General features: G+C 45.3%; 55 protein-coding genes and 1 tRNA gene (1 of these 56 running past the window's edge). 23 read left to right on the top strand and 33 right to left on the bottom strand.

Going from position 1 to position 57,671, the window contains the following annotated elements:
• The 13 genes from fliR to fliF form a co-directional block, all read right to left on the bottom strand.
• On the bottom strand, nt 1-163 hold the 5' end (the start) of the coding sequence (gene fliR / locus H8K52_RS17180) for a flagellar biosynthetic protein FliR (protein WP_186924138.1). Its footprint begins 641 nt before the window's first position; the window shows 163 of its 804 coding nt (coding positions 1-163); its start codon is at nt 161-163; the stop codon falls past the left edge of the window.
• 9 nt (nt 164-172) lie between these two features.
• Nucleotides 173-442, bottom strand: coding sequence for a flagellar biosynthesis protein FliQ (gene fliQ / locus H8K52_RS17175; protein WP_186924137.1), 270 nt, complete (start codon nt 440-442; stop codon nt 173-175).
• A gap of 9 nt (nt 443-451) precedes the next feature.
• Nucleotides 452-1,219 (bottom strand): flagellar type III secretion system pore protein FliP, encoded by a 768-nt coding sequence (fliP, locus tag H8K52_RS17170; protein WP_186924136.1) that lies wholly within the window; start codon nt 1,217-1,219, stop codon nt 452-454.
• Between the two features lie 7 nt (nt 1,220-1,226).
• Nucleotides 1,227-1,649 (bottom strand): flagellar biosynthetic protein FliO, encoded by a 423-nt coding sequence (gene fliO / locus H8K52_RS17165; protein WP_186924135.1) that lies wholly within the window; start codon nt 1,647-1,649, stop codon nt 1,227-1,229.
• Nucleotides 1,649-2,080, bottom strand: coding sequence for a flagellar motor switch protein FliN (gene fliN / locus H8K52_RS17160; RefSeq protein WP_425507557.1), 432 nt, complete (start codon nt 2,078-2,080; stop codon nt 1,649-1,651). The genes fliO and fliN overlap by 1 nt, the downstream gene beginning before the upstream one ends.
• Nucleotides 2,070-3,071, bottom strand: coding sequence for a flagellar motor switch protein FliM (gene fliM / locus H8K52_RS17155; protein ID WP_186924133.1), 1,002 nt, complete (start codon nt 3,069-3,071; stop codon nt 2,070-2,072). Before fliM ends, fliN begins: the two co-directional genes overlap by 11 nt.
• 5 nt (nt 3,072-3,076) lie before the next feature.
• Nucleotides 3,077-3,571 (bottom strand): flagellar basal body-associated protein FliL, encoded by a 495-nt coding sequence (gene fliL / locus H8K52_RS17150; protein WP_186924132.1) that lies wholly within the window; start codon nt 3,569-3,571, stop codon nt 3,077-3,079.
• Nucleotides 3,572-3,933: 362 nt separating this feature from the next.
• Nucleotides 3,934-5,922, bottom strand: a complete 1,989-nt coding sequence (locus H8K52_RS17145) for a flagellar hook-length control protein FliK (RefSeq protein WP_186924131.1) — start codon at nt 5,920-5,922, stop codon at nt 3,934-3,936.
• Between the two features lie 30 nt (nt 5,923-5,952).
• Nucleotides 5,953-6,390, bottom strand: a complete 438-nt coding sequence (fliJ, locus tag H8K52_RS17140) for a flagellar export protein FliJ (RefSeq protein WP_186924130.1) — start codon at nt 6,388-6,390, stop codon at nt 5,953-5,955.
• Between the two features lie 145 nt (nt 6,391-6,535).
• Nucleotides 6,536-7,927, bottom strand: coding sequence for a flagellar protein export ATPase FliI (gene fliI / locus H8K52_RS17135; protein ID WP_186924129.1), 1,392 nt, complete (start codon nt 7,925-7,927; stop codon nt 6,536-6,538).
• The gene (locus tag H8K52_RS17130; protein ID WP_186924128.1) at nt 7,924-8,601 is read right to left on the bottom strand and encodes a flagellar assembly protein FliH; all 678 of its coding nucleotides are present in this window, start codon (nt 8,599-8,601) and stop codon (nt 7,924-7,926) included. Before H8K52_RS17130 ends, fliI begins: the two co-directional genes overlap by 4 nt.
• Nucleotides 8,594-9,589: a flagellar motor switch protein FliG gene (gene fliG / locus H8K52_RS17125; protein WP_186924127.1), complete on the bottom strand. Its 996-nt coding sequence runs from the start codon at nt 9,587-9,589 to the stop codon at nt 8,594-8,596. Before fliG ends, H8K52_RS17130 begins: the two co-directional genes overlap by 8 nt.
• The gene (gene fliF / locus H8K52_RS17120) at nt 9,582-11,297 is read right to left on the bottom strand and encodes a flagellar basal-body MS-ring/collar protein FliF (RefSeq protein ID WP_186924126.1); all 1,716 of its coding nucleotides are present in this window, start codon (nt 11,295-11,297) and stop codon (nt 9,582-9,584) included. The genes fliG and fliF overlap by 8 nt, the downstream gene beginning before the upstream one ends.
• Before the next feature lie 199 nt (nt 11,298-11,496).
• Between fliF and fliE the strand changes: the two genes are divergently transcribed.
• Nucleotides 11,497-11,844, top strand: coding sequence for a flagellar hook-basal body complex protein FliE (gene fliE, locus H8K52_RS17115; RefSeq protein ID WP_186924125.1), 348 nt, complete (start codon nt 11,497-11,499; stop codon nt 11,842-11,844).
• Nucleotides 11,845-11,896: 52 nt separating this feature from the next.
• Here the strand turns inward: fliE and H8K52_RS17110 are convergent, their stop codons facing one another.
• The 8 genes from H8K52_RS17110 to H8K52_RS17075 all read right to left on the bottom strand — a co-directional run bounded on the left by H8K52_RS17110 (nt 11,897) and on the right by H8K52_RS17075 (nt 19,921).
• On the bottom strand, nt 11,897-12,658 hold the full coding sequence (locus H8K52_RS17110; RefSeq protein WP_186924124.1) for a flagellar brake protein: 762 nt from the start codon (nt 12,656-12,658) through the stop codon (nt 11,897-11,899).
• Nucleotides 12,659-12,692: 34 nt separating this feature from the next.
• Complete coding sequence (locus H8K52_RS17105) at nt 12,693-12,992, bottom strand: EscU/YscU/HrcU family type III secretion system export apparatus switch protein (protein WP_186924123.1); 300 nt, start codon at nt 12,990-12,992, stop codon at nt 12,693-12,695.
• Complete coding sequence (fliK, locus tag H8K52_RS17100; RefSeq protein ID WP_186924122.1) at nt 12,979-14,685, bottom strand: flagellar hook-length control protein FliK; 1,707 nt, start codon at nt 14,683-14,685, stop codon at nt 12,979-12,981. The genes H8K52_RS17105 and fliK overlap by 14 nt, the downstream gene beginning before the upstream one ends.
• A gap of 3 nt (nt 14,686-14,688) precedes the next feature.
• Nucleotides 14,689-15,024, bottom strand: coding sequence for a flagellar protein FliT (locus H8K52_RS17095; RefSeq protein ID WP_186924121.1), 336 nt, complete (start codon nt 15,022-15,024; stop codon nt 14,689-14,691).
• Nucleotides 15,025-15,027: 3 nt separating this feature from the next.
• Entirely contained in the window at nt 15,028-15,501 is a 474-nt protein-coding gene (gene fliS / locus H8K52_RS17090) for a flagellar export chaperone FliS (protein ID WP_186924120.1), read from the bottom strand.
• Between the two features lie 36 nt (nt 15,502-15,537).
• Entirely contained in the window at nt 15,538-17,547 is a 2,010-nt protein-coding gene (gene fliD / locus H8K52_RS21825; RefSeq protein WP_186924119.1) for a flagellar filament capping protein FliD, read from the bottom strand.
• Between the two features lie 115 nt (nt 17,548-17,662).
• Nucleotides 17,663-18,034 (bottom strand): flagellar protein FlaG, encoded by a 372-nt coding sequence (locus H8K52_RS17080; RefSeq protein WP_186924118.1) that lies wholly within the window; start codon nt 18,032-18,034, stop codon nt 17,663-17,665.
• 90 nt (nt 18,035-18,124) lie between these two features.
• Nucleotides 18,125-19,921, bottom strand: coding sequence for a flagellin N-terminal helical domain-containing protein (locus H8K52_RS17075; RefSeq protein WP_186924117.1), 1,797 nt, complete (start codon nt 19,919-19,921; stop codon nt 18,125-18,127).
• 380 nt (nt 19,922-20,301) lie between these two features.
• Here H8K52_RS17075 and H8K52_RS17070 point away from each other — a divergent pair, with 380 nt between their 5' ends.
• From H8K52_RS17070 to H8K52_RS17035, 8 genes are read left to right on the top strand one after another with little or no spacing between them, the layout of a single operon-like run.
• Nucleotides 20,302-22,500, top strand: coding sequence for an O-linked N-acetylglucosamine transferase family protein (locus H8K52_RS17070; protein ID WP_186924116.1), 2,199 nt, complete (start codon nt 20,302-20,304; stop codon nt 22,498-22,500).
• On the top strand, nt 22,497-23,267 hold the full coding sequence (rfbF, locus tag H8K52_RS17065; protein WP_186924115.1) for a glucose-1-phosphate cytidylyltransferase: 771 nt from the start codon (nt 22,497-22,499) through the stop codon (nt 23,265-23,267). The genes H8K52_RS17070 and rfbF overlap by 4 nt, the downstream gene beginning before the upstream one ends.
• Nucleotides 23,252-24,322, top strand: coding sequence for a CDP-glucose 4,6-dehydratase (rfbG, locus tag H8K52_RS17060; protein ID WP_186924114.1), 1,071 nt, complete (start codon nt 23,252-23,254; stop codon nt 24,320-24,322). Before rfbF ends, rfbG begins: the two co-directional genes overlap by 16 nt.
• A gap of 11 nt (nt 24,323-24,333) precedes the next feature.
• Nucleotides 24,334-24,897: a dTDP-4-dehydrorhamnose 3,5-epimerase family protein gene (locus H8K52_RS17055; RefSeq protein ID WP_186924113.1), complete on the top strand. Its 564-nt coding sequence runs from the start codon at nt 24,334-24,336 to the stop codon at nt 24,895-24,897.
• The gene (locus H8K52_RS17050; protein WP_186924112.1) at nt 24,894-26,120 is read left to right on the top strand and encodes a class I SAM-dependent methyltransferase; all 1,227 of its coding nucleotides are present in this window, start codon (nt 24,894-24,896) and stop codon (nt 26,118-26,120) included. The genes H8K52_RS17055 and H8K52_RS17050 overlap by 4 nt, the downstream gene beginning before the upstream one ends.
• Nucleotides 26,121-26,130: 10 nt before the next feature.
• On the top strand, nt 26,131-26,628 hold the full coding sequence (locus H8K52_RS17045) for an acyltransferase (protein ID WP_186924111.1): 498 nt from the start codon (nt 26,131-26,133) through the stop codon (nt 26,626-26,628).
• A gap of 35 nt (nt 26,629-26,663) precedes the next feature.
• The gene (locus H8K52_RS17040) at nt 26,664-27,503 is read left to right on the top strand and encodes an NAD-dependent epimerase/dehydratase family protein (protein ID WP_186924110.1); all 840 of its coding nucleotides are present in this window, start codon (nt 26,664-26,666) and stop codon (nt 27,501-27,503) included.
• Nucleotides 27,500-28,156 (top strand): LbetaH domain-containing protein, encoded by a 657-nt coding sequence (locus H8K52_RS17035; protein ID WP_222613819.1) that lies wholly within the window; start codon nt 27,500-27,502, stop codon nt 28,154-28,156. Before H8K52_RS17040 ends, H8K52_RS17035 begins: the two co-directional genes overlap by 4 nt.
• Here H8K52_RS17035 and H8K52_RS17030 read toward each other — a convergent pair.
• Both H8K52_RS17030 and H8K52_RS17025 read right to left on the bottom strand, forming a co-directional pair.
• A complete protein-coding gene (locus tag H8K52_RS17030) occupies nt 28,153-29,820 on the bottom strand; it encodes a GGDEF domain-containing protein (RefSeq protein ID WP_186924109.1) in 1,668 nt (555 codons plus the stop codon). The genes H8K52_RS17035 and H8K52_RS17030 overlap by 4 nt on opposite strands.
• A 96-nt stretch (nt 29,821-29,916) precedes the next feature.
• Complete coding sequence (locus H8K52_RS17025; protein ID WP_186924108.1) at nt 29,917-30,564, bottom strand: response regulator; 648 nt, start codon at nt 30,562-30,564, stop codon at nt 29,917-29,919.
• Nucleotides 30,565-30,860: 296 nt separating this feature from the next.
• On the opposite strand from H8K52_RS17025, the gene greB reads away from it, so the two are divergent.
• Nucleotides 30,861-31,415, top strand: a complete 555-nt coding sequence (gene greB / locus H8K52_RS17020) for a transcription elongation factor GreB (protein WP_186924107.1) — start codon at nt 30,861-30,863, stop codon at nt 31,413-31,415.
• A gap of 6 nt (nt 31,416-31,421) precedes the next feature.
• Here the strand turns inward: greB and H8K52_RS17015 are convergent, their stop codons facing one another.
• From H8K52_RS17015 to H8K52_RS17000, 4 genes are all read right to left on the bottom strand, one after another.
• Nucleotides 31,422-33,722: a RelA/SpoT family protein gene (locus tag H8K52_RS17015; protein ID WP_186924106.1), complete on the bottom strand. Its 2,301-nt coding sequence runs from the start codon at nt 33,720-33,722 to the stop codon at nt 31,422-31,424.
• A gap of 43 nt (nt 33,723-33,765) precedes the next feature.
• Nucleotides 33,766-33,969, bottom strand: a complete 204-nt coding sequence (gene rpoZ / locus H8K52_RS17010; RefSeq protein WP_186924105.1) for a DNA-directed RNA polymerase subunit omega — start codon at nt 33,967-33,969, stop codon at nt 33,766-33,768.
• Nucleotides 33,970-33,978: 9 nt separating this feature from the next.
• Nucleotides 33,979-34,626: a guanylate kinase gene (gene gmk, locus H8K52_RS17005; RefSeq protein ID WP_186924104.1), complete on the bottom strand. Its 648-nt coding sequence runs from the start codon at nt 34,624-34,626 to the stop codon at nt 33,979-33,981.
• A 65-nt stretch (nt 34,627-34,691) separates the two neighbouring features.
• The gene (locus tag H8K52_RS17000) at nt 34,692-35,594 is read right to left on the bottom strand and encodes a YicC/YloC family endoribonuclease (protein ID WP_186924144.1); all 903 of its coding nucleotides are present in this window, start codon (nt 35,592-35,594) and stop codon (nt 34,692-34,694) included.
• Between the two features lie 164 nt (nt 35,595-35,758).
• Between H8K52_RS17000 and H8K52_RS16995 the strand changes: the two genes are divergently transcribed.
• From H8K52_RS16995 to H8K52_RS16955, 9 genes are all read left to right on the top strand, one after another.
• Nucleotides 35,759-36,772, top strand: coding sequence for a serine/threonine protein kinase (locus H8K52_RS16995; protein ID WP_186924103.1), 1,014 nt, complete (start codon nt 35,759-35,761; stop codon nt 36,770-36,772).
• A gap of 74 nt (nt 36,773-36,846) precedes the next feature.
• A complete protein-coding gene (locus H8K52_RS16990) occupies nt 36,847-37,782 on the top strand; it encodes a PP2C family protein-serine/threonine phosphatase (RefSeq protein WP_186924102.1) in 936 nt (311 codons plus the stop codon).
• A 4-nt stretch (nt 37,783-37,786) separates the two neighbouring features.
• A complete protein-coding gene (gene rph / locus H8K52_RS16985; RefSeq protein WP_186924101.1) occupies nt 37,787-38,524 on the top strand; it encodes a ribonuclease PH in 738 nt (245 codons plus the stop codon).
• Between the two features lie 23 nt (nt 38,525-38,547).
• Nucleotides 38,548-39,132: an RdgB/HAM1 family non-canonical purine NTP pyrophosphatase gene (gene rdgB / locus H8K52_RS16980; protein ID WP_186924100.1), complete on the top strand. Its 585-nt coding sequence runs from the start codon at nt 38,548-38,550 to the stop codon at nt 39,130-39,132.
• Nucleotides 39,129-40,394, top strand: coding sequence for a radical SAM family heme chaperone HemW (gene hemW / locus H8K52_RS16975; RefSeq protein ID WP_186924099.1), 1,266 nt, complete (start codon nt 39,129-39,131; stop codon nt 40,392-40,394). The genes rdgB and hemW overlap by 4 nt, the downstream gene beginning before the upstream one ends.
• A 195-nt stretch (nt 40,395-40,589) precedes the next feature.
• Nucleotides 40,590-41,771, top strand: coding sequence for an EAL and HDOD domain-containing protein (locus tag H8K52_RS16970; RefSeq protein WP_186924098.1), 1,182 nt, complete (start codon nt 40,590-40,592; stop codon nt 41,769-41,771).
• Nucleotides 41,771-43,792 (top strand): putative bifunctional diguanylate cyclase/phosphodiesterase, encoded by a 2,022-nt coding sequence (locus H8K52_RS16965; RefSeq protein ID WP_186924097.1) that lies wholly within the window; start codon nt 41,771-41,773, stop codon nt 43,790-43,792. Before H8K52_RS16970 ends, H8K52_RS16965 begins: the two co-directional genes overlap by 1 nt.
• Before the next feature lie 106 nt (nt 43,793-43,898).
• Nucleotides 43,899-43,988 (top strand) — tRNA-Ser (locus H8K52_RS16960).
• Nucleotides 43,989-44,170: 182 nt separating this feature from the next.
• Nucleotides 44,171-45,025 carry a patatin-like phospholipase family protein gene (locus tag H8K52_RS16955; protein ID WP_425507556.1) on the top strand — a complete coding sequence of 285 codons (855 nt, stop codon included), beginning with the start codon at nt 44,171-44,173 and terminating at the stop codon, nt 45,023-45,025.
• A gap of 3 nt (nt 45,026-45,028) precedes the next feature.
• Here the strand turns inward: H8K52_RS16955 and H8K52_RS16950 are convergent, their stop codons facing one another.
• The 3 genes from H8K52_RS16950 to H8K52_RS16940 all read right to left on the bottom strand — a co-directional run bounded on the left by H8K52_RS16950 (nt 45,029) and on the right by H8K52_RS16940 (nt 48,210).
• Complete coding sequence (locus tag H8K52_RS16950) at nt 45,029-45,544, bottom strand: C40 family peptidase (RefSeq protein ID WP_186924096.1); 516 nt, start codon at nt 45,542-45,544, stop codon at nt 45,029-45,031.
• 186 nt (nt 45,545-45,730) lie between these two features.
• Complete coding sequence (locus H8K52_RS16945; RefSeq protein WP_186924095.1) at nt 45,731-46,972, bottom strand: polyhydroxyalkanoate depolymerase; 1,242 nt, start codon at nt 46,970-46,972, stop codon at nt 45,731-45,733.
• A gap of 173 nt (nt 46,973-47,145) precedes the next feature.
• Nucleotides 47,146-48,210 carry an Hpt domain-containing response regulator gene (locus tag H8K52_RS16940; RefSeq protein ID WP_186924094.1) on the bottom strand — a complete coding sequence of 355 codons (1,065 nt, stop codon included), beginning with the start codon at nt 48,208-48,210 and terminating at the stop codon, nt 47,146-47,148.
• Nucleotides 48,211-48,535: 325 nt separating this feature from the next.
• Here H8K52_RS16940 and H8K52_RS16935 point away from each other — a divergent pair, with 325 nt between their 5' ends.
• A complete protein-coding gene (locus H8K52_RS16935; RefSeq protein WP_186924093.1) occupies nt 48,536-52,837 on the top strand; it encodes a response regulator in 4,302 nt (1,433 codons plus the stop codon).
• 52 nt (nt 52,838-52,889) lie between these two features.
• Nucleotides 52,890-54,017 carry a response regulator gene (locus tag H8K52_RS16930; protein ID WP_186924092.1) on the top strand — a complete coding sequence of 376 codons (1,128 nt, stop codon included), beginning with the start codon at nt 52,890-52,892 and terminating at the stop codon, nt 54,015-54,017.
• A gap of 71 nt (nt 54,018-54,088) precedes the next feature.
• Here H8K52_RS16930 and H8K52_RS16925 read toward each other — a convergent pair whose 3' ends face one another.
• Both H8K52_RS16925 and fdxA read right to left on the bottom strand, forming a co-directional pair.
• Nucleotides 54,089-55,165: an NAD(P)/FAD-dependent oxidoreductase gene (locus tag H8K52_RS16925; RefSeq protein ID WP_186924091.1), complete on the bottom strand. Its 1,077-nt coding sequence runs from the start codon at nt 55,163-55,165 to the stop codon at nt 54,089-54,091.
• 91 nt (nt 55,166-55,256) lie between these two features.
• Entirely contained in the window at nt 55,257-55,580 is a 324-nt protein-coding gene (fdxA, locus tag H8K52_RS16920) for a ferredoxin FdxA (RefSeq protein ID WP_186924090.1), read from the bottom strand.
• A gap of 260 nt (nt 55,581-55,840) precedes the next feature.
• Between fdxA and H8K52_RS16915 the strand changes: the two genes are divergently transcribed.
• A complete protein-coding gene (locus H8K52_RS16915) occupies nt 55,841-56,830 on the top strand; it encodes a 2-hydroxyacid dehydrogenase (RefSeq protein WP_186924089.1) in 990 nt (329 codons plus the stop codon).
• A gap of 83 nt (nt 56,831-56,913) precedes the next feature.
• Here H8K52_RS16915 and H8K52_RS16910 read toward each other — a convergent pair whose 3' ends face one another.
• Nucleotides 56,914-57,168: an acyl-CoA-binding protein gene (locus tag H8K52_RS16910; RefSeq protein ID WP_186924088.1), complete on the bottom strand. Its 255-nt coding sequence runs from the start codon at nt 57,166-57,168 to the stop codon at nt 56,914-56,916.
• Between the two features lie 265 nt (nt 57,169-57,433).
• Between H8K52_RS16910 and H8K52_RS16905 the strand changes: the two genes are divergently transcribed.
• A partial coding sequence (locus tag H8K52_RS16905; RefSeq protein WP_186924087.1) for a transposase occupies nt 57,434-57,671 on the top strand: 238 nt, incomplete at its 3' end.

Here is a 57,671-nt window from a genome sequence, read left to right as displayed (position 1 = left end):
CCACGATCAAAGAAAGAAACACACCTAGTACAATTTTAATATTGACTGGTACACCATTATTTCCAAACGGTGGGGCGATGGCGATAAAGCCGAGTATACGCGTCAAAGGCCATAAGAACGAGGCGATTAAGGCGATAAGCTCATTGCTGTTAAACGCAATCATGGGATTAGATTAGCCTGCCATAAAGGCGATGCTGGTAAATACTTCGCGCATATAGTCACCAAGCACACTGAGCATCCACGGACCTGCCACGATTAAGGTGACAAAGATACCGACCAATTTGGGAATAAATGATAAGGTCGTTTCATTGATCTGTGTGGCAGCTTGAAAAATACTGACGATCAAACCGACCCCGAGTGCAACTAATAACAAAGGGGCAGAAATCATTAAGGTGATTTCCATGGCATGGCGACCCATGGTCATAACACTGTCTGGAGTCATCGTTTTTTCCTAGTAGAAGCTACGCGCAAGCGAACCGATTAATAACTGCCAACCATCAACCAAGACAAATAACATCAATTTAAATGGCAGCGATACGATCGAAGGGGAGACCATCATCATACCCATCGCCATCAGAACACTAGCGACCACCATATCAATGATCAGGAATGGAATGAAAATCGCAAAACTGATTTGAAAGGCGGTTTTGAGTTCGCTAGTGATAAATGCAGGAATTAACACCCGCAATGGAATATCCTCAGGACCTTGCAGAGCTGGCGTATTGGATAGTTTGACGTAGAGTGCGAGATCGGATTCCCGGGTTTGTTTCAACATGAAACCCTTTAATGGTTCTACGCCTTTTTCCATTGCCTGTTGCATGGTGATTTTATTTTCGGAGAATGGCAGGTAAGCATCCGCATAAATTTTATCGAATGTCGGTCCCATGACGAATAAGGTCAAAAACAAGGATAGACCCACTAAAACTTGATTCGGTGGCGCGGATTGCGTACCGAGTGCTTGGCGTAATAGCGACAACACAATGATGATACGTGTGAAGCTCGTCATCATCAGCAATACTGCCGGGATAAACGCTAAAGAACTCAGGAACAGCAGGGTTTGTATGCTCAGCGAATAATTTTGACCGCCGCCTGACGCTGGTGCGCTAGTAATCGCTGGTAGTCCGCCAGCTTGTGCAAATACGTGACCAGAGAAGCCGCACAACAATATGAATATACTGAACGGCAAAAATCGTAAAAGGGTGATGCGCAAGATTTTCATAAGCTACTTAGTTCTGTGGTGTATTGCGCTTTTCCAGGGTTTTCTTCAGCCAGTCTGCGAATGGAGCGGTGGCGGTGATAGCGTTGTGGTCCGTATCGGGTAGTTCCTGTTTTGGCATACTGGCTAGCGTATTAATCTGTTGAGCAGTCACGCCCAAAACCAGCCATTGATCCGCAACTTCGATGACCATAACCCGCTCACGATTGCCGATACTGATGCCACCGATTACCTTGACTGGTAGCTTGTGACCGCTGGCAATTGGACCGACTCGTTTTACCAACCATGCCAGTAACAGCATGATGCCGATGACGACAACCAAAGCTAAAAAAATCTGTAGTAAACCTGTGCTAGGGCTGACAGCGTTAGCTTGGGCATACGCCGATGTTGGTAGCATCAGCGCCAAGCAAAAGTATCGAATTAAATTGGTCATTATTTATTGAGTTTGCGGATGCGTTCGGCAGGAGTCACGATATCGGTCAAACGAATACCGAATTTGTCATTGACGACCACCACCTCACCTTGGGCGATCAGGCATCCGTTTACCAACACATCCATAGGTTCCCCAGCGAGGCCATCAAGCTCCACGACGGAACCTTGTGCCAATTGCAGCAAATTTTTGATCGCAATCTTGGTTCGACCCAATTCGACAGTTAACTGAACAGGGATGTCGAGTATGAAATCAATGTCATTGTGTGTTTGTGTTTGTGGGCTTTTGCCAAACTCTGGAAAGATTCCTGCGCTTGATTGCGTCGCAGGTCCAGCTGCGGCACGTGCTGCGGCTTCTGCATCGGCCTTCTCCTGTTCGGCAATCGCAGCACCCCAATCATCTTCGCTAATAGGGCTGTCATTTTCATCCATTATTTTCTCCATGTGCTATTTCATTGACGCTCGAACCTAGCATCTTGTCTACGCGTAAGGCGTATTGTCCATTGAATACGCCGTATTTACATTCCATGACTGGCGTGCCGTCGACCTTTGCCGAGACGATTTCAGGCACCGAGATTGGTATCACGTCGCCGACTTTCATATTCAAAATATCGCCCAGCGTTACTTTGGCAGAACCTAAGTCAGCGACGATTTCGACCTCGGCAATTTGGATTTGCTGCGTCATTAATCGGACCCAGCGCTTGTCAATTTCCAGTGTTTCCCCTTGCAGACTACTGGTCAATAAATCACGAATCGGTTCTATCATCGAGTAGGGCATGCACATATGCATTTCACCACTGACGGGACCAAGTTCTATCGTGAAGGTGGTTGACACCACGACTTCATTTGGCGTAGCGATATTCGCAAACTGGGTATTCATTTCAGAGCGAATATATTCGAATTGCACTGGGTAGACAGGCTCCCAGGATTTTGCATACGTCTCGTAAATGATTTCTAAAATTCTCTGAATAATTCTCTGTTCTGTTTGGGTGAAATCACGGCCCTCGACCCGCGTATGAAATCGGCCATCGCCACCAAACAAATTATCCACCAGCAAAAACACTAAACCCGGATCTAGCACAATGAGAGACGTGCCTCGGAGTGGTTTCATGTGAGTTAGATTCAAATTGGTCGGAACTACCAGATTACGAATGAACTCACTATATTTCGAAACTTTGACCGTGCCGACTGAAACCTCTGCGCTACGGCGTAAAAAGTTAAATAAACCAATACGTAACAAGCGTGCGAAACGTTCGTTGATAATTTCCAACGTTGGCATACGGCCACGAACAATTCGTTCTTGGGTAGCCAAATTGTAGGGACGGACACCCGAGGTATCTTCAAGCGACTCCAAGTCGTCTTGATCGCCAGTCACGCCCTTTAATAGGGCATCGACTTCTTCCTGTGATAGAAAATTATCAGACACAATTATTATTGAACAACAAATGAAGTGAAGAAAACGCCACTGACTTTTTGTGACGGACCCTTGGGGGTGAACGGTAAGTTGATCTGTTCAGTGATTTCATTGACCAATACCTCTTTGCCTTCTGGCGTTAACAAACCTTCGGCATCTTTACTTGACAGTAACATAATCAAACGGCTTTTGACTTGAGGTAAATTGGCTTTGATTAAATTAACTTGTTCGTCATCGGGAAGTTGTAAAGTCATGTTCACCTGTAAATATTTTTCACCTATTTCTGATTGCAAATTCACCACGAAAGGTTCTAACGGTAAAAAGACGGGCGCTTTGGCCACTTCTTCCTTATGTTCTTTTGGCGCTTTCTTGCCAGACATAAAGAACATTGCTCCACCACCAGCCGCGCCTAAAAGGACGACCGCAGCAACGATGATCAAAATCAGCTTCTTTTTGGATTTACCAGCCGGCCCAGTCGCTTCTTCTTTTGGTTTTGAAGGTGCTTTTGACATATTCAGTTCTCACCGATTTTAAGTTTTGCTTCGATTGAAGAAATTATCCCGCATTTTGGTTGAATTTGATCTTCAAATAAGAATGGGATTTGTCGCTTAACTCTACTTATGCAGATGTCACGTTGGACGACATAAGTAGGTGAAATATTATTGCTAAACTTTACGACGTTTGATTGGCGAATCTTACATCGATTACGTCATTAAAGTTTCACAAAGGAATTTTTCACGCGTTCAATTATAGTATCGTTTTTGCTTGTGTAGACCGCAAAGCAACAAGCGTGATGAAAAACGACTGATTTCATCACGCTTCGACAACAATATTGCCGTTATCTGAGTGCTTGCTGTGAAGGCGACGGCCTTGTTCAAGCGAATGTGTCGACTAAGCCTTGCGCTTGTGATGGACGTGATGTCGGCATGTTTTGAGTTGTGTTCTCTACCGTCGCGTCAACTTTATTCGCATTTCTTAGCTGAGAGCTGGCACTTTGTTGAGATTTGTCTGGGCTGAACGCATTTCCTGATTGTGCAGAGTCTGCACTCACTGAGAAGCCTGATAAAGAAATTCCTGCGTTATCCATCATTTCGCGTAACTTCGGCGCTGCAGCTTCAATTGCTTCTCGCACGTCAAGATGCGATGACACAAAACTGGCATCTACAAAACTATCGCTGATGCTGAGCACGACCTGAACCGGCCCCAAATCAGGCGGATTGAGTGTGAGCTGGGCAGTCTGCTCTCCACCTGCAACCATCCAAACAATTTTTTGGCCGATTGCTTGATCCCAGGCTTTTGTGCCGAATCGCGCACTGATATGCTCGGTCGCCAAACTACTAGCCGCGGCCATCACTGTTTGGATTGCTGGTGGCGCTGCTATTACTTCGGGTTTCGCTGCACTGATCGCAAACTCGTCAATGGCTTCCGACTTTTGCAACACGTTCTGCTCTTGCTGTACTTGTGAAAATTGGGCACTCAGTTTGTCTGAAAATAGGGCATTCGTTCCGACTCCAGATAAGCTGAGATCCGCATGATCTGGACGCAGATTTGTTGTGGTATTTTTCTCACTCACTTGTGGTGTTGCCGGATTCACTGCTGGTGTTACCGTCGCATGATTAACGTCAAGTGTTTTCGCAGAGCTGACAGTTGTATCTGTCCTCGCCGATGCGGCTAAAGTCATCTCAGGTTTTGTGCTTGGGGCGGCTGAGACTCCAGGCATTTTCGCTACCGGGATGGTTTGGCTTAAATTGAAACTATTCTGTACTTCTTGACTTCGGCTATCGGTGACTTGCATTACAGATTTTTCTACGGCGTTTAGATTCGCTGTGGCGGCTGCGCTGATTGTCTCTAGGTTTGAACTGACATCCACAATATCAATCGTTGCTGTTGGGCCACCTTGGTTAGACATTGCAGGATCATTTGCCACATTTGTTGTGGCATTGCTTGCCGCTTCTGCTGCTGGCAGCCTGTCACCACTGAGTTCACTGACGATTGTGGACGTTTTATTGTTGGTCGACAATGTTGTTACAGGCATTTTTATTTCGGTAACACGGTTTGTGTCATTGAGATTGGCGCTGCCGGTTTGAGGTGTGTCTGTAAGTCTTTTGCTATCAGCATTCACCTGTGCCTTGGATGCGATGGCGACATCGGCTTCGATCAAAGTTTGATCATTTGGTGTCGATGGATTCGTTGGTGGCGCTTGGTTGACTGCCATTGGAATTACAGTTGCGGACGTCGATGGCGTTGCTGCAATTGGCGCATTAGTGTTTTCGCTTTGAGCGCCCAGAGCCATTTCTATCATATGGTTTAGCTCGGTGTTCGTTGACACTTCTTGTGGTGCGCCGTTCAGTAATTCTTGGCTTGCTGCATACGGTTTTGTACTTGCCGCTAAGTTAGTCGCATCGGCGTTGAAATTCATATCTAATATCGGTGTAGCGGTGAACGCTGCTGTTCCTTTGCCAGCATCGAGTGCAGCGCTATCTTGTTCCGTACCAGCGTTGTTTGGTTGCGTGAATGTATTGATGTTATTAACGAAATTAAGCAATGCAGCGGTATCATTTAAGGTACCCAGTGCTGTATCGTTTCGATTGGACTCGTCGTCATCTATTCTTTCCTCATTACGACCTTGAGACTCCGTGTTGTTAACTTTTATTGAGTTTGTCGCGGTCGATGTGTGGGATTTATTTGGATTCGAAATAGTCGTTTTCGGTGGTTCCACAAAACTTTTTTTAGTTTTGCTTGCAATCTCATTTTTAAATACTTGATTGAACGTATTACTCGCCTTCATTTCACTAGGCGGCGGGTTTGTTTTTGTGGCGTTCAGTACGGGTAAGGCGGGTGTGATCGATTGCGAATTAGTCATTTTGACACCTACACGATTAAGTTATTGCATTTATTTTTTGTAGAACAAGGTGCGACCCGCACGCTCGTCAGTTTGTTTTTGATCTCGTTTATTTTCTTTCTTAACTTCAGCGGCAGCGTTTCTGTCGATTAAAGTTTTATACGATAAACGTTTTTTTTCACATTCTTGCCAGACTTTTTTCGCAATTTCTATCTTATATTCTGCATCTGCTACCAGGCGCTGTTGCCCGTCGATTGCTTGATCAAGTTTGCCGATAAAACCTTGAAAATTGGTGAATTGACTGACATTTAAACCTTGTTGTGCATTGTTTTGAAATCGAATGACATAGTCGGCGCGATATTGATTTAATAAATTTAACTGTTCGTTGGCATCGTCTTTAGCTTTAATCGCACGTCCCAGATTTTTTGCCGCATTATCGACATCGTTTTCTGCTAACTCTATCAAAGTCGTTAGTGCAGATGTTGTCATGGTGTTCTCAATTCACACTGATATTCAAGAATTACACAAAATCACTCGTGCGTGGATGTTAGCGCCGAGCCAAACTAACGACATTTCTCATGTTTTTATTCTTTTATTTTATTCTCGCGTCTATCTTACAACTAAGTCATTTTTTCTAAACGTCGAATAGAGCTGAAAGTCCCGCTAAGCTCTCGCTTATGCTCGACTTTTCTGTGATTTCTTGTTGCAAAAATGCTTGAATTTGCGGATATTTTCGAATCGCTTCATCCAGTATTGGATCAGAACCCGCTGAATAAGCACCGACATTGATCAAATCACGACTACGCTCATAGCGGGAGTACAGTTGTTTTAATTTCCGCGAGAGCCGCTGATGATCGACCGAGGTAATTCCATGCATAGCGCGGCTGATAGACTGTTCAATGTCAATCGCCGGATAATGTCCACTTTCTGCTAGCGTGCGGTTTAATACGATATGGCCGTCAAGAATCGCGCGCGCCGCATCGGCAATCGGATCTTGTTGATCGTCGCCTTCAGTTAATACTGTATAAAAAGCGGTGATAGAGCCGCCGCCAAGCCGACCATTGCCAGCCCGTTCCACCAGAATCGGTAGCTTGGCAAATACGGAAGGTGGATACCCTTTGGTGGCAGGTGGCTCGCCAATCGCTAAAGCAATTTCCCTTTGTGCCATGGCATAACGCGTCAGTGAGTCCATGATCAACAGCACGTTCTTATCCTGATCACGGAAATATTCTGCAATCGTGGTTGCATAGGCGGCACCTTGCATACGCATCAAAGGTGGCGCATCGGCCGGAGCCGCCACGACTACTGCCCGGGCAAGGCCTTCTTCACCTAATATTTCTTCAATAAATTCTTTAACTTCGCGACCCCGTTCGCCGATGAGTCCAACCACGATAACATCCGCCGTGGTGTAGCGAGCCATCATGCCGAGTAATACACTTTTACCCACACCCGAGCCAGCAAATAGACCCAAGCGTTGACCACGTCCTACGGTCAACATGCTATTAATGGCGCGCACGCCAACGTCGAGTTTTTCTTTGATAGGGGCGCGTGATAATGGATTGTAGATACGCGCGCCAAGTGGGGCAGTGGCGCGGCAAACTAAAGGGCCAAGGGCATCCAAAGGCCGACCATTGGCGTCAAGTACTCGACCTAATAACTCTTCTCCAACGGGAAGGTGTTTGGTCCTATCTGCACTGCGTCTATGTTTGCCCTGTTCATCGGCGCTTACTGGGGCCTGCACAGGAAATACTGGCGCGCCAGGGATCACGCCTTCCAAATCGCTCTGCGGCATCAAAAATAAGCGATCGCCATCAAAGCCAACCACTTCCGCTTCGATCTTTACCCCATTTTGTAATTGAATCACGCAGGCGCTACCGACGGGAAGCTTAATGCCAACCGCTTCCATGACCAAACCAGTGACTTTGACGATGCGACCGGAGACGTTCTCGCTCTGAACATGGGAGAGCGATTTTGCACTAGCCGCAAATTGTTCTTTCCAACGTTGTGGCGAAAATCCGTCGTTCATAGATGATGATTTGAGGTGGAGCTCATACTCGACAGTGTCTCGGTCAGGCGAGCCCAGCGAGTTTCGTAGGTGGCATCAATCAAATTTTGTGCCGTTTCGATTCGGCACCCGCCTCGGGTTAAGTGCTTGTCGCCAAACAAACGCCAGCCATCTTGTTCCAAACTACTTCCCATGAATTCTCTGATGAGATTTAAGTCGTCTGGATGTAAAAATATCTGTGCTGGTTGATGAATCGCTGGCAGCATTTCGATCGATTCTTTGACGATTTCCATAATCGCCTCGGCATGGTGCTCAAATTGATGCTTGGTCATTGCACCGGCTAAATCGACTGCCAATGTCAACAGATCTTGACCGATATCTTCGTGAGCTTGAGTCAGTTGCTGTCGAAAGTTGTGTTGGATTGATTCGATGCCAGCTAGGGCGTCTTTGATTTTGATTTGCATTTCGGCCGAACCTGCGTCCTGACCCTCCTGATAGCCCAGCGCGTAGGCTTCTTTATACGCTGTGGTGTACGCTTCGTTTCGTGCCTGCTCCTTGATGGCGGCGATTTCTGTCTCGCTGACTTTGACCGCTTCCGCAACGCGTTCCAATTGGGCTGGACGCTCGTCACCAAAGGATGCCATTTCCCAGCGCTGAAATGCTGTTTGTTGTCCTTTGGAAAGGGCGTTAGACATAGGCATCCTCACCTTTTGCACCCAACATGATTTGTCCCTCATCTGCCAAGCGGCGAACGATCAGGAGAATTTGTTTTTGCTGCGCTTCAACTTCAGATAGGCGAACTGGTCCTTTAGATTCGAGATCTTCACGCATCATTTCAGCCGCACGTTGCGACATATTTTTGAAAATCTTTTCGCGCATATCGGCATTGGCACCTTTCAGTGCAATGATCAGTGAGTCGGACTGAACTTCACGCAATAGGAGTTGGATGCCGCGGTCATCAATTTCAAGAATATTATCAAAGACGAACATTTCGTCCATGATTTTTTCAGCCATGTCACCATCATACTTACGTAGATTTTCCATGATGGATGCCTCGTTCTCACCACTCATAAAGTTGAGAATTTCAGCTGCAGCGCGCACGCCACCAATCGATTTTTTCTTCAAACTTTCGTTACCAGTCAACAGTTTAGTCAGTACATCGTTCAGCTCACGCAGTGCGGTGGGTTGAATACCATCTAAAGTGGCAATGCGGAGTACCGCATCATTGCGCAGACGTTCACTGAAGTGATTTAAGATTTCGCTGGCCTGGTCACTTTCTAAATGCACCAGAATTGTTGCGATAATTTGTGGATGTTCGTTCTTGATTAATTCGGCAACGGAGGCAGAATCCATCCATTTCAAGCTTTCGATTCCACTGGCATCTTTGCCACCCAAAATGCGATTGAGTAGTGATGATGCTTTATCGTCACCTAAAGCTTTCGTTAACACGTTGCGAATGTACTCATCAGAATCCAACCCGACGGATGAGCTCAGATCCGCCTCGGATTTGAATTCTTCGAGTACTTTGGCAATGGCTTCGTGTGGAATCGCACCGATGGTCGCCATTGCTGCACCGATCTTTTGAACTTCGCGAGGTCCGAGGTGCTTCATCACCTCAGCAGCGCCATCCTCGCCAAGTGCGAGCATTAATGTTGCTGCTTTTTGTATGCCGTCTTCACTCATTGGTAACCCATGATTTAATTACGTTTGCGACGATTTTTGGATCTGAAGCAGCAAGTTGTTTTGCCATCTCCAAATTAGTTTCATAAGTAGACATTTGTTGTTTGCCCTGTTCCTCCGCTTCGGTATTAATATTCACTACCGCAGCTTCTTCCTCTTCTGCTTGGCGTTTGGCTTCTTCTTCCTCTTCCTCTTCTTGGCGTTTGAGTTCTTTTTCTTTCTTTAACTTTTCCTCATCTTTTCCAGTTAGTTTATTCAAAGTGGGTTTGAGATAAGCAAAGAACAGATAGAGTAACAGTAAACCACCAATCAGATATTTTCCAATTTCTTTTGCTGCTTGAAGCACGTCCGCTTGCTTCCAAAGCGGTATTTCCTCAGCAATAATTTTTTCTGGAGGGGCAAAAGGACTGTTGACCACATTCAAGGAATCTCCCCGCTCTTTACTAAATCCCATTGCTTCTCTGGCTAGGTCCGTGATCTGAGTTTTTTCAATCTCAGTTAGTGCACGGGTAATCGTCTTACCTGACTTGTCGATTTCAGTTTTGTAATTGACTACGACCGCAACGGATAAACGTTTCAAACCACCCATTGCTTGTTGCGTATAACGTATCGTTTTGTCGACTTCAAAATTCATGGTCGAGTCTTTTTGTGTCAAGCCTGTGGCCGATGCAGCATTTGCCTGTCCATTGGCAGCAGGGGGCGTGCCTCCGGTAATTGGCGCTGTTGCCGGTGTTGGTGGTTGATTGCTGAGCGCGCCAGGTGTGCCCGAGGGAGCTGCTGGCTTACCATAGATTTCGCTAGTTTGTTGACTGCGAATGCTGCTCGCCTCTGGTGGTGAATTTGGGCGATACGTTTCTGCAGCTTGTTCGCTACGAGAAAAATCAATATCGGCTGTTGCCTCGGCACGTACATTTTGAATCCCAACGATAGGTGAAATGATGGACTCAATTTTCTTCACGATGCCTTGTTGAAATTCTTGTACATATTTCAGCTGTGAAGGATCCAAATTATTGTTCGCGACTTGTTTGCTCGTATCGGATAGTAAATTGCCATTTTGATCCACGATGGTGACATTTTTTGCTTGTAGCTCAGGAATGCTGCTGGCGACTAAATGTAAAATGGCACTAACCTGTTGTTGATCAAGTACACGGCTTGGATATAGATTTAAGAGGACTGAGGCAGTCGGTTTTTGTTGTTCTCGTACAAAAACAGAGGCTTTGGGAATTGCCAAATGGACCCTTGCAGTTTGTACTGCAGATACTGCCTGAATTGAACGAGCAAGTTCCCCCTCTAAGGCGCGTTGAAAATTAACTTGTTCTAGGAAATGCGAAATACCTAGTTTTTGGTTTTCCATTAGTTCAAAACCAACATTGCCGCCTTTGGGTAGGCCTTGTGAGGCCAGTTTCAAGCGTGCATCGTGAACTTGATTGGATGGCACCAGAATGGCGCTACCACCTTCGGAGTATTTGTAAGGGATATTTAATTGCTGTAAAGAGGCGACTATTGCGCCGCCATCTCTATCATTAAAGTTTGAAAACAGCACGCGATAGTCGGGCGCCTGACTCCACATCCATACGCCAACCATCACAGCAATTGTGATGGCCGCGCCAATCGATAAGAGAATTGTGCGCATGCCAGGAGTCTGGAGAATGCCTGATAATCCTGGTGCTGCTATCTCTGGCTCGAGTGTTGCTTCATTTGCCGTTGCCATGTGCGCTCCTGATATGTTGCTGGCTTAATTCATATTGCTGCATAGTTTGTTCCATGAAGGTTTCTTCCTTGGTACAAATTGTGAGGCTTCTTGACTTAATTAAAGGGCAGAAAAACGGCAGTTTCACACGTCTTATTCGAATTAAGTGTTTTTTTTCCGGTGCTAAGCTTTCACCATTGATAAAAAACGGAGAGTGCAAGTGAATATCGGAGGCATAGACAAAAGTCGGATCGATGCGATGGTGGCGCAACTGAGAGCTGCAGCGACGAAAATGGAAGGTGGCGCCTCAGAAGTTACCGCTCTTAATCCTGCTGCTGCGCCTAAACTCGATTTCGCCGATGCTTTGAAATCGTCTTTAGATCAGTTGAACGCAGCGCAGAGTGCATCACAAGACATGGGTAAGAAATTTGCAATGGGGGATGAAAGTGTTAGTTTGTCAGATATGATGATTTCTATGCAAAAAGCTAGTATCTCATTTCAAACTACCGTGCAAGTTCGTAACAAGCTCATCAGTGCCTATCACGATATTATGAATATGCAGATCTAGCGTGAACAGAAATAGATACGTCGTGATTTTGTTAATGAATGATGAATTTAATTTAATTTATACCTGTCATTTTTGCATTGCGTTCGCGCTCTAATTTCATGATATAGCGCTGTACAGTTGCTAAAGTCCGACTCGACAGATTTAAGAACGCACAGCCAAGTCGACGGGTGGTTCTTCCATTGAGTAAAGTCAAATCCTGAGAATTGCGAATTTCAATATTGATCTCTAAAAGTCCGACGCCGGGCAAATCAATTTGACAGTCGGTGTGTCGAGTTCCAACCGTGATATCTAACGATCTCTGATCATCTAAGATGGCAATCCCACCACAGCTGATATCAACCAAAGAAAATTTACCTAGATATGCCAGTTCGTCCACTAGCATTGGAATTAAACATTTGATTGGACTTGAGACTGGCGTATTGATGCGGTAGTTTTCTCGTCTTTGTAGGCGTATCAGATTGCTTGGAATGAGCATTTGCAGAGCAGGGCGCTGCTCAAAAGTTGTTCTTTGTAATCGCGATGAGGAAAATTGAATGCTAATTCTGTCGAGTAAGCCATCAAAAAATACTTGTGGTGCATCCACAATTCTTTGGTTGGCTTCTACGCCTGGGGCGCTGTCAATGATGACAACATTATTGGTGTCGTCAACTTCCAACACTGAAGTGATAAAAACTTCAGCACCGTTATTGATGAACATACTAATCAATTGATTCTTTTCTTTAAACCCACGCAGTAATGCGATAATTTCTCGTCTTGATTCAACTTGGTATGGACTTTGGTTTTCTGTTCCTAGGGACGGGAAATTTACTTGCATAAGGCTGGTATCTTTTTGTGATTTTTTGATTATTTTAAGGGGGCTGAGTGGGAGTGCTTAGTGCATTCAACTCGCTTTCTATATGGTATAGCCAAGCGAGTAGTTCTGCAACCACTCGATACAGTTCGGGCGGAATGGCATCATCCAAATCCACTTTCATCAGCAAGGTGACGAGTTCTTTCGATTGATGAATAAAAACACCACTGTCCTTCGCGCGCTTGATGATTTCCTCGGCGACGAGACCACGCCCTTTGGCGACGACTTTTGGCGCAGGGTCATCATTGCCATAACTTAGGGCAACAGCACTTAGTGGTGGGACTTTAGAGTTGTTCATCTTGGCTAGCCTTAAACGATTGAAGATGCGTGCCCGAAAGTTCAAGTGATTGGACTAATTGATTGGCATGCGCGTTTAGTTCTTGAGCGGCTAGCTCTGTTTGACTCTTCATGGATAATTGAACTTGATTCGATAATAAGTCAATTTGAATGGCAACAACACCCAGATTGGGTAGTTCAACTTTGAGAAAGCTGTGATGCCGAATCGTACTTTCTTCTTGGTTTTCATGTGTATGACTTGTTGCGTCAAATTTGTCTTGACCAAACACTTCCCAAGAAAAAGGGATGTTAGGTGTGAGCATGCCACTCATCACGAATTTGTTATGTTCCAAAATTGATAATTGTTGTCTAACGATTTCCCCTAATTCTTGGTGTTTGTTATCGTTTTGATCCAGCAAGACCTTTTCGGCGCTCAAATTATCCAAGGCAAGGCTATAGATTTCTTTTTTTGTTTCTATATTTTGTTGCTCGACCTCAGCCATTGCATGCTTCATTATTTTGGATTGTGGCTCTTGCTGCAGCTCTTGATAGCTTTTCTTTCCTTGTAAAAAGTCGATGACATGAGACTCATAAAAATAGCCACTTTTAACGACGCTTTGTTTGAGTTGAGTTTCCAACATGGCAGGTAAATTTTCTGCAAGTTGTCCTACTGTGGCGTTACTAATGAGCGGACGATTTTCAGGTAACTTCAAACCCTCACGATAAGCCATATTTGTCTCGCCCAATAGATGACTGATCAGTTGACCGGTCGAGCTCAATTCCGTCTGTATGCTCTGTGGATTTTGTAGAGCTTGAGCATAGTTTGCAATGGCGTTGCTAGCGTGATGTTTGATAAGTGGTTGTGTAATACTCGTGCTGCGATTGGCTGTGCCAGCAGTGAATACAGGAACATCAGCCTCTAAGTCTTGGTAGCCACTTGAGGGTGCGAGAAGTAAGATCTCGTGTTGAATATTGCCAGATTTCGTGTGCAACGCAGGCGATGAGAGCGCCGTCTTGGGAGAATCGATTAAAAAGCTAATATAAGGGCTTAAGCGGTTGAGTTTTAAGGGGAGCTTGTCACCGACCTGCGTGCCCATCGGTAAATCGAGTTGCAACATCAAGCCACCGACTTTAGCATGATAACTCCCATCCTCAAATTGATCCGTCACGTCTGCGCTAACGCTATTTCCTAGTCCTATCCTAGCCAGCTTCACAAAATCGTCTTGCTTAATATTTGCAATAAATTTGCCTGAAATTGGTGCTTCGATTTTTGCACGATTTGCATTGAACAGCGGTGTGCTTTGCAATTCCATTGTCGTGTTTAACTCGCCATTTGATGGCGGCAACAAAGAAACTGTTTGCTGGCTTGCACTGGGCTTATTGTTGATGGGATTAGCTGAAGGGGCTCGACTAGAGGACGTCAATAAGAAGCTGACGCGGGGCGTGAGCCGATTAAGTCTCAGCGTGATGTTATCACCAACATGCGTACCCTTCGGTAAGTCTAGGCGCATCGGCGCGCCTTCTATTTTGGCGATATAGCTACCATCCTCCAATTTCGCTATGACTTCTGCTTTTACCTGATTTCCCAAGCCGATCTGATTGAGCTTTACTGCGATATCTTGTTTGATCGCATCAACTGGTTTGATGGACGTTGGTGCTTCAACACCAGTTGTAATAATCAAGTTTGGATCTAGGCGCGGAAAATTAATGGCCATCGACTATCTCATTTGGTTCGCACCATAGCTTTGGGAAAGTTTGCGATTGGTGCTTGAACTTTTCATGAGATTGGCAAGATTTTGCATCCACGGTTCGGTGATATCTCGAATAGAGCGGTCATCGGCAAGGATTTGCTTAATGATTGCAATTTTCTTTGTTTTCAATTCGGCAGGCAATTCAGTTGGTCCTTCGAATTTCTTCAAAGTACTGACGTGATCACTGCAATCGCCTTCTAATTTACTTAATAATTCCCAGTCATTGGCACGAGCCGCCACCAACATATCCGCCGTGATCAGAGCGACTTTTTCGTACACGGCTAACAGTTCAAAACTATTCATGGTTTAGGCCTTAAAAAGAGTAGTGCGACGTGGTTCGAGCGCGTCTATAGGCGGAGGAGGACTGTCGGTATTCAGTTGATTATTGTTTGGCGCAATCGCTTCCCACGAGAATTTCAGATCGCGCAGCAGATTCTGTACTTCTATTACGCCTTCTGGTTGATTGTTTAAATTAGCTTGCAAAAGACGATTGCTCATATATTCGTATAAAGCATCCAGACTTACTGCAATATCGCCCCCAGCTTTTTTATCTAGGCTTGCGCGTAATCCTGTTTCAATGATGGCAATGGCTTTTGATATGGAGTAGCCTTTTGCCGGAATGTCATTGTCTTTCATGTACTGTGTGGCATTAGCGAGCGAAGTGATAGCACCGTCATATAGCATGATAATTAACTTGTGAGGACTTGCTGAAATGACGCCGGTTTCAATACCAACTTTAGCGTAGGCATTTGCGCCATGTGAATTAGGGGAGCCAAACATAGAATTCCTTTATTGAATCCGATTAACGATTGAAGTTTAATTATTGCTACTGGTTAGTGCATTTAGTTGCTGTGTAAGAAAGGAGCTCGTATTGTTTAAATTACTCACTATTTTATCGAGCGCTGTGAACTGAGCCCGATATCGCGCTTCTACATCGAAAAGTCTGCTGTTTAATACTTCGCGTTGCTTCCCAATGTTCTTGATGTTTTGGTTGACTCCGCTGGTCGTGTTTTGGATCGTGCCGCTTGCACCTAGAAAACCGCTAACTAGACTACTTAAGGTCGTCGCATAACCAACCGAAAAATTGATGTTGCCGCGCGAGCCTGTTGAGCCGCCAGAGACGAGTAATCTTAATCCTTCAGCGCCAGTGCCATTGCCACCAAGCAGAGTCTGTCCACTGCCAGTAGCACCGATGCCGTTTATGGTTCCTTCCACGTTGAGTCCAGAAACACCAAGGGCAACTGTACCAGTCAAAAGCGCAAAACTTGATCCTGAACTGTCGGCCAAACTAACATTGGATGTCGTGCCAAATTTATCTGATTCGATTGATAGAGTTCCGCCAGAGTTACTTACTTTGACGCTTGAACCGACCGCGGAAAATGCTGTGGTGCTATTAATTGATGTTTGTAAGAGTGTGACCAAAGCTGATGGGGTGTAGTCACCTGCAGCCAATGAGACGTCAGCAGTTAATCCATTAAGCGTGACCTTGATCTTGGTATTAGCGTCAATGGTTGTTGTCGTTGGAAGTGGCAAATCACCAGTTAACTTTGCTTTGGTCGCAATTTGAGAAACATTGACCGCATAGGTTCCCGCTTTTGTGGCACTACCCGATCCGGAGATGGCAATGAGACTGTCGGAGCTTGAGCCTAGTGATGCAAATAAGCCACCAATTTCAGAAAATTTTGTATTTAACGCGGTGGTAAGTTTGCCTGAATCGACGCCTAGTGAGCCATCTTTCTGAAAACTAATCCCAATTTGCGCAAGAGATGTAACGCCCCCTCCGAGACCATTGACCGCGGTACTTAAAGTTCTACGAATTTGATTCTGAACACTTTGAGTGGTTGCATCGCCCTGCAATAAACCCGCTTTTTTTGTATTTGGATCATATGCAGTTAAATTCTTAATGGTGGAATTGAGATCATTGTATGCTTTTACAAAACTAGTAATGCCTGCTTGTATTCCGGTTGTATTCGCTGCTACAGAAATGGATGTAGTGCCAACTTTGGATAATGTAAGTGATACACCTTGAACTGCACCTAGAATCGTATTTGACGCACTAGAAATAGCAATTCCATTGACGGTAAGGTTTGCATTCTGAGCGGTACTCACTTCTGTAAAATTTTGCGTGCCAGCCGGATCGTAAGTTAATAGTGAAGTGATTGCCGCATCTTCGCCGGATGAGCTGATTTTAATACTCGATGATTCTCCAGTTTTGGAAGAGCTAAGTACTAAGTGATACGGGGTAGCACTACCATCTCCCACAATGGAAGCTGTCACGCCGACACTGCCGGCATTGATGGCATCGCGAATACCTTGCAGAGTGTTATTGCTACTATTAATTTTGACTGTGCCTACTGTTTGGCTTGCATCTTGCTGGAACGTAGTCAGTGGAGGATAGGCTCCGCCAGATGCCGTTCCCGTAATTTTTCCGAATTGGAATGTAATTGTTGTTTCAGTGCCAGTACCGATAGGGTTAGTTGAATCCACTTGTCCAGCGCTGGAAATCGTTTGTGCTTGGGCTAACTTACTAATGTTTAGACTGTAATTTCCCGCTGTCGCCGAGCTACTAGCTGTTGCAAATGCAATCGATGCATCGCTTGGCGTTGCATTGAGTGATTGAAACGTTGTCGGATTATTTAATGTGGTGAGCGAACTTTGAAACGCTGCTACGGCACCATTTAGTGAGCCATAAGCCGACAGTTTAGCCTGAAAGCTTGCTTCTTTTTTTGCTAACGCCGTTAGTGGCTGACTTTCAACCTGCATCAACTTGGTGATTAGCGAGTTGACGTCAAGATTGGAGCCGATACCTGTAGATTGAATACCCACCTGATTCCCCTTAAATTTAGTAATACTTTACTGTAGTAACGGCAAAGGCAAATCAGACTTTAGAAGGAATTTTACATGCCAGTTTCAGCAATAGATTTTTTAAAATTATTCATGTTTAAGCTGTTTGCTTGATGAGAAGTCCTTGCAGTCTATCCAACGACTTGGCAATTTCAAGTGCTTCTTCAGTGGGAATCTGGCGTAAGACTTCCTTCGTCTGCTGATCTATAACCTTTACAATGACATTGCTAGTGTCTTTATCAACACTAAACTCAAGGTTTTGTGAAGCGGCCTGAATCGTTTTATTGATAGCTTCAACGGCTTCGTTTACTTGTTCGCGCGTATAAGTCTTTTGACTTGCCCCAGCTTCCGCAACCGGGTTCGCGACTTGCGTCGCAGTAGCGTTAGTATTGATCGGGCGAGGGATGTTTGTGATGCGATCTGACAGTGGTGCGCTCGACGTTGCGGTGCTAAGCGATGGGATGTTCATGATAATTTCCTTAAAGTAAAATTCCCCTGATCAATAAATTGACCAGGGGACCACTTATTTATCAATGATAACTTACTAACTGCTCATTGATTATCCACGGAGGAGTGAGAGCACACCTTGTGGTAACGCGTTCGCCTGAGCCAAGATTGCAGTACCTGCTTGCTGCAAGACCTGACCACGTGTCAGAGACGCAGTTTCTTGGGCGAAGTCTGCATCGCGGATACGGCTACGAGAAGCTGTTAAGTTCTCAGTAGTTGTATTCAAGCTGCTGACCGCAGATGCGAAGCGGTTCTGATAAGCACCGAGCGAAGCGCGTGACGTATTGACAGCAGACAAGGCAGCATCAATCGTAGCCAGCGCTGCTGTCGCGCCAGATGCCGATGTCAGATCCAGTGAGGACAGGCCACCACCGACTGTCGTAGAAGCCGATACTGCTGTTGTGCTTAGACCTGCTGCTGCTGCGCCATTGCCCGCTGCAGAGGTGGTTGTACCTGCAGACAAACCAGAGGCTGTGAGGCCACCAGCTGAGCCAGCAACAACAATGTTGCCGCCAGTCAGCGATGTCAATTTCAATGTGCCACTCGAGTCTGCGGTTGCAGTGACGCCAGTTTTGGCAGAAGAGCCATTGATTGCATCTGCGATATTCTGACCGGCGATCGCTGCTGTCGCACCACTTGCAACTGCACCAACATCAAAGCCATTGATAGTGATTCCACCTGCGGATAACCCGGATGTAGTCGCTGCACCACCTGCTGTGACGCTAGTTTCTGAACCATTGGTTACTTGAATACCCTTGGAGCTGCTGGAAGTCAGGCTGACTTGAGCGGATACCGTAGAAGTGGTGGCGCCACTAGCGGTACTAGCTGTCAGTCCGGTCAGCGCATCAGTTGTCGCAGCACTTTGCGTTCTTTCGATCGTGATGTTTCGACCATCGGAAGCCGACAAATTAACAGCGCCAGTCGATGTGTCATAGCTTGCAGATACGCCGGATTGCGCAGATTTAGCATTAATCGCCGCTGTGATTTGAGAGCCGCGCTCTGCTGCTGTACTTGCAGAAGCAACTGCACCGATATCAACTCCGTTGATTTTGATGGAGCCAGAAGTAATCGCAGTCAGACCACCGCTGCTGACTGCTGTACCTGCAACGCTCGTTGCATTGGCAACTGCAGATACACCCGTGTTGCCAGATGCTGCGTTGATCGCTGCTGCTTTAGCAATCGCACTACCGTTGGCGTCTTTATAAGAGACGCCATCAGCACTGGATGCGCCGATACCGACACCATTAATCACGAGCGAACCAGCACCGAGCGCATCATTGGTATTCGCTGCGCCTGCCAAATTGGCGGAGTAGCTAGAGCCTGAGCCCACACCCAAAGAGCTGGATTTTGCACTAGCGATGGAATCAATAGTGATCTGATCGTTAGATGTGCCGTTGGCACCGATTTGGAAAGTCTGCTTGGCAAAAGAACCATCCAGCAAATTGACACCGTTGAAGTTCGAGCTGCTGGCAACACGGTTGATTTCAGAGATCAGCTGGCTGGCTTCGTTATTCAACGCTGCACGATCAGATGCACTGTTTGATGCATTAGCTGCTTGCACAGACAAGTCACGAATACGTTGTAAGTTTGCACCAATCTGAGATAAGTCACCCTCAGCTGTTTGCGCAAGTGATATACCATCATTGGCGTTACGAACGGCTTGATTCAAGCCGCCGATTTGTGACGATAAACGTTCAGAGATCGCTAAACCAGCAGCATCATCTTTAGCGCTATTAATACGCAAACCAGAAGATAAACGCTGCAAAGACGTGTTCAAAGACGATTGTGACGTTGTGAGATTGCGTTGTGCATTGAGGGACGCAATATTTGTGTTGATAAATGAAGCCATGTTGTTTCTCCTTACCTAAGTTATTCAATTTGGCGTTTTAGCCTCTAACTTTGGTCTGTCTTGTTGACTGTTGCACCGCCGTTGTAAAGGGTAACGGTCAAGGTTTGAAAACTTTTAGGAAGTTACCGAAAATAAACATTATTTTTTTTGCTCAAGTTTTTCGGTTTTTTCCGCTCTACGACAGTTTTTTGAAATACTTTAGGGTGATTTGGGCTGTAATCTTGCCTCTTTTTTGCTGTTGAAAAAGAAATTTTCTCGATAGAATGAAGGCGTCAAATTGGCTTCTTGAGCTTTCGATGCATGAATTCTGAGTTGACTCACACATGTTGCAGGAATTTTTGCTTAATTTCCCGTGTCTGGACTTGAAAGAGGTAGTTATAGTGAAAGCAATTAATCCGCAAAAATTTCTGTCAGAAGCCAAGGCAAGTCTGAAACTAGGTGACGTTGCTCATGCTGCTGATCTGTGTATGCAAATCACCACACGTTATCCCTTAAATGCGGACGCCCATTATTTCTTGGCCAAAATAGGTATACAGCAGGGCGACTTTGAGGCCGCATGGCTCGCATTGCAAAAAGCTTTTGAAGGCAGCGTAGCGTCAAAGGTAAACGCCTATGCCTATTACGACTTATTGAATGCTCTGATTGAAGTCAAGAACTTTGGCTTACTTGAAAAGGCAAGTGCCTGGCTGACGACAGCCTTACCGCGAGATCCATACGGCTGGGATTACCTTGCTATCAGTCACATTGAACAACAAAATTTTGAACCTGCATTTGAAGTTGGAAAGCACGCCTTATCGCTGATGCCGCAGAACGCACACATACAAGGGAATGTGGGTGCAGCGCTCAATGGATTGCAGCGTTTTCCTGAAGCGATACAGGCGTTAAAAAAAGCGATACAGCTCGAGCCGGGGCTGGCGAATGCGCACAATAATCTAGGTAACGCCCTCAATGGCAATGGTCAGCAAGAGGAGGCGATTGCCTCTTATAGGAGAGCCATTAGCATTAATCCAGAAGTACCTTTCTTTTATAGCAATCTGGCTGAGGTGTACACGGTACAGAAAGAATACGACAAGGCAGAAGAGTGCTATCGCAAAGCAATCGCGGTCATGCCTGATAACCCAATTGCAGTTCCAGCATTGATTGACGTTCTGACACTCAAAGGTAAGGCCAAGGAGGCGATCGATTTTGCCGAGAATGAAATTCTGAACCAGCCGCGTAACTCAAAAATCTGGGCCGCCTACGGGAATTCTTTGCAAAGAGCCAGTAAGTCCGATAAAGCACTGGATGCGTATATGCAAGCCTTGGCTTTAGAGCAAGATCCGCAATCTAAATTCAGTCGCAAGGTCTATAGCTCTTTGTTGTTCGTGCTGAATTACCATCCAGATTTATCGGCAGAGGTGATTTATGGTGGCTATGAAGAGTTCGAACAGCGTTTTGGTGCGCCGTTCCGCGGTGAATGGCAAGCTTTTCTGAATCAACGCGATCCAGGCAAGAAACTAAAGGTCGGTGTGGTCTCGCAAGCATTTTACAATCAGGTTTGTCGTTATTTCCTGTTGCCTATGATGGAGCATCTGGATCGTAACAATATCGAAGTATTTGCCTATTCAGATCCGCCGATGGAAGACGTGGTGACGGAAAAATATAAGGCATGTACTGATCACTGGAGAGTGACTAATCATTTGTCGGATGCCGAGCTGGCTACGCAGATACGTAACGATGGAATCGATATCCTGATTGATATTGGAGGCCATTCTACGGACAACAGGTTAGGTGTATTTGCGCGCAAACCGGCACCGGTTTCCTTTCACTGGTTGGATTTCGGCTACACGACAGGATTGAAGGCTATCGATTACTACGTGACTGACCAGTATTCAGTCACTGATCACTGCGATCATTTGTTTTCGGAGAAGATTTGGCGTCTGAATGGGCCGACTATCGTATATCGCCCAGATCCGGGCCAGCCTGAAGTGAGCGCATCACCATTCCTCAAAGACGGCGTTGTGACTTTTGGTAGCCTCTCGCGCGCCAATCGTATCAATCACAAAGTGATTAAGGTTTGGGCGGCTATCCTTGACGCTATGCCGAATTCACGTCTGGTACTTAGTAGTGGTGATTTCCAGGATGCTGGCATACAAGATGAAATGGCGGAACGCTTCCAAGCCTATGGCATAGAGCGTTCGCGTCTGGATATCGGTTATGCATCGCCTTCTTGGGTACCTTTGCAGAACATTGATATCAGCTTAGATTGTTTTCCACATAATTCCGGTACTACTCTGATTGAGAGTTTGTATTCAGGTGTACCCTATATCACCCTAGTAGGCCGCCCGAGCGTGGGTCGGCTTGGTGCCAGTATTCTGCATGCAGCCGGCTTCCCTGAGTGGATTGCAGAAACCGAAATGGAGTATGCGCAGAAGGCATTGATACTCGCGCATGATGTTGAGAGGTTGGTCCATTATCGGCGGACATTGCGGCAGAGTATGCGCGAATCATCGCTAATGAATGAAGTGGCATTTGGGCAGAGTTTTGATCATGCGTTACGTCAGATGTGGTTGCGTTATTGTGAGGAAAATCAAGTATGAAAGCGGTGATTTTAGCGGGTGGTCTTGGCACAAGGATTTCGGAAGAAACTCATTTACGGCCAAAACCTATGATAGAAATTGGTGGTCATCCGATCTTGTGGCATATCATGAAAAGCTATTCTGCCTATGGCGTGAATGATTTCGTGATTTGCTGTGGCTATAAGGGCTACATGATTAAAGAATATTTTGCTAATTACTTTTTGCATATGTCAGACGTGACCTTCGACATGCAAAACAATCGAATGGAAGTGCATGAAAGGCACGCCGAACCCTGGAAAGTCACCTTAGTAGATACGGGTGAAGAAACGATGACAGGCGGACGTCTGAAGCGAGTCGCACGCTATATACAGGATGAAGAAGCCTTTTGCTTCACTTATGGTGATGGTGTCTCTGATGTCGATATTGCAGAGTCTATACGCTTCCACCGTGAGCACGGTAAGTCCGCCACTGTCACTGCTGTGTTGCCGCCAGGTCGTTATGGTGCGTTGGAACGCCAGGCCGCACAGGTTACAGGTTTTACAGAAAAACCACGTGGTGATGGCGGTTGGATCAATGGCGGCTATTTTGTGTTGTCGCCCGATGTGTTGCATTTGATTCCGGATGATAGTTGCAGTTGGGAGAGTGATCCGCTGAATCAGTTAGCCAGTCAACAGCAATTGATGGCCTTCGAGCACAGTGGCTTCTGGCAGCCTATGGATACCTTACGCGAAAAAAATATGCTAGAGGAACTGTGGATTTCTGGACGGGCGCCATGGAAAATCTGGTAGCCAGACCTCGTCTGCCCGATCCTGCATTTTGGCGGGGTAAGCGAGTCTTACTGACCGGACATACTGGTTTCAAAGGTGCATGGTTGGCGCACTGGTTGTCTGTGTTGGGGGCCCATGTCCATGGACTGGCGCTGGCTCCGACAACCAACCCGAATTTATTTGAGGCGCTGTCGTTGTCGGGTATTCGTCATCAGTTGGTAGATATCCGCGACGCTGCAGCGGTGAAACGCAGCTTCCAACAGGCCGAGCCGGAAATTGTATTGCATCTGGCTGCACAGGCACTGGTCAGACCTGCATATCAGATGCCGCTTGAAACTTTGTCCACCAATGTGATGGGAACAGCGCATGTGCTCGATGCGATGCGACTGACGCCCAGTGTGCTGGTTGGCGTCATGGTCACAACCGACAAAGTGTATAAAAATCTGGAGACAGGTCAGTCGTATCCTGAAACTGCTGAGTTAGGTGGATATGATCCTTACAGCGCTAGTAAGGCAGCGTCTGAACTGGTGATTGCCAGTTACCGCAGTTCTTTCCTTCAAGAAAAGGATATCCGGGTCGCATCTGCTAGAGCGGGAAATGTGATCGGTGGTGGCGACTGGTCGCATGACAGATTATTACCTGATGCTGCCAAAGCTTGGCACAAGGAACAGGAGGTGTTGATTCGACGCCCTGATGCAGTGCGCCCTTGGCAACATGTGCTAGAGCCATTGTGCGCTTATTTGTGCTTAGCCGAGTCGCTGTGGGCTGATGCTCGGTTTGCCAGTGCATGGAATTTTGGTCCAGACAGTGCAGCTACCGTGCGAGAAGTGGTGCAGACTGCACATGCCGCATTTGGAAGTGGAGGTTTGCGTTTTGCAACCCAGCCGGAAGGACCGCATGAAGCCGGCTTGTTAGCGCTGGATGCTGGCAAGGCGAAAGCGGAACTGAATATCTATGGACGCTGGCAACTGGCTGAGTCGGTGCAGCGCACGATGTTCTGGTATCAGCAATTTTATCAGGGAATAGCGGCAGCGCGTTTGTGTGACCGCGATCTGCAGGATTTTCTTGAGGCCTGAAAGGATGGGATATGGCTCAAAGATTTGAATTGATAGAGACTCCTCTCAGGGATTTGCATTTAATACAGCGCCTGCCGCTGGGTGATGAGCGTGGCTACTTTCAGCGTTTATTTTGTGCTGAAGAACTTGCGTTATTTGGTTGGCGCGACCCTGTAATGCAGATCAACCATACCTACACCAGAGAGAAAGGCAGTGTGCGTGGACTGCATATGCAATTGGCACCGAATGCCGAGGCAAAGCTGATAACCTGCCTACGCGGTGAAGTCTGGGATGTGGCGGTGGATTTGCGTGCAGGTTCACCAACTTTTCTGCATTGGCATGCGGTTCATCTGATCGCCGAAAAGGCTTGCTCTTATTTGATACCAGAGGGCTTCGCGCATGGCTTTCAGACACTCTGTGATGAGGTAGAAATGCTGTACTGCCACAGTCAGGTCTATGTGCCGGATAGCGAATTTGGCTTGCATGTGCATGACCCACGCCTGCAGATCGATTGGCCACTACCAATTGGCCGACAATCAGAGCGCGATCAGCGTTTTCCATTTTTAGATGAACACTTTGAGGGAGTAGGGCGATGATTTGCCGACACTGTGGCCAGGCCTTAATGCATACTTTTCTCGATCTCGGTAGCGCGCCTCCTTCGAATGCCTATTTGACTACGCAGCAGCTACAGCAGGCCGAAATCTGGTTGCCGCTCAAGCTAATGGTATGTGAACAGTGTTGGCTGGTACAAACATTGGATTTCACTGGTCGTGAAAATCTGTTTGATGCCGATTATGCGTATTTCAGTTCTTGCTCATCAAGCTGGCTGGCACATGCACAACGCTTTGTTGAGGATATGCAACAGCGTCTTGGACTGAATGCAGGCAGTCATGTGGTTGAAGTGGCCGCCAATGATGGTTATCTGCTGCAATATGTACAGCAGGCTGGTATTCCTTGCTTAGGTATAGAGCCGACCGCAAGTACGGCTGCTGCCGCTCGTGATAAAGGGCTCACGATACGCGAGGATTTTTTTGGACTGACGTTGGCAAAGCGGTTGTGTGCCGAAGCTCAATCAGCGGATCTGACTGTAGCAAATAATGTCCTAGCACATGTGCCGGATATGAATGATTTTGTGGCTGGATTTACTGCCCTGCTTAAGCCTCAGGGAGTAGCCAGTTTTGAGTTTCCTCATCTGCTGAATATGGTGAACCTGAATCAGTTTGATACTGCTTACCACGAGCATTTTTCTTATCTCTCATTGATTGCAGTAGAACGTATTTTTAACAGTCAGGGTTTAAGTGTTTTTGATGTGGAACAATTGCCTACGCATGGTGGAAGTTTACGGGTGTTGGCGCAACGCTCAGATACAGGACAGTATGAGCGGAGTGGGCGTGTAAATGCTTTGTTGGAAAAAGAGCGTCGTGCTGGCGTCAATAGTCTGTCTTTCTACCGCAATGCTCAGCTGCGTGCTGAGCAAACCAAATATGCCTTACTGAAATTTTTGATTGCGAGTCGTGAACAAGGTCTTAAAGTTGCGGCATATGGAGCAGCGGCAAAAGGCAATACCTTGCTCAATTTTGCTGGAGTACGGGCCGACTTACTGCCATATGTAGTGGATATCAATCCACATAAGCAAGGTAAATGTATGCCGGGTAGCCGGATTCCTATCGTTCATCTGGATCATCTAATCCAAGACAGGCCGGATTTTGTGCTGGTATTGCCTTGGAATTTGGAGCAGGAAATTAGCACGGATTTGCACATGATACGCGACTGGGGCGGACGTCTGGTGTTCGCGATTCCGGAATGGAAAATCGTATAAAAGGCAACTTATGATTGAGATTCATCCCGAAGCAGTAGTTTCTCGTCTGGCAGATATTGAAGATTCGGTGAGGGGAAGCCGCATCGTACTCGCTGCCCGGGCTGTGATTGATAGTTTTGTCAAAATTAAACCGGCAGGCGGCAGTGGAGATTTGTCGATAGGCGAGCGCAGTGTGATTAATGCAGGTTGTGTACTTTATACCGGTAATGGTATCCGTATCGGTGCTGATGTGGCGATAGCTGCTAATTGTACTTTCGCGCCTGTGAATCATGCTTATATGGCGCGGGACATCCGCATTAATCAACAAGGATTTTTGCCCAGCAAGGGTGGCATCGTGATTGAAGATGATGTGTGGATAGGTGCGAACTGTGTCTTGCTCGATGGTGCAGTGTTGCGTCAGGGATGTGTGATTGCGGCTGGGTCAGTCGTACGTGGTGAGATTCCCGCTTACACCATACAAGGTGGAAACCCGTTGCGGAAACTGGGTGAGCGCGGTGCGCATGCATAATCAGGATTGATTGCTGATAGAAAGAGTGTGAACGAATGGGCAATACATCAAAGCGGGTTGCGACCCTAGTCGGAGGCCATGGATTCATTGGTCAGCACTTGCATCGCCGATTGGAGGCTGATGGATGGAATTGCTGGGTACCAGAGAAAAATGATCCGGACTTGTTTCGACTCGATTTGGGTACAGTGTTTTATTGTGCCGGTGTGACTGCTGATTTTGCACAGCGAGGGTTTGATTGTGTGGATGCTCATGTCAGTTGCCTGAATCAGATAATGCATGCAGGTGTCTTCCGTAAGCTCGTGTATTTGTCATCGGCGCGTTTGTATGATCAATCTGCGTCGGCTCTGTTATTAGAATCTGACGACTTAAAACTCAACCCGTATCATCCACGCCATTTGTTCGATTTGTCAAAGGCCTTGGGCGAGTCCTTGTGTTTGCAGCTTGGAAAAAATAAGGCCAGCGTTGCGCGCCTATCCTGCGTCGTCAGCTCAGATCTGGATGCAGAAGGTTTCCTTGCATCGCTCCTGAAGAAAGTCGTGCATCAGCCAGCTGGTGAGCCGTTATTCATCGAGTCGTCGCGCCAGTTTGTGCGTGATTATGTGATGATTGATGATGTGGTCTCCGCATTGTTGCATTTGGCGGCGTCGGAAACAGGGGGGATTTATAACGTAGCCAGTGGTGCCAATACCAGTAATAGCAAATTATTTGATGTTATTTCGGACATCACAGGCGTCCCGATTGTCGCCACGATTCCCAATAATGAGGCCTATGTGCCGCCTAGACAAATTTCAGTCGCAAAAATGTATGACGAATTTGGATGGATGGCAAGGAGAGTTTGTGAGCAATTACCGAACATGGTGAAGGGGAAAATATGATCGATCTGGCTGGCATGGAGCGTAGCAGCTTAGTTAAGTATCTGGTGCGACAATTGGAACACTTTTTTCCGGATGGTCAGCATGACTTGTCGTTCAGAATAGAAAAAGATCTGGATCAGGCGCTTGCACGTCTGGAGGTCTGTATTGATGCTGTCAAGATTTGGCGAAAGGGTGAATTCGATTATCTGCATTCTAGTCAGTACACGATTTTTCTGTATTTCCTGTCAAATACAATCTGGCGTAGTCGCCAGGATAAACGGCTGTGTACAAAGCTGTTTTATCTGAATAAGGCGCTTAATGGCATCGATTGTTTTTATGAAATTGAGATGCCGGACATATTTTTTATTGGGCATTCGGTTGGCATTGTCCTCGCAAAAGCCGACTATGCGAATTATCTGGTCTTGTACCAAAATTCCACTGTCGGAAAAAATCATGGTATTGCGCCAAAGCTCGAGGAAGGCGTCATCATGTACCCAAACACCGCAATCATCGGCGATTGCCACGTGAAGGCGCGGAGCGTGATCGCTCAAGGAGTCAGTGTCATAAACAAGGACACAATGCCGAACAGCTATGTATTTCAATCAAATTCAGGTGCGTTGGAATTTAAACCATGTTCGAAGAATATCCTTGGCGACATTTTTCGACATGTTTAATTCGCCACGATTACCCGATTTTTCCCCGATTTCTTCGCCTCATACATTGCCTTATCGGCACGCTTAACAACAGAGTCTTGCGCTTCATGCGGTGCACGTAAGGCGACCCCCGCACTAAAAGTAATGAATAGGCGTTGATCGTTCGCCATAAAGAAATGGGTAGTGAGTTCTCGCTGTACGCGCGTCATGGCATTGGCGGCTTCTTCTAAGCTGGTCTCTGGCATCACAATCAAAAACTCTTCACCACCATAGCGGGCAATGACGTCGATGGAGCGTAGGGTTTGCTTCACAATTCTGACGACGTGAATCAAGGCTTCATCGCCAGCGGAATGTCCATGTGTATCATTAAGTTTTTTGAAGTTGTCCAAATCGAGCATCGCTGCACACATGGGTGTTCCGCGACGGTCAGCGCGATCCGCCTCGCGCTCAAAAACATCATCGAGACCGCGTCGATTTAAACTACCAGTGAGCTGGTCTTCTCTGACTAACTCACTCATATGCGCTAATTTATCTTCTAATTCCTTGATGCGCACCTCAGCTTCTTTGACTTCTTTTTGCGCGGCTAACATGATTTGATGCGAGTTGGTGGCCTCAAGTTGGATGGTCTGCGTCTCATCCAAGATTCCATGGATGATGCTTTCCACTTCATTGAGATCACGTGTATTGCTAATTTTATGGGAGTAGTGATCGATCTTTTTCTGGTAATTCGTGGTGGTGTTGGTCATCACGTCAAGGCGATCAATGAAGGTCGCCATCATGTTTTTGACTGAGGTTTTGGATTCAGCTAGGCTATGTTTGAGTACGCCTTGTTTATAAATGACGTCTTTTAAACTGCGGGTTGCTTCTTGTAATGCTCGATGATCAATCGGGCCAGAGATCAGATTTTGCACGACTTCAATCTGACCCCGTAGCCAGTTATCATCATCAAGTAATTCACGAACATTCTCTAATAAAAGTGTGAATAGACGGAGAAGTAACTCTTGTTGTTCAGCGGTGTCGCCACTCTTTAATTCGATTTGGAAGCAAAGCTGTTTAAGGCGGGCGCTGACATGATTTAGCTCTGATTCATTACCCGCGACTTTGATAGCACCCGCGAGCGATTCCGATTCGGCAGCCAATTGAGGCGTTGCCTTTAGTAGGGAAGCTAGCGCCATGCCCAAGGTTCTAAATAGAAGATCTTTTAGGATTGCTTCTTTTTGACCCGTATTTGTATCATCGTCGACTAATGAAAATTTCTTTGTTGGTGGATTAACCGTTGGTGCGATGGAATCCACTAACTCGATTGGATTGCCAGTGCTGGGTTTTGTTGTGACTTTTGTTGCTAATTCGTTGAGACCTTTGGCGTAATCATCCCAATTTTTTGTCTTGAGTGCGCGTCCAAAACGATGGCCGAAACTTGCCAGTTCGCCGCTGGATTTTTGTAAAGTTCTTGCAAAGCCACTTAATAAATTTTCCGCATCGGATGGCAATATGTCGTCAATTGAACGCACTTGCGGCACGTCGGCTTTCACGGGTTCATCATCACTCACGCCAGAAATTTCGACATAGAGTCTACGGTAAGCCTCGGGGGTAGGGGCGATCCGTTCTAAAGCTAGGCGCTTAAACGTTTCACGCGCAATATCAGTCGGAGATTTTGGGGGAGTCGAGCTTAACTTGTCGGACATGATACGCTTTCAGCAAAATCAATGAATTACCTTATCCCATAACGCCATGCAAATCTTGGGGGGATTGAAGGTCGTTGATGACACCGCATTAGCGGATCATTCTACCAGTTCGTTCTTAATTGCATAATGCGTTAACTCTGCATTGTGGCGTAATTTCATCTTCAGGAGAATTCTGGAACGATATTCACTGATGGTCTTGACGGACAGAGATAATTCTTTCGCAATATCGCTAACACTTTTTCCTGATGCGATCATGATCATGGTTTGATACTCTCGATCTGATAACAGTTTATGTGGCTCATTCGCATGTTCATTGTTGAGATTGTTAGCCATTTCTTGCGCTAAGTCCGGACTGATGAATTTGAGTCCAGAGGCAACTTGCCTTATTGCGCCTATTAGCTCAGCACCTAAGGCATTCTTGGTGAGAAAGCCAGATGCGCCAGCCTTCAGAGCGCGGATCGCATATTGATCTTCGCGATGTGACGAAAAAATGATGAGACTGATGCCGGGGAACTCGCGTTTGATCTGTTTTAAGACATCGATGCCATTTCTATCGTTTAGGGCAATTTCCATTAAGATCATTGTCACCTCGATTTGTCTTGCAATTTTCAAGGCATCTTGACCATTGGCTGCTTCACCGACGATGGCAATATCATTTTCGTCCCGAGTCCAAAACTCGATGCCAGCTCGAACTACAGGGTGGTGGTCAACAACGAGTAATTTGATGCGGGAATTTTCGGACATGCAAGATCTTTCTGCTTAGTGATTGGTTGGTAATCCAAACAGTGGTTGATGCGAATAAGGTCGCTAACTGTTTGCAAAGCATTATTGCATGATGCAAATAGGAAATAAAGTACCAATAAGTAAAGTAGAAATTTTTTGCGTAGTTTTGGCAAGTGGGATTGTGTCGTGATCATTTTTTGAGCCAGAGCTGGTGGATCTTAATCCCGTTAGCTGGAACCAAATAACTGAATTAATCTTGCAGCGCAGGAAGGGAGTAAAATCTGTCTCCCGCATGATTTTTTTGATATGGTCAGACTATGAGTAAAGCGTTTATAAAAGAGACCGATCAGGATGATGAAGATGAATTTGGTGCTCCACCGATTCCGCCTGGCGTAAAAAATTATTTAACGCCAGAAGGCCATCATCGCATGAAAACCGAGCTGTTAAATTTGATTGATAACGATCGCCCTGAAGTGGTCAAAATCGTGTCTTGGGCTGCGTCAAATGGTGATCGTTCAGAAAATGGTGATTACATCTATGGTAAGCGACGCTTGCGTGAAATTGATCGGCGCATCCGTTTTTTGACTAAACGACTAGACCTAGCCGAAATCGTTGATCCTACTGTTCATTATGGAACTGACCAAGTATTTTTCGGTGCGACAGTGGAGTACGAAAATCAAGATGGTATTGTTACCAAAGTGAGGATAGTGGGTGTTGACGAGTTTGATCCGCTCAATGGGAAAATTAGCTGGATTTCTCCTGTCGCGCGCGCTTTGACTAAAGCGAGGGTAGGCGATGCCGTACCTCTACGCACGCCACACGGTGTTGATGAATTGGTGATTTTGGATGTGCAGTATCCCGCGAAGAATTGAGTAGAACTAGTTTGAAGAGTATTCGCGGCGAATCTTGCCGACACCGTTGAGATGTTTGACGTTGCGGATGATGCGTGCGAGGTGAACCCGGTCATCAATTTGTATCGTGAAATGGATCTTGGTCATGTCTTTAGATTCGCCATCTTCCATATTGACATGAATGATGTTGGCATCCGCTTCGCCGATTTCTGCGGCGATTCTCGCTAAGGCACCACGCTCGTTGTTGACCGTCACAGAAATCCGACAATCAAAACGACGATTCAAATCTTCACCCCATGTCACATCGATCCAACGATCCGGTTCTTTGACTTGTAGTCGTTTGGCATTTTTGCAGTCACTACTATGAACGACCAATCCTTGATCTCGTTTGAGTTGACCGACAATATTGTCGCCAGGGATTGGTAAACAGCAAGGAGACAGCTGCACCGACACACCTTCGCTACCATAGATGATGACAGGATCAGGCTTGCTGAGTTTTTCATCACCAATATGCTGGAAAGGAATGGATGGTGAATCATTTTCTACCAAATCTAAAATGTGACGTGCAACTAAAGCTGCCATGCGTTTGCCAATGCCGATATCCGTCTGTAGTTCCTCTAAGGAATTGGCGCTGGATTCGTTGAGTAGTTTGTCAACTAAGGAATCGGGTAATTCTGGGTTGAGATGCAAAGAGACTAAAGCTTGTGCGAGTAGTTGTTTGCCTAACTCGGTTGATTCATTCAAATTGATGGTGCGAAGATAATGGCGGATGGCAGAGCGCGCTTTTCCAGTTCTGACATAGGTTAGCCAATTCGGCGTCGGACGTGAGTTTGGCGAGGTGATGATTTCAATGATGTCGCCATTTTTTAATTCAGTTCGTAGCGGTACCGGCTCATTATTGATACGAGTAGCAATCGCTTGATCACCAATATCAGTATGAATATTGTAAGCAAAGTCTAGTGCGGTAGCGCCACGTGGTAGGGCAAAAATCTTCGACTTTGGTGTGAACACGTAGACAGAATCTGGAAAGAGATCGATCTTAACGTGCTCCAAAAATTCAGCAGAATCGCCAGTTTGTTTTTGAATATCCAGTAATGACTGCAGCCACGCGTGGGTACGCTGTTGCAGATCAGTCAGACTGGCATCTTCGTTTTTGTATAGCCAATGTGCAGCCACCCCAGATTCGGCGACCCGATGCATTTCTGTTGTGCGAATTTGAAATTCAACTGGCGTGCCATATGGACCAATCAACGTGGTGTGGAGCGATTGATAGCCGTTCGATTTAGGAATCGCAATATAGTCCTTAAATTTACCGGGCATAGGCTTATAGAGCGCGTGCAGCGTGCCGAGCGCAAAATAACTATTCTGAAAATTGTCGACTACCACTCGGAAACCGTAAATGTCGAGGACCTGAGAAAAGCTCAATTGTTTGTCACGCATTTTGCAGTAAATGCCATAGAGCGTTTTTTCACGGCCGTCGACCTGCGCTTCGAGGCCAGCGTCAGCCAAGGTTGTTTTGACCGCCGCCATGATTTTATTCACAACTTCACGGCGATTGCCACGTGCTGCTTTAATTGCCTTGGCAAGCGTACGATAGCGCAGAGGGTAAATGTGGGCAAAAGATAAGTCTTGTAATTCGCGATAAATATTGTTCAGTCCCAAGCGATGGGCAATCGGCACATAGACTTCCATGGTTTCGCTAGCGATACGTCTCTGCTTTTCGGGCGACATGACACCTAAGGTGCGCATATTGTGTAGACGATCAGCGAGTTTTACTAAAATGACCCGAACGTCACGAGCCATCGCCAGCAGCATTTTGCGAAAATTTTCTGCCTGTGCTTCGATATGACTTTGGAACTCAATTTTTTCTAACTTCGATAAGCCATCGACCAGCGCTGCAACGGGAGCACCAAAACGTTCAATTAATTCTTCTTTTTTTACGTCTTGATCTTCCATGACGTCATGCAACAAGGCCGCCATAATCGCTTGCACATCTAATTTCCATTCTGCGCATATCTCCGCTACCGCAATTGGGTGCGAAATATAAGGTTCGCCTGATTTGCGAACTTGCCCTAGATGCATTTCGTCAGAAAATCGGTAGGCTTCTTTGACTTGCTTTAGATCCGCTGGTGTCAGATAGTCGGCGAGGCGGTTTGTCAGTGCGGTAATTGAGGCGACCGCAGTATTTGTGCTGGGTAATGCCGGGGAGTGAGTATTGATGCGGTTTTTCTTACTACTTTGTTGCGGGCTAGGATTAGCTTCAACCGGTGGATTTAGCGCGGCTGTTGTGGCGTTGGCGATGGATAATTTGTCGTCTTGCACATTCATATCTTGTTATCTTTAGCCGTTTCACGTTAGCCGCGCTACGCAATTAGAATGGAACTTTTTTCAACATTTCAATGCCGATTTTACCTTCAGCAATTTCGCGTAAAGCAACGACTGTTGGTTTGTTTTTTGCTTCGACTTTTGGTGTGTGACCTTGCAACAATTGGCGTGCACGATATGTTGCGCACAGCGTCAATTGGAAGCGATTTGGAATTTGTTTGAGAGAGTCTTCAACGGTAATGCGAGCCATGATATTTCCTTAGAACGTGGTATTGATTTGTATGCCTAGTTGCTTGAATACTGCAGCATTGCGCACAGTTTGTTGCGAGGTTCGGCAGCGAGTGGCTTTAACGATAGCACTCAATTCTGATAGAGCTAAATCAAAATCTTGGTTGATGATAACATATTCGAACTCTGGAGCGTGCGCCATTTCACCTCCAGCCGCTAAAATCCTTCTGGTGATGATCTCCGGCGCGTCTTGACCACGTTTATTTAAGCGTTCTTCTAATGCTTCAATTGAGGGCGGCAAAATAAAAATGCTGGCGACATAGGGAAATTGTTTTTTAACCTGTTGCGCGCCTTGCCAGTCTATTTCCAATAAAATATCTGTGCCCGCTGCCATGGCTTCTTGAATCAAGATTTTTGAGGTGCCATAGTAATTGCCGTGGACTTCTGCGAATTCTAAAAATTCACCGCGATTTTTTCGGATCAAAAAATCTTCTGGCGTAATGAAATGGTATTCACGACCGTTTTCTTCGCCAGGTCTCGGAGGTCTGGTGGTGAAAGAGATAGATAATTTGAGTTTTGGTTCTAGCTTTAAAAGTCCATTGACTAGAGATGATTTGCCCGCGCCCGAAGGGGCCGACACCATAAAAAGACTGCCAGAAGTAAACGTGTGAGGTGACATATCAACTCGCCCAAAAAGGTTTTCTTTGAAAATAAAACATAATTTTGCATCTAACCAGATGCTCTTTATTCGAGATTTTGAACCTGCTCTCGCATCTGTTCAATCAATAATTTTAGTTCCATAGACGCATCGGCTAGTTCTTTGAGCGCGGCTTTTGATCCTAAGGTATTGGCTTCACGGTTCAATTCTTGCATCATAAAATCTAAACGTTTTCCAACTTGACCGCCTTTTTTGAGAATCTGGCGCGTTTCATTCAAATGGCCAGATAGACGCGCTAATTCTTCGTTGACATCGATACGAATGCCGTACATGGTGACTTCTTGACGAATTCTGTCCAAAACTTCATCACGAGAAATGCTAGGCGCATTACTTAAATCAGGTTTATCCAAGGCCAGACCAAGTGCTTCTTCTAAACGATTAATAGACTTTTGTTGGAACTGTTGTAAAACTAAGGGTAATAAAGGCGTGATCCGCAAAACAATAGCATCCATGTCATCTACGCAGCGCAGAAGCACTGCCGCCAACGCAGCACCTTCGCGTTCACGACTGGCGATGAATTCTTGGATTGTTAAATCGATGACCGATGTGATGGTTTCTTGTAAATGTTCAGAACTGATTTCCGCTTCTTCAATCACGCCAGGCCAACGTAGTAGGTCGTTCACCGAAAATTCCGTTGCGGTTGGAAAATGCATCTTTAAGTCTGTTTGGAACTCTTTTAGTTGACGCAAGACCGTTTGGTTCAATGATTTTTGTTGGTCTTCACCGCTTTTTTTGCCGAAGCTGAAGCGACATTCCACTTTGCCTCGCGTGAGTTTTTTGGTCAGTGCATCGCGAAATAGTGGTTCGATAGAGCGAAATTCGTCATTGATGCGGAACTGTAGATCGAGAAAACGTGAATTGACACTCTTCACTTCGATTGTTATTGTGCCGTTCTCAGTTTCTTTGGTACTGGTAGCGTAGCCAGTCATGCTAAAGATGCTCAATTGAATTCCTTTATTTCGTGTTGCGATTATGCGAATTGTGGATTATTTAAATCACAATTTGCCGGGTAATTCTTAATGCTGCAAAAGTGACACTGTACAATGCATACAATAAACCATCAGCTATTTTTCTAAGTGGGACCACATTTATTATGGCAGCACAAAATAACGCACCTTTGCCGGACGGCTTAGAAATCGCCGGGTACCGTATTGTAAAGAAAATTGCCTCTGGTGGCTTTAGTATTGTTTATCTGGCTTCGGATGAAGATGGAAATGCGGTGGCAATCAAAGAGTATTTGCCCAGTTCGTTAGCTTTACGGCAAACAGGTGAGTTAGTTCCGGCAATTTCTGCAGAAAATTTCCCAGTCTATCGCATAGGACTAAAGTGTTTTTTTGAGGAAGGTCGAGCATTGGCGCGGATCTCGCATCCCAATGTCGTCAGTGTTATCAATTTTTTCCGCGCGAACGAAACCGTGTACATGGTGATGGCCTATGAATCAGGGCGTTCATTGCAAGAGCACATCCTTCGGCGTCGCGATAAGGGCGAAAAGCCTTTGGTTTCTGAGCGCTTTATTCGAAAAATGTTTAATCTGGTCATGAATGGCTTGCGTGAAGTGCATACCAATAAGCTGCTGCATTTGGATTTAAAGCCTGCAAATATCTACTTGCGTATGGATGGCACACCGATATTGCTCGATTTTGGCGCTGCACGCCAAACTTTGAAGACCGATATGCCTAAACTCTATCCAATGTATACGCCAGGCTTTGCAGGACCCGAACTCTATGTGAAAAATAGTAATTTAGGGCCTTGGACAGATATTTATAGTATAGGTGCCTCTATGTTTGCTTGTATGGTGGGCGCACCGCCACAACCGGCGGACCAACGTAAGACCAACGATAAAATGGAAGCACATTACAAGCGACTCGAAGGAACTTACTCGGCAGAGTTGATTGATGTTGTGCGTATGTGCTTAAAATTAGATCCTATGGAGCGCCCGCAAAGTGTATTTGCCTTACAAAAGGCCTTGAGTACAAAGGCACCGCCACAACGTGAAGTTGGCTTTTTTGAGCGTGCAAAACTGAAAGTGTCATCCTTGCTTGGCAAAGGAAACAAGAGCGTGGATGACAAAGATTTTACGACGATACAAGAAGATACGATTTCCTGATTTTGAACCACTTTGAAGACTTGATGTGGTCTAATGATTTTTTGAACTAACTCATACTTGAAACAATAAAATTTATGCGCTTCTCAGTCTATCAAGAGAGTCACATCGGCGGACGTAAGGTTAACCAAGATCGGATGGGCTATAGTTTTACCCGTGATGCGATTTTGTTGTTGTTAGCCGATGGCATGGGTGGGCATATTATGGGCGAAATGGCGGCGACGATCGCCATGCAAACCATAGGCAGTCTATTTCAGAAACAGGCGCATCCTATGATTGATAAGCCTGAACGCTTTTTGGAAAAAGGTTTTCTGGCAGCGCATAACGAAATTCATCGTTTTCGCCAACTTAAAAATCTACCTGAAACACCACGGACCACGATCGTTGCTTGTCTGATTCAGAATGGCAATGCGTATTGGGCGCATTGTGGTGACTCGCGTTTGTATTGGATGCGCGATGGACAAATTTTGTTACGCACCAAAGATCACTCACGCTTAGAAACTTTGATCGAACAAGGTAAAGTTGATCCTTCGGAGCGCAATACGCATCCAGACCGAAACAAGTTATTTAATTGTCTCGGCGCGCCAAATGCGCCGATTGTTGAATTATCTCGACGTGCATCATTGCAAGCGGGCGATGTCATTTTGATGTGCTCCGATGGCTTATGGGGCGTCTTGCCTGACCATATGCTGGCGCAACGATTACATGAGCAAACCATCGTACGAGCAATTCCCGAGTTGGTACGTTCGGCGGTAGAGATCGCTGGTCGTCAGGGGGATAATGCGACTGCCTTAGCAATGATGTGGGAGGGTAATGATATTCTCCAAAATTCTTCTATTATTTCTACCAATACACTACCTATTGGCTCCATCGCTACCACGATACAAGTGCCTATGGATGGTGAAGAGGATACAAGCGATGGCGATATCTTCAACGACGAAGAGATCGAGAAAGCCATCGATGAAATTCGCAATGCGATTCACAATTCCACCAAATTAACAAATAAGAGTTAAATCTATGTCAGAAGTTTCAAATGTAGCGCGTCCGAGCGGACGAGCTGCCAATGCTTTACGCCAAATTACGTTAACACGTCAATTTACCAAGCATGCCGAGGGCTCAGTGTTGGTCGAGTTCGGCGATACGAAAGTGATTTGTACTGCGTCGATTGAAGACAAAGTGCCCGGCTTTTTAAAGGGGAAAGGGCAGGGATGGTTAACTGCTGAATATGGCATGTTGCCACGCTCGACTCATACGCGTATGGATCGCGAGGCGGCAAAGGGTAAACAATCTGGTCGTACCCAAGAGATTCAACGTTTAATTGGTCGTTCATTGCGTGCAGCATTTGACTTAGAGAGTTTTGGTGAGCGCACTTTGCATTTGGATTGTGATGTCATTCAAGCCGATGGTGGGACGCGCACCGCGGCGATTTCTGGTGCGATGGTTGCAGCCTATGATGCTTTCGCAAAATTGCAAGCGCAGGGCGTGATTAGCGCCATTCCGGTCAAGCAATTTATTGCAGCGATATCGGTTGGTGTTTTTAAGGGGGTTCCGGTGCTCGATCTCGACTATTTGGAAGATTCTGATTGTGACACTGACATGAATGTCGTCATGGACGATAAAGGACATTTTATTGAAGTCCAGGGAACAGCCGAAGGCGTCGCATTCGATCGGCAGGCTCTGAATCAATTACTAGATTTGGCTCAAGCAGGAATTGCAGAGATTATTACTAAGCAGAAGCAAGCACTGGCTATCTAATGGTGAGTTAGCATTCAATGACCATGAAACAAAAAATCGTACTAGCCTCTAATAATGCAGGCAAACTCAAAGAATTTCAGCAGATTCTTCAGTCTTTGGATATGGATTTGCATGCACAAGCAGAACTCGGTGTGCCTGACGCAGAGGAGCCATTTTTCACCTTTGTTGAGAATGCTTTGGCGAAAGCCAGACATGCTTCTGCGCTGACTGGTTTGCCCGCGATCGCTGATGATTCTGGTATTTGTGTGAGCGCGTTAGGAGGTGCGCCGGGCGTACATTCGGCGCGATTTGCAGGGGAACCAAAGTCAGATTTGCGAAACAATGAAAAATTGATTGCTTCCCTTAGTCAACAAACCGATCGTTCGGCCTATTATTATTGCGTGCTAGTGTATGTGAGATCTGCTCATGATCCGCAACCCGTGATTGCAGACGGGCGCTGGCAAGGCGAAATAATTGACCAGGCTAGAGGCACTGGCGGTTTCGGATATGACCCTTATTTTTATCTGCCAGAGTTTGGTAAAACGGTCGCAGAGTTAGACTCAGTCAAGAAAAATGTTTTGTCACATCGCGCGCTTGCGCTGCAAGAATTACTAAAAAAATTAAGATGATCCCAATCAAACCCATCTCTGCCACGCAAATTACATCCAAGGAGTCCGGGTCAAACGGGTCAATCAATATCAGTGATGTACCAGCAATGGTGCAGCATAACTATCTTAGTCCCGGCGGACTGTCTTTGCAGTCGCTCCCGCCATTATCTTTGTATATTCATTTCCCTTGGTGCGTCAAGAAATGCCCCTATTGCGATTTCAATTCGCATGAAGTGAAGAATCAATTCGATGAAAATGCCTATTTATCTGCCGTTCGTGCGGATTTGGAGGCAGCGTTGCCTATGATCTGGGGACGGAAGATTTATACCATCTTTATTGGTGGCGGTACTCCCAGTTTGATGTCCGCCGCAGGCCTAGATCGTTTGTTGTCTGACGTGAGAACTTTATTGCCAATTGATTCCGCCGCAGAAATTACGATGGAAGCGAATCCGGGAACTTTTGAGGCGGAGAAATTCAAGCAATATAGTCGGAGTGGCGTGAATCGTTTATCGATCGGCATCCAAAGTTTTAATTCAGCCCATTTGTCAGCGCTTGGTCGTATTCATAACGGCGATGAGGCACAACGAGCGATTGCAATTGCCCAAGATAATTTTGAGAATTTTAATTTGGATCTGATGTTTGCTTTGCCTTCGCAAACATTAACTGAATCTATATCGGATTTAGACATCGCTTTGCGATTCAAACCGAATCATTTATCTCTCTATCATTTGACTTTAGAGCCGAACACGTACTTTGCTAAGTTTCCACCGGCGATTCCAGATGATGATCTCAGTGCCGAGATGCAAGAGCAAATTCAGGCGAGGATGGCTGAGGCTGGTTATGATCATTATGAAGTTTCCGCTTTTGCTAGGCCAGGCAAGGCATCGAGGCATAATTTAAATTATTGGAACTTTGGTGATTATCTGGGCATTGGTGCCGGTGCTCATTCTAAGTTGTCGTTCCCGCATCGAATCATTCGCCAAGTCCGGCATAAGCAACCAAAGATGTACATGGAAGCCGCGGCACTTGGTAATCCCATTCAAGACAGCCGCGAAATTCCTAAAGATGAGTTGGCGTTTGAATTTATGCTCAATGCCTTGCGATTAAATCAGGGATTTGATACTGCCTTATTTTTTGAGCGTACCGGTTTGCTCATCAATTCAATCGAGTCTGCATTGAATCTTGCCGAAGGCCGAGGCTTGTTATTGCGAGATCACGTAAAGATCCAACCGACGGAGCTTGGTCGTCGCTTTTTGAATGACCTTCAGCAATTATTTTTGTAAGCATTTTTGTGGTTTTGTCGATCAAATAGTCTTTGATGCGGGGTATTTTTGTGTTGCCCTACCAACATCAGCAAGATTTTAAAATATATGCCAAAAATGCACTTGCAATTGTGTAAATTTCAACTTACTATCAGGATATAAATTGCTTTACGGCACTTCATTTTAAAAACTTAGACGACGGGGAATGCGGATTCAATGATTCCAATTGCAACTTTATTGCCGATAGTAAACAGTCAGCACAAAATTCTTGGTTTAATGCCGAGCTTCAAGGAAGCGAATGATGCACATTGCTTGAGTCTTTTAAGCTATTTAAACCAAGTTTCTTTTTTTGAGGCAATCTCTCCGCTGTTATTTTTTGTACCATTGAGTAATCCCAATAATTTAGCCTTGGATTTTGAAACGCGTGATTACGCCAAACATGTCGTACTTTGCATACAGGAGTCTAGCTGCGAATCAAAAGAGGTGCAGCAACGCTTGAAGCATTTACATCAATCTGGGGTTAGGTTGATGATGGACGATTTTAATTCTAAAGCGCAATTGTTATGGCCGGACACGCGAGGGATTGCCGTTAATTGTGAATCAGGTGTTCCTTCGCATATCCAGCCATGGATTTTCAGCCTTCAACACAGCCAACATCTGGCAAAAAATCTGAATTCTTTGCACTATTTCGAACAAGCACAGAATGCTGGATTTAGTTTTTTTTCCGGTGACTTTGCTTTTTGTTCTACCAATTCTTCGCGAGCTTCGGATGCCACAGCGCGCTCTCGTTTGCTCAAACTACTGGGTTTAGTATCTAAAGATGCGGAAACCAAAGAGTTAGAAACACTGTTTAAACAAGATCCGACACTTTCCTTTATGTTGTTTAAGCTGGTGAGTTCCGCAGCATTTGCGCAAACCGTGAAGGTGAGCAGTTTTATTCAGGCAATTAATTTGTTGGGACGCCGACAATTGCAACGATGGTTGCAATTATTGCTTTATGCACGTCAAAATGGACAGGGTGCCAGTTTAAATCCATTAATGCTACGCGCGGCTTATCGGGCAAGTTGCATGGAAGCGCTATGCCGTCAACAAGGCGGAGATAAAGATGAGCAAGATGCCGCTTTTATGGTTGGCATGTTCTCCCTATTGGATCTATTGTTTGCTTGTCCCTTGTGGGAAATTTTGAAACCCCTTAGTTTGAATGACGATGTCCGAGCTGCTTTGCTAGAACGAACTGGAATTTTGGGGCAAAATTTACGCTTGGTAGAAAGCTCGGATCGATCATTTTCGGATGGCTTTGTTGCAGCATCCTCTGAAGCGCAATTAGTAGCTGAAAACTATTATCAAAATTTAGCTCAAGCCTACACTTGGGTTAATCAAGTTTGTCAGGATATGTAATGCGTCCACCTATTGAACTGCAACAAGATGTTTCGCTTGGGGCTGAATTAGGCGAGGCAATTTTGTGTCTTTCAGGTGACGAATTGGTGAAGGCGGTCAATCGGGTTGTTAAGTTAATCTTCTTTGATGGCGAACTTCAGTTTACTCGGTGTTTGCCCATAGCTCACGAGAATTTGGTTTATCGGCAAATCGGCGCTGAAAGTTACTACGTTCTTTCCGGTAAATCCTCTTTGACAGAAGAGGATTTAAAAAAGTTAAATTTTTTAACGTCATTGACGGCGCGTCTGTTTGCATCGCGTTTAGCTCTGCATTCCAAGTTTGATGCGGCAATGCGTTCGCAATCCATTCACACACAAATCCTTGATCAAATCCATGAGTCCGTGATTACCATGGACTTGGCCGGCTTTATTTTGAGTTGGAATCTTGGTGCCGAGAAGCTATTTGGGTATAGCGCAAGTGAGGCAATTGGGCAAAATGTTTTGTTTTTGTATGAGTCCGATGCCATTGAGGATGAGCTAAGTCGGGACGTGTTTTTGGAGCAAGGGGGGCGCGAAATGGAAGTGCGTCGCCGTAAAAAGACAGGGGATATTTTTTGGGCAAGTTTGAGTTTGTCTACATTGTTTGATGAACACATGCAGCCGATTGGTATGATCGGTTATCTCAGTGATATTACAGAGCGAAAACTCACCGAGGAGAAAATTAATCATCTCGCCTATTATGATCCTTTAACGGACTTACCGAACCGGACTTTGTTTAAGAAATTAGTTGATAACACTTTACAGCAGGGACATAGGGCAGATATTTCAATGTCAGTCATGTTCATTGATTTAAACCGTTTTAAACCGATCAATGACACACTTGGACACCGTATCGGGGATTTGTTGTTGCGTCAGGTGGCGGAACGATTCCGCTCGATATTACGCGAAAACGATGTGATTGCTCGTTTAGGTAGTGATGAATTTGCGGTTGCCTTACATGATATTAAGCAGCATTTCCACGCGAGCTTAGTAGCCCAGAAAATGTTAGCCACACTGGAGTCAATATTTCATATTGAAGGACATGAATTACGCTTGGGTGCAAGTATCGGCATTAGCATTTATCCGCAAGATGGTAATGATGCGGAAGAGCTTTTGCAGAAGGCTGATATTGCGATGTTTAAAGCAAAATGCCACAGCGAAAAAGCTAGCGGTAGTTACGCCTTTTACGATGTTGAAATGAACCAGATGATTGCAGGGCGTTTGTATCTTGAGTCTGGCTTGCGTCGCGCTTTGCAACGAAATGAGTTCTTTCTTTTGTATCAACCAAAAGTAGATATTTATTCTGGGCAGGTGCTCGGTGCAGAAGCATTAATTCGTTGGGCTCATCCATTGGATGGCATCATTTCTCCCGGTGAATTCATTGCTGTTGCCGAGGAAACGAATTTGATTTTGCACATCGATGCATGGGTATTGGATGCAGCTTGTGCTCAGGCAAAAATTTGGCAAGACGCTGGAATTACACCATTTCGGATTGCTGTAAATGTCTCTGCTAAGGAGTTTACTGCCTCCTTGCCGGCGCGAGTTGCAGAAGCTTTATCGCGACATCAGATTTTATCAAGCTGGTTGGAGTTGGAAATCACGGAAAGCATGTTGATGCAGAACACCGATGGGGTAGTGAAAATCATGGATGAAATTACCGCGCAAGGCGTAACGCTGGCATTGGATGATTTTGGTACCGGATTTTCCAGTTTGTCCTACCTGAAGAAATTTCCTATAGATACTTTGAAAATTGATCGTTCATTTATTCAGGGCATACCAGATGATGTCGATGATTGTGCAATTGCCAGTGCGATTATTAGCATGGCAAAACAAATGAAACATAGAGTCATTGCCGAAGGTGTAGAAAATCGTGAGCAATTCGCTTTTTTGCAAAAAATGGGCTGTGATGAAATTCAAGGTTATTTGTTTTCTCGGCCATTAGAAGTGGATAAATTTTCTGATTTGATTTCGAAAAAATTCACCCTCCCTAGCTTGGCGATGTAAATTAAGTTCGTGAAAAAAGTTACCACAAATTATGAAAGTCAGATATAATTTCGGGCTTAGAAGATTGCTTGTGAAAACCAGCATTTTTTTATAACTAGCTAAAGACGGAAGTGTGGCCGAGCGGTTGAAGGCACTAGTCTTGAAAACTAGCGAGGATGAGAGTCCTTCGTGAGTTCGAATCTCACCGCTTCCGCCAATTTAGCTTTTCTTATCTTCACTCAAGCTTTCATTCTTTCCTTAGTGCGTCCTGTGCAGGAAACGACTCCTCTAAATTCCCTTAAAACTATCATGCACAGTCTGCTCGCTGGCTCATCACGTTTTTTTATTGCGTTATTTCTTGTGTCTGCTGTTTTGCTCGGGTGCGCAAGTTCGCCTCCGATGGCGACACCAGCTAGTAAAGCAATTACCAAGCTCGATTTACCTTTGCAACAAAAACCTTTAAGGCCAGTTCGGATCGGTTTGGCGCTTGGTGGCGGTGCCGCACGTGGGTTCGCGCATATTGGCGTGATCAAAGTCTTGGAGGCGCAGGGTATCGTTCCTGATATAGTCGTTGGTACTAGCGCCGGTAGTGTTGTTGGCGCTATGTATGCTGCTGGCAATAATGGTTTCGTCTTGCAAAAGATGGCGCTAGATATGGATGAGGCAACGATATCAGATTGGTCCTTGCCTTTTTTTTCCAAAAGTAGCGGTGTATTAAAAGGCGAAGCGTTACAAAATTACGTGAATAAAATGGTAGGTCAGGCATCGATCGAAAAGCTCAAGAAACCTTTCGGTGCCGTAGCCACTGATTTGAACACCGGAACACCTATACTTTTTCAAAGAGGCAATACGGGTTTGGCAGTGCGTGCCTCTTCTTCCGTGCCAGGTGTTTTTCAACCTGTCAAAATAAATGACAGGTTTTATGTTGACGGTGGACTGGTGTCGCCAGTACCGGTACGATTTGCCCGTGAAATGGGCGCCGATATCGTGATCGCGGTCAATATCTCATCCGCACCAGAGGGCCAGGCTGCAACCAGTTCTTTGGAGGTCTTGATGCAAACTTTCACCATTATGGGGCAAAGTTTAAATCAGTTTGAGTTGAAAAACGCTGATATTGTGATTAAACCAGACCTGCCAAGCATGAAGGGTAATGATTTTAATGGAAGAAATCTGGCGATCTTGGCGGGCGAAAAAGCGGCGTTGTCAGTGATCGCCGAGCTAAAGGATAAAATTCGCGTCTTTCAAGAGAAGTGAACCTTAGTTTTTCGCTTCCACTTCATTGATGCGGCGCGCTCCATTGAAACGTTTTTTCCAATAGGCGACATTCATACTTTCTATGCGTACTTTTCCACCGGCAGATGGTGCGTGGATAAATTGGCTATCTCCCAGGTAAATCCCGACGTGGGAGAAGCTTTTTTTGAGTGTATTGAAAAAGACCAAATCACCTGGTTTGATATCTTTCGTATCTATCTTGTCACCTTTGTTACTGATTTCTTTTGCTGTTCTTGGTAGTTCAGTCTCGTTGGCATTCTTAAAGACAAAGCGCACAAAGCCACTGCAATCAAGACCATTCTCTGGACTATCCCCGCCACGTTTGTATTTGATTCCAAGCAAACTCATGGCATTGATTGTGAGATCCGAAGTGCGATCGCGTAATTCTTTAAATGCTGAAAATGTTTTTGAGTTTTCTGCTGGCGTCTCTAATTGCGCGAAGGCACTATGCCAACAAAAACATAAGCTCAGAAACGTGATGACAGGCTTGACTTTTTTCATGTATTTTTAAACAGGGATTGATTTTTTACGAACCTGCCGTAGACAACTTTAGCGGGTAATCAAGCAATCTTGTTTTATGTAAAAAGTGAGTATAGCCTAGAATAAACGGGAGAGTCTAATTTCGCCCATCCTTTAAAAGCAAAAAGAGCGGAGAAATCCGCTCTTTTTACGTTGACTTTATTAAAGTTACGCGTGTTTTTCCATAAAGGCTATGACTTTTGGGCACACGATTTCACGCCATTTACGGCCAGAAAAAATACCATAGTGACCGCAACCCGGTGCGACAAAATCTTGCTTCATGCTCGGTGGAATATTGGAGCAAAGGTCATGCGCAGCCTGAGTTTGGCCAGTGCCTGAAATGTCGTCTAATTCACCTTCGACGGTGAATAGTGCGACCGTTTTGATATCTTGTGGACGTACTAATTTACCTTGTACCTCCCACGTTCCGCGCGGAAGACTGAATTCTTGAAAAACGGTCTTAATCGTTTCTAAGTAGTATTCGGCAGGCAGATCGAGCACGGCGTTGTATTCATCATAAAATTTACGATGCTGTTCGGCAGACTCATCATCACCTTGTACTAAATGCTGATAAAAATCCCAGTGGCTCTGTGCATGTCGATCTGGATTCATCGCGACGAAACCTGTGTGCTGTAAGAAACCTGGATACACTTTACGCCCGAAACCAGGATAATTCGCTGGCACATTGTAGATAACAGAATTTTCAAACCAAGAATATTTTTTCTCAGTTGCCAACGTGTTGACTTGGGTCGGAGATTTGCGAGCATCGATTGGTCCGCCCATCATGGTCATCGTTTTTGGCAGTGCAGGATCATTCTCGCTCGCCATTAGGGAGATCGCAGCCAATACAGGTACGGTGGGCTGGCAAACTGAGATGACATGTAAATCAGGGCTTAAATGACGAATGAATTCTTGGACGTAATAAATATAATCGTGTAGATGAAACGCGCCAGCCGATAATGGCACCATGCGTGCATCGATCCAATCAGTGATATACACATCGTGAGTCGGTAACAAGCTACGAACCGTGTCGCGTAACAATGTTGCATGGTGCCCAGAGAGTGGAGCAACAATCAACACTTTTGGTTGATCTAGTTTCAACGCCTTAAGCTTCGCATCCGATAGATTTTTCTTGAAGTGGATGAGTTTGCAAAATGGTTTGGAAATCGCCAGATCTTCTTGGATCTCGACTGTTTGTTCACCGATTTTCGTAAATTGAATATTGAATTCTGGCTTCTCGTATTCTTTGCCTAAGCGAAATACGAGCTCATAAGCTGCCGCCATTCTTTGCGAATACGGTGTGTAGGCTAAAGGTGAAATCGGATTCGCAAACAGTTTTGAGGAAGCTTCTGCCCATTTGGTGAGAGGATTCAAAAACGAGCGGTTTAATTCATGAAGTTGATAAAGCATGTTCGCATTTTCCTGGTTGTTGACGGAATTGCTTCCCTGTTGCGAGAGTTTTTTGAATTGACGCAAAGGACAAGTTAGATTCTAGTATAACGCTAAATTATTGCACTGCGGCATAAATATATTTTTATACGAGTTAATTGTGAAATAAGCATTTCACTTTGATTTCTAATTGCTCATTGGCGTGATTGCATTGACTTTAACTTTACGATTGCGAGGTCAAACTCGTAATCTTGAATGGTCTTCGACAGAATTTCGAAGTCATTGTTAGCGGTCATGCTGTTCAATTCTGAGGCATGTTGCTGAAAAAAATCTACGGCATCCGGGTTGGCTGACTCCAATAGCTCCAAGAGAGTTTCTATACACTTGGACGGCGAGTTATTTACTGCTGTAGCGCTGTCAGGCGCAATTGATATTTCTACCTGCGTATCAAAAAAAATGACCAGCTCTTTAATGGTGGCATCAAGGTGATTCGCGATGGATTGCAGATAGCCGTTACTGTCTTGATTACTTAGGACGATTTTTTTTGCATTTTCTAAAACCATTTCGAAATGCGCGATATCGTCCGCCAATTTGTCTGCAGCAATTGTTGCAGCAAGTCCTTTTAGGGTATGCAACTGGCGTTTGCATTCATCGCTGAACAGATCACTTTGGTTGTAGTTGCGAATTTTGAATAGGGTCAATGTATGGGAGTCACAAAAGCGTTTTAATAGCTTTAAGTATAGTTGAAGATTATTCCCAGATAGCTGCAGACCGCGCACGGTATTGATCGTCTTCAATTTTGCAAAGACTGAGTCATTCGATGAAAAACCGCTACCTACGACTTTGGCTTGTCGTGGAAAAGCGTCTTCTGGTTTCAACCATTTGCTCAGTGTTGCATTCAAATTGTCGGGATCAAATGGCTTGCCGAGAAAATCTTGCATTCCTTCTTGGGCGCATTGTGCCTTCGTCGTCTCTGATGTATGCGCGGTGAGTGCGATGATGGGTATATGATCAAATTGTCGATTCTTGCGAATGACTGTAGTGGCTTGATGACCATCAAGCACTGGCATTTCGAGATCCATCAAAATTAAATGATAAGTGTCGTTCGGCTTTGCAAGCAGTTCTTCGATTAACTGTTGACCATTATTTGCTGTTGTCGCGAGATAGCCCGCATCCGTTAAAAGTTCAACGGCAAGCTCTTGATTGAAGTCGTTATCTTCAGCAATTAAGATATGCTTTGGTGTAGGTGCGGTGGTCAATTTATTTTTTTGAAATTGGTGGTGCCGTCATTGTGATCGAATGCGAATAGTTGGCTTTGCAAGCGCCAGAAAATTACCTGAGCTCTGTCGAAGATTTAAGCATGCGCAAAATAGTCATGTCAAATTGTATTGGTACTCTCTGTGCTATTTGATTTGAAGATGTGATCAAATACTAACTGAATGTTGTATAGGTTTGTTTTGATTTCTGTATTTTTATGCTTCGTGCTGCCATTCATGTATTTATTACTTCAATCACGCTAAAATCAGAGGCGCATCGGCGTTTTTTGATTTTTCATCGGTATCAACACTCAGAAAAAATTTGGACATGCACGGATCTACTATTCAAAATAATAGCGACTGGATCGAGCAATCATTAAATGGACTAGATGTACTTCGTGATTCTATTGTCGATGGCCGCGCTGTGGCGACGGCCTTGCGTGAAGAGGCGCGTCTGAACAGTGATGAGTTATTGTTTGCCTCAGCTGAGCTGATTGATGCTTTTGCCTTTTACTTTCAAAATGATTTGGAGCGAGCGGTCCGTGCTTTTGAGGCTTTATCGCAGCAGTTTGATGCGTGTGGGCAAACTGAGGGACGCTTTCTCGCTGATACTGGTCGGATCATTGTTCTGAGAAAAATTGGTGAAGTTCAAACGGCCTTTGTACTATCTGAACAAAAAATTATTCCAAATCTCGATGTTGTTGGCTCTCGATTAGCCGCACTGGCGCTCAATATTGTCGCGATCCTTTGTCAAGAGCGCGGGGAAACAATGCGGGCGATCCGTTATTTCTATCGTGCACTTGATGAAGCCAAAAAAATAAATGCTGTGAGTCGAATCGCTCAGATCACCGCGAATCTTGGTGAGGTGCTATATGTCACTGGCAATGCTGCCGATGCAGAAGAATTTTTAAAAATTGCTTGTGAAATTGCGCCTTCATCTTCTGAAAAATGGCTTTTGCCATTTAGTTCCACCATGTTAGCTTTATGTAAGATTGCTTTAGGAAAGTTTGATGAAGCCTACCAAACAATCGCTCACTACATAGAAAACGAGCATGTTTATGCAGAACATATCAATTCTTACCGTTCGTTCTATTTGTCGGTAGCGGCATATACTTTGGCGATGCGTGGGAACCTACAAGAGGCAATGAGTTTTAGTGAAAATGCCTTAACGTCGATGGACATGATAGAGGACCCCCATTTAAAACCCTATATACGTTGGGTCAATGGCTTTTTGCATAGACGATTCGGGCAATACGATCAGGCGATTATCCAGCTCCGGCAGGCCGTCGATGAATTGGGTGATAGCGGTTATCAGCATTTGCCCCTATGCGCGATCAACGAACTTTCAGAAATTTACGCAGAACTCGGGCAATGGCAAGCTGCTTATATTGAACAAAAACGCTATCAGGCTTCCTTTATGCATGTAAGGGAGCACGCAAATCGAGTTCAAACGGAGAACCTAAGGATCCGCAACGAATTTAAGGAAGCCGAACATGATAGGCGTCTCAATGAACTCATGACTTTGGAGCGAAAGAATCTCGCAGATGAGTTGCAGCGCATGTTGACGGAGCGCGAAACGATTCTCGAAAACTCTATCGTCGGTATGATTTTCCTCAACAGTCAAGGGCGTGTGCAATGGGTAAATACGCCTTTGTGCCAAATATTTGGTGTGGAGCGTGATCAGGTCTTGGGTGCTTCTCTTGAGCCATTTTATGCGTCACGCGAGAGTTATTTGGCAAGTGGTGCTGCGGTTAGTCAGGCGGTGTTGCTAGGCAAAGCGTTTGAGACTGAATTGCAAATGCGGCGCAGTGATGGGCGTTTGTTCTGGGTTCAATTTTCTGGTCGAGCGGTGAATAAAAGCGATTTGTCTTACGGTACCGTTTGGGTAGTAATGGATATCTCGGCACGCCGTCAACTCGAAGATGATTTGCATAAGTCGGAATACAACTATCGACTTCTAATCGACAACGTGACAGAGGGAATTGTTGTCGTACAAAATGCGCAAATCGCTTTTGCCAATCGTCTGATTCAGACCTTAACGGGTTATAGCCACGAAGAGTTGATCGGCTTATCTTTTACTTCTTCTATCTACAGTGAGGATGTGCCCGTCGTAACCGAGCGCCATCAGCGTCTTTTGCGAGGTGAATCCGTCGAGCAGTATTATCAAATACGATTAAAGCACCTTACGACTCTGCAACTTATATGGGTCGAGATATCGTCAGTCTTAATCGAGTGGGAAGGGCAGCCGGCAACATTGACTTTCATCTCGGATTTAACGCAACGAAAATTGCTTGAATCGCAGTTGAAAGAGAGTACGGATGAACAGATGCGTTTGCAAACCTTGCAGATGCAAAATGAGTTGAAGGTTTCTGAACTTGCGCGGCGCCACGCCGAAGAAACGACGGAAGCAAAGTCCTTGTTTCTTGCGAATATGAGTCATGAAATTCGTACCCCAATGAATGCAATTATTGGCATGGCACACCTGGCGTTGAAGACGGAATTAACGGTCAAGCAGCAAGATTACGTCGAAAAAATTCATAAAGCCGGTTTGTCGTTAATGGGAATTATTAATGACATTTTAGATTTTTCAAAAATTGAAGCTGGAAAGCTCGATATTGAAGAAGTTGAGTTTGATCTCGACGAGGTTTTCAATAGCGTCGCAGTTGTTACTAGCGAAAAAGCAGAACAAAAAGGTTTAGAGTTTTTGTTTGATATTGGTGAGGATGTGCCAACGCGTTTGAAGGGGGATCCGCTTCGTTTGGGGCAAGTTTTGATTAATCTGGTGAACAATGCGATCAAATTCACAGAGGAAGGTGAAGTTTGCCTTCAATGCAGCATAAGTGAGTCTGTGAGCCTTGATAGTGACGCTAAACGAATAAGATTACGATTTGATGTTCGAGACACCGGGCTAGGTATGAGTGAGGCACAATCATCCAAGTTATTTTTGCCCTTTAGTCAGGGGGATGAGTCTACGACGAGAAAATTTGGTGGTACTGGTTTGGGTTTATCGATCTCAAAAGGCATGGTCAATTTAATGCATGGTGAAATCTCCTTGCGTAGTCAAATTGGGGAGGGGACTATCGTAAGTGTTGAAATTCCATTTTCATTTGTGGAATCTGCTCCAGTTGATATTAATCGAGAGTTGTTTGATCAATTTAATGTGTTGGTGGTTGATGATCATCCGCATGCTGCGAAAGTGCTCAGAGCAAAATTAGACATGTATGGAGTCAGAAGTAGTATGGCGCAATCAGGCGAGGAAGCACTTGCGGCTCTTACCGAAGCTGAGTCTGAAAATCGACAGTTTGATGCGATCTTTGTCGATTTGCATATGCCATACATGGATGGCGCAGAATTGATTGCTCAGATTCGCCAGAAACCGTTTCGGCTTTTGCCTAAAATTGCCTTAGTGGGAGCGACTGCGCGCGAGAGTTTGAATTATCGTGAGGAGGCTACAATTACGGATGCCTACTTGGATAAACCTTTCAATTCCTCAAGTGTGTTTGATTGTCTTGTGAATATGTTTTCCTACCATCGCCACTTTAATGCTGCGAGTTCGTTGCATGGCGCATTTAAGTGCAGAAATCTGCACGTACTTTTAGTGGAAGATAATTTAGTTAATCAGCAAATTGCAAAAGAGTTGTTAGAGGCCGCAGATATTGTCGTGGATGTCGCTATAAATGGACGAATTGCAATTGAGCGATTATTGTCTTTGGATGCGACCTACTATGGCTTGGTTTTGATGGATGTACAAATGCCTGAATTGGACGGACATGAGGCGACGAAACTGATTCGTCAGCACCCTCAATTTCAGGAGTTGCCTGTTGTCGCTATGACGGCGCATGCGCTGTTGATTGAACGCGAGAAGTGTTTTGATTCAGGAATGAACGCGCATATTGCCAAGCCAATTAATCCGAATGAGTTGTATCAAACGGTGGCGGATTGGTGTAGTTCCTATGTGGTTGCAAATACAGATCATCGCATTGTTGCGAACTCTACCGCGACCGATAAATCATTGAACATACAAGGGGTTGATACGCGCTTGGGTTTAAGTCGCACCATGGGAGATCGGCAACTTTATTGTAAATTGCTCAGATTATTTGTGATGGATCAACGGACCGCGATCAATCAAATTCGCGATGCAATGGTAAAGGCCGATTATAAAACCGCAGAAAGGATTGCCCACACATTGAAAGGTGTGTCTGGCTTGATCGGTGCCGATGTTCAACTTCTTGCAGCAAGAATTGAATCACAAATTGAAGGTTTGATTCCATTTGAGCAAATTAGTAGTTTATTAGATAGTGCAGAGCGACAATTGCAGGCAACTATCGAGGCGATTGAGTCGAGTCTGCAAAATGAACCGGCAGTGTCTGATTTGGGAGCCTTAGTCGGCGAATCAAAGCAATTGTCCACCGTCGAGGTTTATCAAAAATTAAAAATTTGTTATCGGTTGGTGGCCAGTTACGATATTGACGCAATGGAATTGCTGAATGATTCGGTTGAAGAATTAAATATAGCATTTGGCTCGGACGTACAAAAACAGATTATGCGAGCTGCTTCCCAGTATGATTTTGATGTTATTCAGTCGATTATGAAAGGGAATGCCCATATGATAGGAATGAGTCTCGAGTAATTCATTAGATGAAGAAATTGAATTGATGCTGCAATTTATTTTAGGGTGAAATATGAACGAAGCTCACGACCAGAATGCTAAGCAAGTGATATTGATTGTCGACGATACGCCTGACAATATCACCTTGCTTTCAGCACTCTTAAAGGACAAGTACAAAATTAAGATTGCGACCAATGGACTTAAAGCTTTACATATTGCATCCATTGAGCCAAGTCCGGATTTGATTCTATTGGATGTGATGATGCCCGAAATGGATGGTTATGAGACTTGCCGTCGATTAAAGGACAATCCGCAGACTCATCAGATACCTGTCATTTTTTTGACTGCCAAAAGTCAAGTTTCCGATGAGGAAATGGGTCTAAGACTAGGTGCAGTTGACTATATCAGCAAGCCAGTAAGCCCACCCATCGTGCTGGCGAGAGTGGCGACACAATTGAACTTGGTGCGGGCGCGCAATCTTTTGCAGGACCAAAATAAGAATTTGGAGGGCTTAGTCAAGGATCGAACACTCAAGCTGGCAAAGATGCAGGATGCGATCATTATGGCGATGGCTTCACTTGCCGAGACTCGCGATAATGAAACAGGAAACCACATTCGCCGAACCCAAAACTATGTTGCTGCACTTGCCCGGCAGCTAAAAACCGTGCCGCGTTTTTCAGCAGAGTTAACGGACGAGAATATAGAATTATTGTATAAGTCAGCACCTTTGCACGATATTGGTAAAGTTGGTATTCCCGACAATATTTTATTGAAGCCGGGTAAGCTGACATCGGAAGAATTCGAGGTTATGAAGCTGCACACGAATTATGGTCGTGAGACGATTTTATCCGTTGAACGCTATCTGGGGGAAAGTAACGAATTTCTTAGATTTGCTCGCGAAATTACTTATTCTCACCAAGAAAAGTGGGATGGCTCTGGTTACCCAGAAAATTTATCTGGGGACGCGATCCCAATTTCTGCTCGTTTGATGGCCGTTGCTGATGTTTACGACGCTTTAATATCTCGACGTGTGTATAAGCCGGCGTTCAGCCATGAAGAAGCAATAGATATCATGCGTAAAGGACGTGGAAGTCACTTTGATCCAGATATCTTAGATGTATTCCTCAAAATTACCGATGAGTTCAAGGAAATTGCAATGCGGTATCAAGAGAGCGAAGGTGGTGAAACTGAGGTTTTTTGATATCGTTGCCTGAAACAAAAAAGCGCAAGAGAATTTCTTTTGCGCTTTTTTGTTTTTGATGATCGAAATATTTAATCAAATACTGGTGACTCAACACCCAAGATCTTATGCAGTTTTGGTGATGTCGTGGTGTACTGCATGTGGATTTTCTTTTCAGGGAAAATATACGGTGCTGCACCAAACGCTGCCAATGCGGCTTCGTGGAAACCCGACAAAATCAATTTTTTCTTACCTGGGTAAGTATTGATATCACCAACTGCAAAAATACCAGGCACATTGGTCTCAAATTTCTCAGTGTCCATCACTTTCAGCTGCTTGCGTTCGATTTCCAAACCCCAATCGGCGATCGGGCCGAGTTTTGGTGATAAACCGAAGAATACCAACAGATCATCAAGTGGCAAGCGACGTGTGACGCCATCTGCACCAGTCACTTTGATCTCTGCCAATTTGTCGTCTTTGGTTTCTATGCCAGTGACTTGACCGATGATCAATTGCATTTCGTAGTTGTCGCACATTTCCTTCATTTTGGCGACAGAAGCGGGTGCTGCACGGAAGTCATCGCGACGGTGCAATACGATGACGGACTCCGCTTTACCAGCTAATGCCAAAGCCCAATCTAACGCAGAGTCGCCACCACCGCAGATGACCAAATTACGACCTTCAAAACGGCTAGGGTCTTTTACACGATAGAAAACTTGTGAACCTTCAAAAGCTTCAATACCTTCAACTTTCAAAGTACGTGGCTGGAAAGAACCCACGCCAGCTGCAATGAAAATAGTCTTGGTGATGAACTTGGTACCCATAGACGTTTCAAGGTCAAAGCGACCATCAGCGCGACGTTGTACCAAGGTGACTTCTTGATTCAAGTGGAAAGTCGGCTCAAATGGCTCAATTTGCTTGAGTAAATTGTCGGTCAATTCTTGACCAGTGCAAACTGGAACAGCTGGAATATCATAAATTGGCTTGTCAGGATATAACTCGACACATTGACCACCAACGACTGGGAGAGAGTCAATAACGTGTGCTTTGATTTCGAGTAAGCCAAGTTCAAAGACTTGAAACAAACCAACTGGACCCGCGCCGACGATGACTGCATCGGCCTCGATCACATTGTTTGTTGTTATTGCTGGATTTGATGTATTGTCCATACGACTTTATATTCTTTAGAAAATTAGGCAAATCGATTCCACCGAATCAATGTGCCGATCACGCAAAAATTAAATGATTGCAAAGAAGCGATTAACGCTCAAGATATTGCAATTTATCTTTCACATCTTTCCACTCGTCGGCATCGGCCAGAGGGGCGGTTGTCTTCGTGATTGAAGGCCAGCTGCGAATCAAATCAGCATTGATTTTGATGAATGGCATCTGATCTTGCGGCACATCTTCTTCTGCATAGATCGCATTAACCGGGCATTCTGCAACACAAACTGCACAATCGATGCACTCATCTGGGTCAATTACAAGGAAATTCGGACCTGCACGGAAGCAGTCCACTGGGCAAACATCAACGCAGTCAGTATAACGGCAACGGATGCAGGATTCGGTCACAACGTGGGTCATAACAGGCCTATCAATAAAAAAATCGGGGGTGAAGCGCTACTGGAAAAATCGATGTAGCTGCAAAGCCTTGTATTTTAAGGCAAATCGTCTCAACTCACAATTGCGGCTTAGATAAAATTAGCATAAGTAAATGTAGTTTCCGGCAATCGGTCGTCTCGATGTAGTGCTTTTGAGTTGGGATGGATGAGTCGCGGTGTATGCTGTTGATCGCCGTATAATTGGTTTGTCGTCCTATATTCTGCTTTGTTAATGCGAGATCTATGAATACTTCTAAACCTAAACTACTGGTGGCCCGAGCGATGTTTCCAGAGGAGTTGTTTCGTTTGAATGCGTATTTTGAGCTTGAGTTAAATCCAGATGATCGTATTTTCTCCCCTGAGGAGTTATGTGATAGGTTGCAAGGCAAATTTGGCATGATTTGCACCTCAAGTGCAAAAATCAGTGCTGATCTATTGTCAAAACTGCCCGAATTGAAAATTGTTTCAACCATCGCTGTCGGTTACGATAATTTTGATTTGCAAGCATGTACGAGCCATCAAGTGATGGCAACTAATGCACCTGATGTCTTGAATGAAACCACCGCAGATTTCGCTTGGGCTTTAATGATGGCAACTGCACGCCGGGTGACTGAAGCAGAGCATTTTCTTCGTGTGGGTGAATGGAAAAAGTGGGGTGTAGATCTATTTGTTGGTGCCGATATTCATGGATCGCGTTTGGGAATTTTGGGAATGGGGCGTATTGGGCAGGCAATTGCGCGTCGTGCCTCCGGTTTTGGCATGGAAGTGATTTACCACAATCGCAGCCAACTTAGCCCTGCGCAAGAATCAGCGGCGCATCATGCGCGGTACGTCGATAAAGAGACGTTGCTGCGTGAGGCGGATCATTTGATTTTAGCATTACCCTATTCGCCAGAAGCGCACCATATTATTGGAGAAGCTGAGCTGGCGAAAATGAAGCCTAGTGCGACATTGGTCAATATTGCTCGTGGTGGAATTGTGGACGATACGGCCTTAATTCGGGCTTTGCGAGAAGGAAAAATTGCTGGAGCGGGATTAGACGTGTTTGAAAACGAACCGCGTTTGCATCCTGACTTTTTAGGCTTGAAGAATGTCGTATTGACCCCGCATATTGCCAGTGCATCAGAGCGCACCCGTAGGGCTATGGTGAATCGAGCGATCAAGAATGTTATTGCCGCCGTGCGCGGCGAGGTGCCGCCGGATTTGCTGAATCGGGATATACTTGGACACTAAGATTGGGGGGCAAGAAACAAAACAGGCACTAACATTTCTGTTTCGTGCCTGCAGCAAATTCAGATAGAGAATCTCTAAAAAGATTAGTCTTTAAGAGATTCGATCAGGTCAATATATTCCTGCATTGCTGCATCTTTCGAGGTGCCATTTAACTCGGCCCAAGCATCAAATTTGGCGCGTGCAACAAAATCGGTCATGCCTGGACGATCACCGCTGGCATCGCCAGTGCTGGCTTGTTTGAAGAGTGCATAAATTTTCAATAACGTCATATTGTCAGGGCGTTCCGGTAAGTTTTTGGAATCAGCCTGAGCTTGATTAAATTGGTCGACGAGGCTCATAAAATCTCCTGTTGCTGTAAATGGGGAATAGGGAGAAGCTCTAAATGCTATTTTCAATCGCATTTGACACTGCCTTGCTTCTGTTTTCTAGCTTAACAGTATTATCACAGCCTTCCTATAGAAGATTCCCTCAAACTGAAAGTCATCTTCGTGCGCTACGAATATCTGATAAAAGAAAAAAGCGCCAGAAAATTCTGGCGCTTCAGACTGCTGACAAACCCCAAAAGGCCTCGCCAAGTGCGAGGTCTTTTGGTTTAATAGCGGCATGCTAAAAACACCGACACCTTTCCAACACGAATTAGAAATGGTCACCTTGGAACAACTGGTTCCGAAAGACCACCTGCTTCGTTTAATTGATCGTCACATCTCCTTCGATTTCATCCGTGAACGCACTCAAGCGCTTTACTGTGCCGACAATGGTCGTCCCGCGTTTGATCCGGTTTTGCTTTTTAAGATGCTTTTTATTGGCTACCTGTTCGGCATCCGATCCGAGCGCCAAATTG

This window comes from Affinundibacterium seohonense (assembly GCF_014284305.1).
In the GTDB taxonomy this organism is placed as follows: Bacteria; Pseudomonadota; Gammaproteobacteria; order Burkholderiales; family Burkholderiaceae_D; genus Undibacterium; species Undibacterium seohonense.
Note: the sequence above shows the minus strand (reverse complement) of the source record. Positions and strands in the feature narration are given on the sequence as shown.

What these genes read in the sequence shown, in the direction of transcription:
- fliQ (WP_186924137.1), bottom strand. Translation starts at nt 442, where the DNA reads ATGACTCCAGACAGTGTTATGACCATGGGTCGCCATGCCATGGAAATC.
- fliP (WP_186924136.1), bottom strand. Translation starts at nt 1,219, where the DNA reads ATGAAAATCTTGCGCATCACCCTTTTACGATTTTTGCCGTTCAGTATA.
- fliO (WP_186924135.1), bottom strand. Translation starts at nt 1,649, where the DNA reads ATGACCAATTTAATTCGATACTTTTGCTTGGCGCTGATGCTACCAACA.
- fliL (WP_186924132.1), bottom strand. Translation starts at nt 3,571, where the DNA reads ATGTCAAAAGCACCTTCAAAACCAAAAGAAGAAGCGACTGGGCCGGCT.
- H8K52_RS17145 (WP_186924131.1), bottom strand. Translation starts at nt 5,922, where the DNA reads ATGACTAATTCGCAATCGATCACACCCGCCTTACCCGTACTGAACGCC.
- fliJ (WP_186924130.1), bottom strand. Translation starts at nt 6,390, where the DNA reads ATGACAACATCTGCACTAACGACTTTGATAGAGTTAGCAGAAAACGAT.
- fliI (WP_186924129.1), bottom strand. Translation starts at nt 7,927, where the DNA reads ATGAACGACGGATTTTCGCCACAACGTTGGAAAGAACAATTTGCGGCT.
- H8K52_RS17130 (WP_186924128.1), bottom strand. Translation starts at nt 8,601, where the DNA reads ATGTCTAACGCCCTTTCCAAAGGACAACAAACAGCATTTCAGCGCTGG.
- fliG (WP_186924127.1), bottom strand. Translation starts at nt 9,589, where the DNA reads ATGAGTGAAGACGGCATACAAAAAGCAGCAACATTAATGCTCGCACTT.
- fliF (WP_186924126.1), bottom strand. Translation starts at nt 11,297, where the DNA reads ATGGCAACGGCAAATGAAGCAACACTCGAGCCAGAGATAGCAGCACCA.
- H8K52_RS17110 (WP_186924124.1), bottom strand. Translation starts at nt 12,658, where the DNA reads ATGCAAGTAAATTTCCCGTCCCTAGGAACAGAAAACCAAAGTCCATAC.
- H8K52_RS17105 (WP_186924123.1), bottom strand. Translation starts at nt 12,992, where the DNA reads ATGAACAACTCTAAAGTCCCACCACTAAGTGCTGTTGCCCTAAGTTAT.
- fliK (WP_186924122.1), bottom strand. Translation starts at nt 14,685, where the DNA reads ATGGCCATTAATTTTCCGCGCCTAGATCCAAACTTGATTATTACAACT.
- H8K52_RS17095 (WP_186924121.1), bottom strand. Translation starts at nt 15,024, where the DNA reads ATGAATAGTTTTGAACTGTTAGCCGTGTACGAAAAAGTCGCTCTGATC.
- fliS (WP_186924120.1), bottom strand. Translation starts at nt 15,501, where the DNA reads ATGTTTGGCTCCCCTAATTCACATGGCGCAAATGCCTACGCTAAAGTT.
- H8K52_RS17080 (WP_186924118.1), bottom strand. Translation starts at nt 18,034, where the DNA reads ATGAACATCCCATCGCTTAGCACCGCAACGTCGAGCGCACCACTGTCA.
- H8K52_RS17075 (WP_186924117.1), bottom strand. Translation starts at nt 19,921, where the DNA reads ATGGCTTCATTTATCAACACAAATATTGCGTCCCTCAATGCACAACGC.
- rfbF (WP_186924115.1), top strand. Translation starts at nt 22,497, where the DNA reads ATGAAAGCGGTGATTTTAGCGGGTGGTCTTGGCACAAGGATTTCGGAA.
- rfbG (WP_186924114.1), top strand. Translation starts at nt 23,252, where the DNA reads ATGGAAAATCTGGTAGCCAGACCTCGTCTGCCCGATCCTGCATTTTGG.
- H8K52_RS17055 (WP_186924113.1), top strand. Translation starts at nt 24,334, where the DNA reads ATGGCTCAAAGATTTGAATTGATAGAGACTCCTCTCAGGGATTTGCAT.
- H8K52_RS17050 (WP_186924112.1), top strand. Translation starts at nt 24,894, where the DNA reads ATGATTTGCCGACACTGTGGCCAGGCCTTAATGCATACTTTTCTCGAT.
- H8K52_RS17045 (WP_186924111.1), top strand. Translation starts at nt 26,131, where the DNA reads ATGATTGAGATTCATCCCGAAGCAGTAGTTTCTCGTCTGGCAGATATT.
- H8K52_RS17040 (WP_186924110.1), top strand. Translation starts at nt 26,664, where the DNA reads ATGGGCAATACATCAAAGCGGGTTGCGACCCTAGTCGGAGGCCATGGA.
- H8K52_RS17035 (WP_222613819.1), top strand. Translation starts at nt 27,500, where the DNA reads ATGATCGATCTGGCTGGCATGGAGCGTAGCAGCTTAGTTAAGTATCTG.
- H8K52_RS17030 (WP_186924109.1), bottom strand. Translation starts at nt 29,820, where the DNA reads ATGTCCGACAAGTTAAGCTCGACTCCCCCAAAATCTCCGACTGATATT.
- H8K52_RS17025 (WP_186924108.1), bottom strand. Translation starts at nt 30,564, where the DNA reads ATGTCCGAAAATTCCCGCATCAAATTACTCGTTGTTGACCACCACCCT.
- greB (WP_186924107.1), top strand. Translation starts at nt 30,861, where the DNA reads ATGAGTAAAGCGTTTATAAAAGAGACCGATCAGGATGATGAAGATGAA.
- H8K52_RS17015 (WP_186924106.1), bottom strand. Translation starts at nt 33,722, where the DNA reads ATGAATGTGCAAGACGACAAATTATCCATCGCCAACGCCACAACAGCC.
- rpoZ (WP_186924105.1), bottom strand. Translation starts at nt 33,969, where the DNA reads ATGGCTCGCATTACCGTTGAAGACTCTCTCAAACAAATTCCAAATCGC.
- gmk (WP_186924104.1), bottom strand. Translation starts at nt 34,626, where the DNA reads ATGTCACCTCACACGTTTACTTCTGGCAGTCTTTTTATGGTGTCGGCC.
- H8K52_RS17000 (WP_186924144.1), bottom strand. Translation starts at nt 35,594, where the DNA reads ATGACTGGCTACGCTACCAGTACCAAAGAAACTGAGAACGGCACAATA.
- H8K52_RS16995 (WP_186924103.1), top strand. Translation starts at nt 35,759, where the DNA reads ATGGCAGCACAAAATAACGCACCTTTGCCGGACGGCTTAGAAATCGCC.
- H8K52_RS16990 (WP_186924102.1), top strand. Translation starts at nt 36,847, where the DNA reads ATGCGCTTCTCAGTCTATCAAGAGAGTCACATCGGCGGACGTAAGGTT.
- rph (WP_186924101.1), top strand. Translation starts at nt 37,787, where the DNA reads ATGTCAGAAGTTTCAAATGTAGCGCGTCCGAGCGGACGAGCTGCCAAT.
- rdgB (WP_186924100.1), top strand. Translation starts at nt 38,548, where the DNA reads ATGAAACAAAAAATCGTACTAGCCTCTAATAATGCAGGCAAACTCAAA.
- hemW (WP_186924099.1), top strand. Translation starts at nt 39,129, where the DNA reads ATGATCCCAATCAAACCCATCTCTGCCACGCAAATTACATCCAAGGAG.
- H8K52_RS16970 (WP_186924098.1), top strand. Translation starts at nt 40,590, where the DNA reads ATGATTCCAATTGCAACTTTATTGCCGATAGTAAACAGTCAGCACAAA.
- H8K52_RS16965 (WP_186924097.1), top strand. Translation starts at nt 41,771, where the DNA reads ATGCGTCCACCTATTGAACTGCAACAAGATGTTTCGCTTGGGGCTGAA.
- H8K52_RS16955 (WP_425507556.1), top strand. Translation starts at nt 44,171, where the DNA reads ATGGCGACACCAGCTAGTAAAGCAATTACCAAGCTCGATTTACCTTTG.
- H8K52_RS16950 (WP_186924096.1), bottom strand. Translation starts at nt 45,544, where the DNA reads ATGAAAAAAGTCAAGCCTGTCATCACGTTTCTGAGCTTATGTTTTTGT.
- H8K52_RS16945 (WP_186924095.1), bottom strand. Translation starts at nt 46,972, where the DNA reads ATGCTTTATCAACTTCATGAATTAAACCGCTCGTTTTTGAATCCTCTC.
- H8K52_RS16935 (WP_186924093.1), top strand. Translation starts at nt 48,536, where the DNA reads ATGCACGGATCTACTATTCAAAATAATAGCGACTGGATCGAGCAATCA.
- H8K52_RS16930 (WP_186924092.1), top strand. Translation starts at nt 52,890, where the DNA reads ATGAACGAAGCTCACGACCAGAATGCTAAGCAAGTGATATTGATTGTC.
- H8K52_RS16925 (WP_186924091.1), bottom strand. Translation starts at nt 55,165, where the DNA reads ATGGACAATACATCAAATCCAGCAATAACAACAAACAATGTGATCGAG.
- fdxA (WP_186924090.1), bottom strand. Translation starts at nt 55,580, where the DNA reads ATGACCCACGTTGTGACCGAATCCTGCATCCGTTGCCGTTATACTGAC.
- H8K52_RS16915 (WP_186924089.1), top strand. Translation starts at nt 55,841, where the DNA reads ATGAATACTTCTAAACCTAAACTACTGGTGGCCCGAGCGATGTTTCCA.
- H8K52_RS16910 (WP_186924088.1), bottom strand. Translation starts at nt 57,168, where the DNA reads ATGAGCCTCGTCGACCAATTTAATCAAGCTCAGGCTGATTCCAAAAAC.